The sequence below is a fragment of the Streptomyces sp. NPDC006487 genome (assembly GCF_042870555.1).
GTDB lineage: Bacteria > Actinomycetota > Actinomycetes > Streptomycetales > Streptomycetaceae > Streptomyces.
The window spans coordinates 341,688-391,634 of record NZ_JBIAHN010000008.1; the positions used below are offsets into that span (position 1 = coordinate 341,688).

Here is a 49,947-nt window from a genome sequence, read left to right on the forward strand (position 1 = left end):
TGGCCATCGTGGGTGTCTCCCGGTTGCGGCGGTACGGCGTCGGTCTGGGCGCGAGCCTAGCCGTTCGTGCCGCCACAACCGGTGGGGTGCGGCCGGGAGCACGGTCGGCGTGCGCTCCCGGACGGCCGCCATCCGTCCACCCGCGGTCGAGGACCGGTCGGATCAGGGATCCAGATCGTCGAAGGCCGTACTGAAATCGATCGCAGGGGACGCAACGCGCGTAGCGAAATCCTCGTGCCGGGTCCCACAGGCAACGATCGCCCAGACGGTGACCTCACCCGCCGCTCCGTCCCGGACACCCCAGTCCTGGGCCAGGGCGCTGATGATGTTCAGCCCCCGCCCGCCCCGCGCGGTGACCGAGGGCTTGGCCGGGATGGGGCGGGTGGGCCCGCCGCCGTCCGTGACCTCGACCGTCAGCCGCCCCGCCTTGTCGACGCGCCACGACGCGCGAATCCCGCCGTCTTCCCTCTCCCGTGCGCCCAGCGGTCTGCCGTGCCGGCAGGCGTTGCTGAGCAGTTCGGAAAGGATCAGTACGGCGTCATCCACGATCGATTCGGACACTCCGCTGATGCGCAACTGCTCGCGCATCCGGTGCCTCGCCTCGCCCACGCCCGCAGGACCATGGGACACGTCCATGCACGACGACGTGGGCACTTCTTGTGCCACCATCAACGCCACCCCCGGAACCTCCTTAGCCCCACGCATGGTCTGGATGCCCCAATGGCCTGGACCGGAAACCGCCGGACCGGCGCCCTCTGACGCATTCAGGGCGACCGAACGCGGAGTGGATGCGCCGGTGCACACCCCGTAACGGATGTTTCGCCTGTGGCGCATGCGCGAAGCGGGACGTCAGCGTCCTAGCTGTGACAAAACTTGTCGCGGTCGGTTCGTGATGATCGCTTCCACACCCAGATCAGCGCAGAGCTGAACATCTTCCGGATCGTTCACTGTCCACACGTGAACGGAATGCCCGGCGGCTTGAAGTTTTCGGATGAAGCCCGGGTGGTTGCGCACGATCCGCATCCCGGGCCCCGCGATCTCCACCCCGGCCGGCAGCCGCCCGTCCCGCATCCGGGGCGAGATGAACTGCATCAGGTAGACGGTCGGGACCGTGGGCGCGGCCGCCCGCACCCGGTGCAGGGAGCGCGCGGAGAAGCTCATCACCCGGACCGGGTGCGGCCCCTCGGCGGGCGGGGCGTCCAGCGCGAAGCGCTTGAGGAGGAAGAGCAGGCGCTCCTCCACCTGTCCGGCCCAGCGGGTCGGGTGCTTCGTCTCGATCGCCAGCTGTACCGGCCGCCCGGCGTCCGCCACGAGCTCCAGCAGTCGCTCCAGGGTGAGTACGGAGGTCCGCTCGGGGTCCGCGTCCCAGTCGGGAGACTCCTCCCGGTCCTTCCACGAGCCGAAGTCGAGGGCGGCGAGGTCGGCCAGCTCCAGGGCGGAGACGGCGCCGCGGCCGTTGGAGGTGCGGTTGACCCGCCGGTCGTGGACCAGGACCAGATGGCCGTCGGCCGTGAGCCGGACATCGCATTCGAGGGCGTCGGCCCCGTCCTCGATGGCCTTGCGGTAGGCGGCCAGGGTGTGTTCGGGGGCATCCTCCGAGGCGCCGCGGTGGGCGACGACCTGGATGGGGCGCGGCATTGCGTGGGTCACCGGCTCATGGTGCCACCGGGAGGGGTCCGGATGTCGCAGAGAGCCCCGCGGGTGCTTCTGGGGATGCGTCCGAAATGTCGGAGATAAAGGATGGGGGAGACTCACAGGTCCGGCTTACAGTGCTCTGACGGGTCATGGGAAAGGCTTTGCCCAGGAACTTGTACGGCACGTCGAACGTTCAGCCGGACCGATATCGCCCGTATTTCTGAAGCCGTGTGTGACGAGGAGAGAGCGCTGTGAGCACCGAGAACGAGGGCACCGCGGCCCCGACGCCCCCCGCGGCCCCGCCCGTACCCCCGGTGGCCGCGCCCGTCGACGCCGCCCCGGTGGCGCCCGCCGCGCCGGCGCCCGCGGAGCCGGTGACGCAGCAGTTGCCGCCGACGCCCGCGCCCGGCACCGAGCCGGCCCAGCAGTTCCCCCACACCCCGGCCGCGCAGCCGCCTGCTCCGCAGCCCCCGGCGACCCGGCCCGCCGAGGCCGTCCAGCCGCCCGCCCCGGCTCCCGTGTACTCCGAGAGCCCGGTCCCGCCGGTCACCCCGGCCTACGCCGAGGCTCCCGCTGCCGCCCACGCCCCCGCCCCGCAGGCGATGGGTGCCGAGGGCTGGCCTCCCCCGCCGCCCGCGGCCCCGGCGTACGGGGCCGGTGACGGCCAGGGCGGTGGCGGCTGGGGCGTGCCCCTGGCCACGGACGGCGCACCGCAGCCCAAGCGGAAGGGCAAGGGCGGCATGATCGCCGGTGTCCTGGCTGCGGCGCTCCTCGCGGGCGGCGTCGGCGGCGGCGTCGGCTACTGGGCGGCCGACCGGAGTGCCAACGGCTCCGGCTCCACCACGGTCAGCGCCGGCAACACGCCCAAGGACCTGAAGCGTGATGCGGGCTCCGTCGCCGGCCTGGCCGCCGGCGCGCTGCCCAGCGTCGTCACCATCGAGGCCTCGGCCGGCGACGGCGAGGGCGGCACCGGCACCGGATTCGTCTACGACCAGCAGGGCCACATCCTCACGAACAACCACGTGGTCGCCTCCGCGGCGAACGGCGGAAAGCTCAGCGCGACCTTCTCCGACGGCAAGAAGTACGAGGCCGAGGTCGTCGGCCGGGCCCAGGGGTACGACGTCGCCGTCATCAAGCTGAAGAACCCCCCGTCCGGACTCAAGCCGCTGCCCCTCGGCGACTCGGACAAGGTCGCGGTCGGCGATTCGACCATCGCGATCGGCGCTCCGTTCGGCCTGTCCAACACGGTCACCACCGGCATCGTGAGCGCCAAGAACCGCCCGGTCGCCTCGGGTGACGCCTCCGGCGGCAAGAACTCGTACATGAGCGCCCTCCAGACGGACGCCTCGATCAACCCGGGCAACTCCGGCGGTCCGCTGCTCGACAGCCGCGGCGCGGTCATCGGCATCAACTCCGCGATCCAGTCGGCCGGCAACGGCGGCTTCGGCGGCGGCCAGGCCGGGTCCATCGGCCTCGGTTTCGCCATCCCGGTGAACCAGGCGAAGAACGTCGCCGAATCGCTGATCAAGACGGGCAAGCCGGTCTACCCGGTGATCTCGGTCTCCGTGGACCTCGCGGCCAAGACCGACGGCGCGAAGATCTCCGAGACGGGCGCCTCGGCCAACGAGCTGGTCGACCCCAACGGCCCGGCGGGCAAGGCGGGGCTGAAGCCCGGCGACATCATCACCGAGCTCGGCGGCAAGCCGATCGACAGCGGCCCGACCCTGATCAGCGAGATCTGGACGTACAAGCCGGGTGACACGGTGAAGCTGACCTACCTGCGCGGCGGCAAGCCGACCACGGTGGACATCACGCTCGGCTCGCGGGTCGGCGACAAGTAGCCGACGCCCCCCCCCGCGGGCGGCAGAAGCAACTGGCTTGATGGTGAGGGGCCGTAGGCGCGATTGTGCCTGCGGCCCCTCCCAACGTCCGCTTATGCTTCGACCGTGTTCGATTCGCGGCACATCCGGACGTTCCACGAGGTGGTCACCTCGGGGTCCTACTCGGCCGCCGCCCGGGTCCTCGGGTACACCCAGCCCGCGATCACCCAGCAGATGAAGGCGCTCGAACGCGCCGTCGGCACCCCGCTGTTCACCCGCGTGGGACGCCGCATGCAGCTCACCGAGGCCGGGGAGTCGATGGCCCGGCACGCCGAGGCCATCCTCGGCAGCCTCTCCGCCGCCGAAGCCCAGCTGAAGGCGTACGCCCGGCTGCGGACCGGCCGCGTCCGGCTGTGCGGCTTCCCCAGCGCCAACGTCACCCTGGTCCCGGAAGCCCTGAGCAGCCTGGCCAAGGAGCACCCCGGGATCCAGGTCGAGCTGCTGGAGGGAGAGCCCCCGGACTCCTTGCGCAGGCTGGAGCGGGGCGAGTGCGACATCACCCTGGCCTTCACCTATCCCGGCCTGCACGAGGAGGTCCCGGAGGAGGTAGCCGAGGTCAGGCTCATGGAGGACCAGCTGACGGTGCTGCTGCCGACCGGGCACCCGCTGGCCCGGCGGCGGGCCGTGCACCTCGCGGACCTCTCCGAGGAGCGGTGGATCGCCGGCTGCCCGCGCTGCCGGGCGAACCTGCTGCACGAATGCGCGGGGCTCGGCTTCGTGCCCGACATCCGCTTCGCCACCGACGACAACCTGGTGGTCCAGAGCCTGGTCGCTCAGGGCCTGGGCGTGGCCATGATGCCCGCCCTGGTGCTGCCCTCGCTCTCGCTGAGCAAGGTGTGCGGGCGGGCCCTGCTGCCGGCTGCACGCCGGCACATCGCCGCGCACGTGTACCGCGACCATCTGCGGGTCCCGGCGACGGCGGTGGTGCTGGAGGCGCTGAGGCAGGCGGCCTCGAACCGCGTCGGCTGCTGAACCGGCCCGCCGGAGGGTCCGGTTTCGTCCTCAACCCATAAGCCCGGCTTGGGATTTAAGCTCACAACTGTCGTTGGACGTGATGAGTGGGCTCCTCGACGCTCCCCTTATGACCACCACCACGCCGGCCCGCACGACCACGAGGACGGCCGCCCTCGTCAGTGAGATCCGCACGGTCGTGGACCGGGGGCTGGCCCCCGACCTGACCGCCTACCTGGTCGGCGAACGCCTCGCCCCGCACCTGGGGAAGCCCGGTCTGCTCACCGCCGAGCAGTGCGAGGGCCACCCCGACCGCTACCGGCAGCACGTCCTGCACGCGGAGCCGGACGGCAGCTTCTCCGTGGTGGCCCTGGTGTGGCTGCCGGGCCAGGAGACCGCCGTCCACGACCACGTCTCGTGGTGCGTGGCCGGCGTGCACGAGGGTGAGGAGAGCGAGCTTCGCTACCGCCTCGCCCCCGCCACGGCCACCACCGGCGCCCGGCTGGTGCCGACCGAGCACGTGGTCAACGGACCCGGTGAAGTCTGCGGGTTCGCCCCGCCCGGCGACATCCACAAGGTCCGCAACTCCTGTCGCACGAAGGCGATATCCCTGCACGTCTACGGCGCCGACGTCGTACGCCTGGGCAGCAGTGTCCGCCGCGTCTACACGCTCCCGACCGACTGATGGCCATCCTGCACCGCCCCGTACGCGGGGCGGGATCACCGGTTCCGGTCGGTGTTTCACGTGAAACATCCTCATCGTGGCCCGGGTTGGGCCTCGCGGCGGCCGGAGTCCTGGTGGCCTGGTCGGTGCACCGGCTGGCGCCCTGGGCGCCGATGCTGACGGTGTCCGTGGTGCTCGGCATCGCCGCGGCTCACCTCCCCCGTCTACGGGGCTTCGTACGGGGCCCCGCGCGCCCGGGCCTCTCCCTGGCCGGGCGCCGACTGATGCGGATCGGCATCGTCCTGCTGGGCCTGGCGCTGGGGCTGGACGAGGTGCTCCGGCTGGGCTGGGCCACCGTGGCGATGGTGGCCGCGGTGGTGGCGGCGACCTTCCTCGGCACCCTCTGGCTCGGCCGCCGGCTCGGACTCCCCGGTGACCAACCGCTGTTGATCGCCACCGGGTACTCGATCTGCGGAGCCTCGGCCATCGGGGCCGTCAGCCAGGTCTCGGGCAGCGACGAGGAGGACGTGGCCTCCTCGGTGGCTCTGGTCACCCTGTGCGGCACCCTCGCCATCGCCGTCCTCCCCCTCCTCCAGTCCCCGCTCGGACTCTCCGACCCGGACTTCGGCCGCTGGGTGGGCGCGAGCGTCCACGACGTCGGCCAGGTGGTGGCGACCGCGCAGACGGCCGGCCCCGGCGCCCTCGGCGAAGCCGTGCTGGTCAAGCTGATGCGCGTGGCGATGCTGGCACCGCTGGTCGCGGCGGTGGCCTTCTCGGTACGGGCCCGCAGGCGGGGAGCGCGCACGCCCTCGGGCCGCCGGCCGGCTCCGGTGCCGCTGTTCGTGGCCGGGTTCCTCGCGGCGGCCGCGCTGCGCGCCACCGGGATACTGCCCGACGTAGCGCTGGAAGGGGCGCACACCGCCCAGGAACTGCTGCTGGCCGCGGCTCTGTTCGGCCTGGGCAGCGCGGTCCACCTGCCCACCCTGTCCCGTACCGGCGGCCGTGCGGCCCTCCTGGGCCTCGCGGCCTGGGTGGTGGTGGCCGGAGCCTCGTACGCGGGTGTTCTCCTCACCACCTAACCGGAGTTGGCCATTTCCTGGCCGGAACCGACCGAACGTTCCGACTGGTGCCTGACATCTCGTTCTCGGCGTGCCACTCTGCCCCCGATCCGCACCGACAACTCTTCATCCGGGCACGGCAGAAGGAGTCATGCGTGAATCGCCATCGGACAGCCATATCGGTCTTGCTCGCGACAGGGGCCCTGCTCGCAGGTGCGTTGACGGCGGCCTCCCCCTCGGCCGCCGCGCAGCGCCCCGCCCCCGCTTCCGGGTCCTGGTCGGCCGAGCAGATGCGGGCCGCGACCCCGCTGGACATCACGGCCGCCCCGGGCATCGCCGCCCCGGGCGCGACCACCCGTACGGTGCCCACCACCGCGGAGCGCCCCACGACGATCGCCCCGACCCCGGCCGGCGCCTCCCCCGCGGCCTTCCCCCAGCCGGGCGGGGCCTGGACGTCCGGTGGCGCGGTGGTCAAAACCTCGGGCCGGGTCTTCTTCACCTTCAACGGGAAGAGTGCCTCCTGCTCGGGCGACTCGATCACCAGCGCCAACGGCAGCACGGTGATCACCGCCGGCCACTGCGTGAAGTACCAGGGCGCCTGGCACACCAACTGGATCTTCGTCCCGGGGTACGAGAACGGGAACGCGCCCTACGGGCAGTGGACGGCCACCAAGACCTTCGCGACCGACCAGTGGGTGGCGAGCGAGGACATGAACATGGACGTCGGCCTGGCGGTCGTCGCTCCGCTGAACGGGCGGACGCTCAGCCAGACCGTCGGAGCCCAGGGCATCGTCTTCAACGGCGGCTACAACAAGAAGATGTACGCCTTCGGCTTCCCGGCGGCGGCCCCGTACGACGGCACCAAGCTCGTCTACTGCAGCGGCAACACCGGCAAGGACTTCCTGCTGACCAAGGACCACAGCCTGCCCTGCAACATGACGGGCGGCTCCAGCGGCGGTCCCTGGTTCCAGGACTTCAACGAGGCGACCGGCCTGGGCACCCAGGTCTCGGTGAACAGCTTCGGCTACACCTTCCTGCCGAACCGCATGTTCGGCCCGTACTTCGGCAACGAGGCGAAGGCGGCCTACGACAAGGCCCAGACCGCCTGACCCCCACGAATCCCCAGCGCCACCCACCCCCACCGCCCGGTACTCTGTACCCGCCAGGTGGGTTGCCCGAGCGGCCTAAGGGAACGGTCTTGAAAACCGTCGTGGCGCGAGTCACCGTGGGTTCAAATCCCACACCCACCGCACCAGGGAGGGCCTAGGCCCGGCCCGAAGGGGTGTCACCGATCAGGTGGCACCCCTTCTGCGTTCGCCCCGGCTCACGCAGGCGTGGGTCGCAAGGCCTCTCGTAGCCCTGCCCGCGCGGTCAGTAGTCCTTGAGGGTGATGGAGTTCGCGGCCTTCTGGATCGGCTCCATGACCTTGGCCATCATCCGCTCCTTGCCCGGCAGACGGCCCATGAGGGAGAGGAGGGTCAGCTGGATCGAGATCTGTCGCTTGGTCCGCATGACCATGTGCTTGATGTTCGAGGGGCCGAGCTTCTGGTTCTCCTCCGCGAAGCCGCGCATCTCGCGTTCGTAGGCCGCGAAGCCGGTCGTGTGGTCGCCGCCGGCCGCTGCGAGCTCGCCCGCCAGGACGTAGGCACCGACCAGGGCCAGGCTCGTGCCCTGGCCGGAGGCGGGCGAGGCGCAGTACGCGGAGTCGCCGACCAGGGCGGTGCGGCCCTTGGACCAGCGGTGCAGGTGGGCCTGGCTGAGGGAGTCGAAGTAGAAGTCCGGGGCCTCCTCCAGTGCCGCGAGGAGCCGGGGCACCTCCCAGGCCTCGCCCGCGTAGGCCCCCGCCAGCAGCTTCTTCTGCTGGGAGACGTCGTGGCGGTCGTACTCCAGCGGCTCCGAGGCGAAGAGGAACATCGCCTTCGCGCCCGTGTCCTTGGCAGTGCTGTACGTCAGCGCCGTGCGCAGGGGGGGACGTAGGTCAGCTCCCAGCGGTCGAGGTCGAGGTGGTTGGGGACGCTGTAGATCGAGACGTAGTAGCCCAGGTCCCGGATGAAGCGCTCCTCGGGGCCGAAGACCAGCGCCCGGGTGTTGGAGTGCAGCCCGTCGGCGCCGACGACCAGGTCGAAGACGCGGCGCGCGCCGCTGTCGAACGCCACCTCGATGCCGTCCGCGGTCTCCGTGGCGGAGGCGATGGAGTCGCCGAAGAGGTACTCGACGCCGTCGGCTCCGTCGACGCCGAGGTCGTAGAGGATCCGATTGAGGTCACCGCGCAGGATCTCCGCGTCGTGGCCCGTGCGGCCGCCGAAGGTGTCGCCGTCCATGGTCGCCATCCGCTTGCCCGCCGCATTGACGATGGAGCCCCCCTGGACGTCGGTCCGCTGGGCGCGGACCGCGTCGAGGACCCCGGCGCGGGAGACCACGTCGAGCGCGGCGCCCCGGACGTCGATCTTGTAGCCGCCCTCGCGGAGGGCGGGCGCGCGCTCGACCACGGTCGGCCGGAAGCCGTGGTGGCGCAGCCAGTAGGCCAGGGCGGTGCCCGCGATGCCGGCACCCGATATCAGTACGTTTCGGTTCTGCATGGAAACCTGGTCCCCCGACCATGAGAAGAAGATCAGCCGCGCTGTCGGTGGAGCATGCTGGGCGGGCTGAATGGATGTCAACATCCGTCAGGAACTGGGGAGATGGAGACCTTCCGGCGGAGTTCCGGCTCGACGGCGCATGAGGATCCAAGGGCAGGAATTGTGCGATTAGCCCCTTTGAGTGGTGTTTGTCGGAAGATCGGCGCGGGGCGTGGAGGCGTTCCGGTTGCGCCCGCATCATGACGAATGTATTCAGATCCGCCCGTCGGAACATCGCGAATAGAGGGAACCGTCATGGCTCACCGCAGCACCATCACGTCGATCTGGACCACCTTCCTCGTGGCCCTCGTGGCCCTCCTCACCTCCCTCGGCTTCGGCGGCAAGGCCGCCCAGGCCGTCACCACTCCGCTCTCCTCCTCCCCCGCCGCCGCTCCCGCGGCCGTGGCGGCGAACCGGCCGGCCTTCATGGCCCGGCGGACCTGGAGGGCGATGATGCGCGGTGGTTCGCTCCCGCCCACCATCAAGCAGCGCATCCGGGCCGAGGCCCACGGCAAGACCCCGTCCGTCCGCCGCTCCACCACCGCCCTGGCCGCCGGCTCCGGAGCCGATTCCGAGTCCGGCGTGGACGACGGCGTCCGTGGTGCGGCGATCGCCGCAGCGGTCCGTGTCGGAGCCGCTCGCCGGGAGATGGCGCTCGCCGCGTAGCACGCGTGGCACGCCTGGCACGCCTGGCATGGAGTGCTCGTACGGCGGAGACAGGGGAACCCCGTCACGTGCGGTGTGGGACCCAGGACCCGATACGCGCAGGTTCATCGGATTCATCAGGTTCGTCGAGTGCGTCGAGTGCATCGGGTGCGTGAGGTCCGTCAGGTCCTCCGGAAGCCGGTACGCGCAGATGCGCAGGACCCAGTGGTACGCATGTGCAGAGGCGTGACGCATAGGCAGGACGCAGCGGCACGCAGAAGTAGGGCAGCAGAAGCAGGAGCGGAAGCAGAAGCAGAAGCAGGAGCGGAAGCGGAACCAGAAGCAGTAACAGGCGCTGGAGCCCGGTCGGTCGGTGTGAGTAGGCCGCGACCGCGGATCGCGCCGTGACGGTGCCCCGGAGCGGGGCACGGCGGGAAGGCCCCGGCGAGCGCCGGGGGCGTGCAGGGGGCGTGAAGCTTGGCAGCGCAGGGCCGCAAGCCCGGGAGACGGTGGGGTTCCCGGACGGCGCGGCCCTTTTCGGCATGTCCGGGGGCAGCCGGTTTGGCGGAACGGTTCAGCCCTTGCCCGGCAGGGGTTTCGGCGGGCCTCAGGGTGCTGACCTGGGGCGCCGGGGGCGCGAATGGGGTTTATCTGATGTTGGTCATGCTTGCGGGGGAATAGAGGACTCCGGGGTGGTTCGCCGGGGATTCGGTGGGCAACTCTGGTCTCGCGACGTCGTCACCACACGGAACGACCGAGGCGGTCGGCCAACTGCCTTGGAGTACACCCCACTTCGGTTTTCTGGAGGATAAAGACATGGCAAGCATCCGTACCGCCCGCGTCATCGCCGCCGTCGCCGCTCTCCCCCTCGCCGTCGCCCTCTTCGGCGGGGTGGCATCGGCCGACAACGGCTCCTTCGCGAACGACGGATCGAATGCGAGCGTCGCCAGCATCATCGGCAGCGGCGTGGGTGGCAACAACCACGGCAACTCCTCCACCTCACAGCAGGTGGCCACCGGATCCGGCGCGTCCAACCAGAACAACACCGCGCAGGTCAACGGCTCGGCTTTCACCGCGATCGAACAGCACAACTCCAACGTCGCCGTGAACTTCCACCCCTGGTGGTAGTCGCGGCCTGAGCCGCACCGACTGTTGAGGGCGCCTGCGCGACCGGACCGGCTGGGGTCCGGTAGTGCGGGCGCCCTCGGGCGTTTTCCGCGCCCCGTCACAGTGCCCCGGCCTTGACATCCACCTGGAATCTGACGGACAGTCAGCTCCACTTGATGATGTGATGCCGGGAGGCCAGCGCCGTGCACCTCGCCCCGACCGAAGGCCAGTTGCGGCTCCGCTCCGAGCTGCGGGAGTACTTCGGAAACCTGCTGCCGGACGGGGTTCCCGAGGACCCCGCCGAGCAGCGCGCACTACTGCGCCGGATAGGCGCCGACGGACTCCTCGGCCTCGGCTGGCCCGTCGAGTACGGAGGCCAGGGCCGCGGCCCGGACGAGCAGTTCGTGTTCTTCGACGAGGCCTACCGGGCCGGTGCCCCCGTCTCGATGGTCACCCTCAACACCGTCGGCCCGACCCTGATGAAGTACGGGACGCAGGAGCAGAAGGACTACTTCCTGCCCCGGATCCTCAAGGGCGAACTCGTCTTCGCCATCGGTTACTCCGAGCCCGAGGCCGGCACCGACCTCGCCTCCCTGCGCACCAGGGCCGTCCGGGACGACGAGGGCTGGCTGATCGACGGCCAGAAGATCTTCACCTCCAACGCCCAGAACGCCGACTGGATCTGGCTCGCCTGCCGCACCGACCCGGAGGCGCCCAAGCACAAGGGCATCTCCATCATCCTGGTGCCCACCGAGGCCCCCGGCTTCGCCTGGACCCCGATCGACACCGTCGGCGGGCTGACCACGACCGCCACGTACTACGACTCCATCCGCGTGCCCGCCGGGAACCTCGTCGGCCCCGAACACGGCGGCTGGGGCCTGATCACCAACCAGCTCAACCACGAACGCGTCGCCCTCGCCGCCATAGGGATGCAGGCCGAGGACTTCTACCGGGGCGCGCTCGACCACGCCCGCACCCCCGACCCGGTCACCGGGGAGCGCCCCGCCGACCGTCCCTGGATCCAGTCCCGGCTCGCCGAGGCCCACGCGCGCCTCGCCGCCGTACGCCTCCTCAACTGGCGCCTCGTCCAGGACGTCGGCGCCGGCACCCTGGCCCCGGGCGATGCGAGCGGCGTGAAGTTCCTGGGCACCGAGTCCACCGTCGAGGTGTACCGGATCTGCCAGGAGGTGGTGGGGGAGGAGGCGCTCGTGCGGGGATCCGGCCCCACGGTCTTCGCGGGCGGCGAGCTGGAGCGGATGAACAGGGCCGCCCAGATCAACACCTTCGGGGGCGGCGTCAGCGAGGTCCAACGGGAGATCGTCGCCATGATGCGGCTCGGTATGAAGGGAAGGAAGCGATGACCGCCACTGAAGCATCGGAAGCGGAGTCAGAAGCGGAGTCGGAAGCGGCGCGCTTCCACACCCTGCTCACGTCCTTCGAAGGGCAGCCCGCCGCCACCGCCGGCCAGGGCAAGGACGCGGTCAACGAGCCGATGATCCGCCACTGGTGCGAGGCGATGGGCGATGCCAACCCCGCCTACACCGGGCCCGGCGCCATCGCCCCGCCCACCATGCTCCAGGCATGGACACTGGGCGGCCTCTCCGGACACGCCGACCGCTCCTCGGCCTACGACGAGCTCCTCGCGCTGCTCGACGGCGCGGGCTGCACCTCCGTCGTCGCCACCGACTGCGAGCAGGAGTACCTGAAGCCGCTGCGCCCCGGCGACGCGATCACCTTCGACGCCGTCATCGAGACGGTGTCCCCGCGCAAGACGACCAAGCTGGGCACCGGCCACTTCGTCACCACCCGCATGGACGTCCGCGCGAACGGCGCACTCGCCGGGACCCACCGGTTCCGGATCCTCAAGTACGCCCCGGCGGCGAAGAAGCCCACGGAGCCGCCGAAGCCCGCCAAGCCCGCCCAGCGCCCCCGCCCCGTGATCAACCGCGACAACCGGGGCTTCTGGGACGGTGTCCGCGAGCACAAGCTTCTGATCCAGCGCTGCACCGCCTGCGCGACGCTCCGCTTCCCCTGGCTCCCCGGCTGCAATACCTGCGGGAGCGCGGACTGGGACACGGTCGAGGCGTCCGGCGCCGGCACGGTGTTCTCGTACGTGGTCATGCACCACCCGCCCTTCCCCGCCTTCGACCCGCCCTACGCGGTGGCTCTCGTCGAACTCGCTGAAGGGGTCCGCATGGTCAGCAACATCACCGGCGTCCCCTACGACAAGGTCCGCATCGGGCTGCCCGTACGACTGGAGTTCCTGCGCGTGGACGAGGAACTGGAATTGCCCGTCTTCCGGGGGAGCGAAGCCTGATGGACTTCCACCCCACCGAGGAGCAGGCCGCCGCGGCCGGACTCGCCGCCCAGATCTTCGCGGACCTCGCCACCCACGACCGCCTCGGCGCCGCCGGCACCGGCAGCGACGCCGAGCTGTGGAAGGCGCTCACCACCGCCGGGCTGACCGCCGCCGTCGAGGACGTCGGCCTGCTCGGCCTGGTGCTCCTGCTCGAGGAACAGGGCCGCACGACCGCGCAGGTCCCGTACGCCGCCACGTGCGTGTACGGGATCCTCGCCCTGACCCGGCACGGCACCGAAGAGCAGCGTGCCCGGCTGCTCCCCGCGCTCGGCTCCGGCGACGCGGTCGCCACCGGAGCCTTCCCGGACCGGGGACGGATCACCGCCACGCCGGACGGCCGGCTCACCGGACGCGCCCCCGCCGTGCCCTGGCTGCGCGAGGCCACGCACGTCCTGGTCCCGGACCGGGCGGGAGCTCTGTGGCTCGTACGGACGGACGCGCCCGGCGTGCGTACGGAGCCGGTGGAGACCACCGCGCCCTGGTCGGCCGGAAGCCTGACGCTGACCGCCGCCGAGGCGGAACGGGTCGGCGGGGACGACGCCTACGCGGACGTACTGGCCGTGGCCCGGACCGCCTTCGCCGGCCTCCAGGCGGGAGTCTGCGCGGGCTCGCTGGCCCGCGCCGTGGAGTACACCTCCACCCGGGAGCAGTTCGGCCGGCCGCTCTCCACCAACCAGGGGGTCATGCTGCGCGCGGCCGACGCCTACATGGACACCGAGGCCATACGGGTCACCGCGTACGAGGCGGCCTGGCGCGTGGACGAGGGCTTCCCGGCGGGCGAGCACGCGCTGACGGCCGCCTGGTGGGCCTCGGAAGCGGGCAAACGGGTCGTCCACGCGGGCCAGCACCTGCACGGCGGCATGGGCGCCGACCTCGACCACCCCGTCCACCGGCACTTCCTGTGGGGACGCCAGCTCGACGCGTACCTGGGCTGCGGCAGCGAACTGCTGGCCGAGCTCGGCGCGGTCCTGTCCGAAGACACGCCCGAGGGGGACGCGGCATGAACACCGGAGGCATGAACACCGGAGGCATGAACACCGGGGGCATGAAAGCCGGAGGCATGAACATCGGCGACACACTGCCGCCGCTGGAGATACCGGTCAGCCGCACCCTGATCGTCGCGGGCGCGATCGCCTCCCGCGACTACCAGGACGTGCACCACGACGCGGTGCTCGCGCGGGAGAAGGGCTCCCCGGACATCTTCATGAACATCCTGACGACCAACGGTCTGGTCGGCCGGTACATCACCGACCACCTCGGCCCGCGCGCGGTCCTGCGCAAGGTCGCGATCCGCCTCGGTGCCCCGAACTACCCCGGCGACACCATGACGCTGACCGGCACGGTCACCGCCCTCGACGGGAACACGGCCGAGATCCGCGTGGTCGGCGCCAACGGCATCGGCCACCACGTCACGGGCACCGTCACCGTCACGCTCGGCGCCACGGCAGCCGACCCGGGCACACTCGCCACCCCGGAGGGCACGGCATGAGCGTCCGCACCCGGGACCAGCTCGGCGGCCGCGCCGCCATCGCCGGCATCGGCGCCACCGAGTTCTCCAAGGACTCCGGCCGCAGTGAGCTCAAGCTCGCCGTCGAGGCCGTGCACGCGGCCCTCGACGACGCCGGGCTCACCCCCGCCGACGTGGACGGCATGGTCACCTTCACGATGGACACGAGCCCCGAGATCACCGTCGCCCAGGCGGCCGGCATCGGGGACCTCTCCTTCTTCTCCCGCATCCACTACGGCGGCGGCGCCGCCTGCGCCACCGTCCAGCAGGCCGCCCTCGCCGTCGCCACCGGGGTCGCGGAGGTGGTGGTCTGCTACCGCGCCTTCAACGAGCGCTCCGGCCGCCGCTTCGGCTCCGGCGTCCAGCAGCGAGAACCCTCTGCGGAGGGCGCGGCGCTCGGCTGGTCCCTGCCCTGGGGGCTGCTCACCCCGGCCTCCTGGGTGGCCATGACGGCACAGCGCTACCTGCACGCCTACAACCTGACCCCCGAGGCCTTCGGCCACGTCGCGGTCACGGACCGCCGGCACGCGGCGAACAATCCGGCCGCCTACTTCTACGGCAAGCCCATCACCCTCGCCGACCACGCGGCCTCGCGCTGGATCGTCGAGCCGCTGCGGCTCCTCGACTGCTGTCAGGAGACGGACGGCGGCCAGGCCATCGTCGTCACCACCGCCGAGCGGGCCCGCGATCTGCGGCAGAAGCCCGCCGTGATCACGGCGGCGGCACAGGGCGCGGGCCGCCGCCAGGAAGCCATGTCCTCCTTCTACAGGGACGGCCTCACCGGGCTGCCGGAGATGGACGTGGTCGCCCGGCAGCTGTGGCGGACCAGCGGACTGCGGCCCTCGGACATCGACGTCGGCATCCTCTACGACCACTTCACGCCCTTCGTGCTGATGCAGCTGGAGGAGTTCGGCTTCTGCGCGCCGGGGGAGGCGGCCGATTTCGTGGCCGCGGACGCGCTGCCGCTCAACACCCACGGAGGCCAGCTCGGGGAGGCGTACCTGCACGGCATGAACGGCATTGCCGAGGCGGTCCGCCAGCTGCGCGGCACCTCCGTCAACCAGGTCTCGGGCGCCGCTCACGCCCTGGTCACCGCCGGTACCGGGGTCCCGACCTCCGGCCTGATCCTGGGCGCGGACGGCTGATCCCTCCGCTGCCGGCAGCCTGCCCGCTCGTGCATCAGCCAGCCGACCCGGCCGCCCTCCCACCCCGTGCGGAAGCCCCGCCTCCTCCACCTACAGGAGGTGGGGCGGGCCCCGCCCCTACAACCTGAGGGGGATCCCGTTTCGGCACTTGCGGCCGATCCGGGGAGGCCCGGCCGCTCCTAGCGTGGAGGCATGACCACGCCTGTGTGCACGCTCGCCTCGAATCCGACGCCGTACCCGTCGTTCTCGGCGTACGTCCGGACCCGCGGCACGGTCCTGATGCGCACCGCGCGCTCGCTCACCGCCAACCCCTGCGACGCCGAGGACCTCCTCCAGACGGCGCTGGCCAAGACCTACGTCGCGTGGGACCGCATCGAGGACCACCGGGCCCTGGACGGGTACGTCCGCCGGGCGCTGGTCAACACCCGCACCAGCCAGTGGCGCAAGCGCAAGGTGGACGAGTTCGTCTGCGACGAGCTCCCCGAGGCCGACGAACCGCCGGCCGCCGACCCCGCCGAGGCGCAGGCGCTGCGCGACGCGATGTGGCGTGCGGTGACCCGGCTGCCCGACCGGCAGCGGGCGATGGTCGTCCTGCGCTACTACGAGGACATGAGCGAGGCCCAGACCGCCGAGCTGCTCGGCGTCTCCGTGGGCACCGTGAAGAGCGCCGTCTCCCGGGCGCTGGTCAAGCTCCGCGAGGACCCGGAACTGACACCCGTCCGCTGACTCCGCCCGATCCCGCACCCACCTCGCCCGATCCCGCACCCACCCCGCCCGATGTTTCACGTGAAACATCGGGCCTCGTTTTCTACTCTTGGGTAGTGACAGACCGAGCGGTACGTGCGCAGAATCGCAGCATCCGTAGCCGCCGCAGCGCCGCAGCGCTCACCGGGAGGACGCTTTGCTGAGCACCATGCAGGACGTACCACTCCTCGTCACCCGCATACTGCAGCACGGGATGACGATCCACGGGAAGTCCCAGGTCACGACCTGGACCGGGGAGGCCGAGCCGCACCGCCGCAGCTTCGCCGAGATCGGGACCCGTGCCACGCGCCTGGCCAACGCCCTGCGCGACGAGCTGGGCGTCCGGCAGGACGACCGCATCGCGACACTGATGTGGAACAACGCCGAGCACGTGGAGGCGTACTTCGCGATCCCCTCCATGGGGGCCGTCCTGCACACGCTGAACCTGCGGCTCCCTCCCGAGCAGCTGGTCTTCATCGTCAACCACGCGGCCGACCGGGTCGTCCTGGTCAACGGCACCCTCCTTCCGCTGCTCGTCCCGCTGCTGCCGCACCTGCCGACCATCGAGCACGTCGTGGTCGCGGGCATCGGCGACCGCTCCGCGCTCGAGGGCCTCGGCGTACGGGTGCACGAGTACGAAGAGCTCCTGGCGGGCCGCCCGGACACCTACGACTGGCCCGAGCTGGACGAGCGCCAGGCCGCGGCCATGTGCTACACCTCCGGCACCACGGGGGACCCCAAGGGCGTCATCTACTCCCACCGCTCGATCTACCTGCACTCGATGCAGGTCAACATGGCCGAGTCGATGGGCCTGACCGACAAGGACACCTCCCTCGTCGTCGTCCCGCAGTTCCACGTCAACGCCTGGGGCCTTCCGCACGCCACCTTCATGACCGGCATCAACATGCTGATGCCGGACCGCTTCCTGCAGCCCGCCCCGCTGGCCGACATGATCGAGCGGGAGAAGCCCACGCACGCCGCGGCCGTCCCCACCCTCTGGCAGGGGCTGCTCGCCGAGGTCACCGCCCGCCCGCGCGACCTGACCTCGATGAAGCAGGTCACCATCGGCGGCGCGGCCTGTCCGCCGGCCCTGATGGCGGCCTACGACAAGATCGGCGTACGCCTCAACCACGCCTGGGGGATGACGGAGACCTCCCCGCTCGGCACCATGGCCCACCCGCCGGCCGGTCTGACCGCCGAGGAGGAGTGGCCGTACCGCATCACCCAGGGCCGCTTCCCGGCGGGCGTCGAGGCCCGCCTGGTCGGCCCCGGCGGCGACCTCCTGCCCTGGGACGGCGAGTCGGCGGGTGAGCTGGAGGTCCGCGGCAGCTGGATCGCGGGTGCCTACTACGGCGGCGTGGCCGGCGAACCCGTCCGCCCCGAGGACAAGTTCAGCGCGGACGGCTGGCTCAAGACCGGAGACGTCGGCGTGATCAGCCCCGACGGCTACCTCACCCTCACCGACCGCGCCAAGGACGTCATCAAGTCCGGCGGCGAGTGGATCTCCAGCGTGGAGCTGGAGAACGCGCTGATGGCCCATCCCGAGGTCGCCGAGGCGGCGGTCGTCGCCGTCCCCGACGACAAGTGGGACGAGCGCCCGCTGGCCACCGTGGTCCTGAAGGAGGGGGCCACCGTGGACTACGCGGGACTGCGCGCCTTCCTCGGCCAGTCGATCGCCAAGTGGCAGCTGCCGGAGCGCTGGGCCTTCGTGGAGGCCGTGCCGAAGACGAGTGTCGGCAAGTTCGACAAGAAGGTGATCCGCAAGCAGTACGCGGACGGCGTCCTCGACGTCACCAAGCTCGACTGAGCCGCCTTCGCTCTCGGTTCCTGCGCGGGGCTACTGGCCGCGCGTGAGCCAGGGCCGCAGCAGCTTGCTGATCGCCGGCATGGCCACGTAGGTCATCAGGGTGCTGAAGACGACGGCGAACGCGGCCGTCCGCAGGACGAAGTGCAGATTCACCAGGTACGGCCCGAGCAGCGCGTTGCCCGCGAGCGAGATCGGGAAGATCGCCAGCCCCGAGCTGATCGCCATCTTCCACCGCGGAGGCGCGGGCCGGGCCGTACCCGGCTTCGCGAACCAGGTCTCCATGCCGTGCAGTTCGCGCCGGGCTATCTCGGTGTGGTGGTGCCCGAGGCAGTTCGAGAACCAGGCGGCGCGCTCGGCGGAGTCCTGCCACCGCTGGAAGGCCGCCTGGTTGCGGAACCGGTGCACCAGGAACCAGGGCCCGCCCTCGACGGCCGGGCGGAACAGCCCGTACCCCAGGTGGTCGGGGAAGGCCGAGGCCGTCTCCAGGATCCCGTGGGCCCAGGCCTCGAAGTTCTCCTCGTGGCCCGGATCAACCTGTCGCGCGATGAGCAGGCTGACCTCCCCGTTGTCGGCGGGGACGGTCTGCTCGCTCGTGTCGATGATGGCCATGCGGCCAGAATGACTAGTTGGTGCCGATCTTGGCCAGCAGGTCCACGATGCGACCCTGCACGTCGGCCGTGGTGGACCGCTCGGCGAGGAACAGCACGCTCTCGCCCGAGGCCAGCCGCGGCAGTTCGGCCGGCTCGATCCCGGTGGCCGTGTAGACCACCAGCGGGGTGTGGTTCAACTGCCCGTTGGCGCGCAGCCAGTCCACGATCCCGGCCCGGCGGCGGCGCACCTGCATCAGGTCCATCACCACCAGGTTCGGCCGCATCCGGGTCGCCAGCTCCACGGCGTCCGTATCGGCGTCGGCCCGTGCGACCTGCATGCCGCGCCGCTCCAGGGCGGCGGTCAGCGCGGTCGCGATCTCGTCGTGCTCCTCGATCAGCAGCACCCGGGAGGGGTGTTGCTCGCTGTCGCGCGGCGCGAGCGCCTTCAGGAGCACGGCCGGATCGGCGCCGTACGCGGCCTCGCGCGTGGCGTGCCCCAGCCCGGCCGTCACCAGTACGGGCACCTCGGCGGCCACCGCGGCCTGGCGCAGCGACTGCAGGGCGGTTCGGGTGATCGGCCCGGTCAGCGGGTCCACGAACAGCGCGGCGGGGAACGCGGCGATCTGCGCGTCGACCTCCTCGCGGGAGTGCACGATCACCGGGCGGTAGCCGCGGTCGCTGAGCGCGGCCTGCGTCTGCGCGTCCGGAGCCGGCCACACCAGGAGCCGGCGCGGGTTGTCCAGCGGCTCGGGCGGCAGCTCGTCGTCCACGGGACGGGGCACGGTCCGGTTGACCACCTCGACGGCGCCACCGGGCCCGTCCAGCGGCTCGGGGCCCTCGGCCGAACCCGCCTCGGGGGCCCCTATGGCGAAGGCCCGGCCCTCGGGCGCGGGCTCCGCGAGCCGGCGCCGCCGGCCGGAGCCGTTCGTGTCGTTGGACCCGCCGCCCTGGCCGAGGCTGCCCAGTGCGCGGACGCTGATCGGCGCCCCGGCGGCCTCCGCGGGGGTGTCCTGCGGCTGCCGGGCTCCGGGTACGGCGATCTGCCCGCCGCCGTCCGAGTCCTCGGGGGCGGTACGGGCCGCCGGAACCGGCCAGGCCGGGGTGGCGGGCAGCGCACGCCGCCGCCCGGTGGGATGCGTCTCGGGGGCTACGGGGCCCTGCGCGTCCGCGTCCACCCGCCCCGCGGCGGCTTCGGCTCCCTCGGAGTCGGTGCCGGGCGCGCTCAGCACCCGGCGCCCGCGCCGCCCGCCCGCGGCTTCCGCGTCGGAGTCGGCCGCGGCGGGGGCCTGCGGCGGCTGCGGAGCCGGCGTCGGCCCGGCGGGCAGCGCGAAGCCGCCCTCGGGGGCGATGGGCCGTACGGGAGCGGGGGAGGGCGCAGCCGCGGGCATCGGAGTGGGCATCGGCGCGGGCGTCGGACCGAGTCCGGTCGCAGGCACCGGGCCGCCCGGCCGCGCCGGTCCCGCCGCGCCCAGGGCACGCCGCCGCCCGGCGGGGTGCTCCGTCAGCGGAACGGGGAGCCCCGGGAACGGCGGCACCGGCACGGGGGCCACCGGCACGGGCGGGAGCGCGGGCATGTGGGTGCCCTGCGGGGGCACGGGCTGCCCGGGGCCGCCCGGACGGTCGTTGCCACCACCGGAGTCGCCGCTGTTGTTGCCGCCGCTGCCGTCGCCGTTCTGGCCGCGGCGCCGCCCCGTGCCGCTGCCGCCCAGGCCCGCCGGGTTCACGGGGGACTGGGCGAGCTCCGCGGGAGCGCCGTCGCCGGGCCGGGCAACCGCCCCGGCCTCGCTGCCCCGGCGCCGACCGGACGGCAGCGCGAGCGCGCTCCCGCCGTCGGAGTCCTGGCCCGCCTTCGCCACGGCGGTGCCGGAGCCGCTGCCGGCTCCCGCAGCGGCGTCGTCGTCAAGGAACGCGTCCACACCGCGCCGGGCCCGCCGGCCGCCGGAGACCTGCCCCGGGCCGCCCTCGGTCCCGGGCGCGGCCGGGGGAGCCTCCACCGGCTCGGGCAGGGTGACCGTCCCGGCTCCCGCACCCAGCGGCAGCTCCAGTACGTAGGCCCCGCCGGGAGCGCCCGGCACCTCCACCGTCTGCAGGACGCCGCCGTGCGCCTCCACGATGCCCCGCACGATCGGCTCGTGCACCGGGTTGCCGCCCTCGTAGGGGCCGCGCACCTCGATCCGTACGACCTCGCCGCGCTGCGCTGCGGCCACCACGATCGTCGAGTCCATGTACCCGCTGCCCTGGGGGGTCTTGCCGGTGGCGTCCACCCCGGCGACGTCCGCGACCAGGTGCGCGAGGGCGGTCGCGATGCGCTCCGCGTCCACCTCGGCCTCGATGGTCGGGGCGTGCACGGCGAACTGCGCGCGCCCCGGGCCGATGAGCTCGACCGCGCCGTCGACACCGGCCGCGACGACCCCGTCGATCAGCACCTTCTTCTTGTCGAGCTTCTCGCCGCCCGCGTCGAGGCGCTGGAAGGCGAGCACGTTGTCGACCAGCGTGGTCATCCGGGAGTAGCCGGCGGCCAGGTGGTGCAGCAGCTGGTTGGCCTCGGGCCACAGCTGTCCCGCGTCGTCGGCGGCCAGTGTGGCCAGCTCCCCGCGCAGCTCCTCCAGCGGCCCGCGCAGGGAGTCGCCGAGAACGGACAGCAGCTGGGCGTGGCGCGCGGCCAGCGCGTCGTAGGAACGCCGGTCGGTGAAGGTCATGACGGCGCCGACGAGCTGCTCCCCGTCCCGTACGGGAGAGGTGGTCAGGTCCACGGCGACGGGCTGCCCGGACTTGTTCCACAGCACCTGGCCGCGGACCCGGTGCTTGCGTCCGCTGCGCAGGGTGTCCGCGAGCGGGGACTCCTCGAAGGGGAACGGCGAGCCGTCGGCGCGCGAGTGCTGGACCAGCCCGTGCAGTTCGCGGTTGCCGAGGTCGGTGGCGCGGTAGCCGAGGATCTGGGCGGCGGCCGGATTGACCAGCACGACCCTGCCGTCGGTGTCCGTGCCGACGACGCCCTCGGCGGCGGCGCGCAGGATCATCTCGGTCTGGCGCTGGGAGCGGGCCAGCTCGGCCTCGGTGTCCACCGTCTGCGAGAGGTCCCGCACGACGAGCATCAACAGCTCGTCGCCGGTGTACGAGGGCTGCGGCTCACGGTAGGCGTCACGGCCGTCGAGATGGGCCGCGGTGACCTCCACGGGGAACTCGCTGCCGTCGGTGCGGCGGGCGACCATCCGTTTCGGGCGGGCGCGGCCGCCCTCGTCCTCGCCGGGCCGGCGCATGGAGCCGGGGATCAGCTTGGAGTCGAACTCGGGCAGGAGGTCGAGCACGCCCCGGCCGACGAGCCCGGTACCGGGGCTCTCCATGACTTCGAGGGCGATCGAATTCGCGTTGACGACCGTGCCGTTGGCGTTGACGAGCAACAGCGCGTCCGGAAGAGCGTCGAGTATTGCTGCGAGGCGAGCAGCGCCTCGGGATGGCCTGCTGCTCACGACGAGCTTCCTCCCTGACCACAACTACCGGCATGTCACGGGAGGAGTCTATGCGCACGGGCTCCCGGCGAGGAGGCGGATGCCCGGCGCATAACGCCCGACCGGCGCATCCTCCCAGGTCAGGAACGCCCACCTGGAAGCACAGGTTCCAAGTCGTTCCACCGGCGGATCTCGCATCCGTTCGTCCGGCTGAACCGGGACTCCACCCTGTGGCCATGCCACGTTCCGGTGATCCGGGCGGTGGCACGGCCGCCGTCCTGCATGGTGCAGAGCTGATTCCTGGACTCGGGGGCGAAGGGGTCCTTCCCCTCGCGCGCGAGGGCTTCGAGGCGGGCGCAGGCGTCCCCGGCCCGCGGGTGGTTCCCGCCGGGCGGGTCGCACTCCAGCCGGTACTCGCCGTCGGCCAGCGGGTTGCCCGTGTCGGCCACGACGATGGTGAGTCGGTCGGGGGCGGGGGCGGGGGCGGACAGCAGCCGGCTGAGCGGCGGCAGCGGGGGCAGGGGGCCCGCCGCCCCTGCGGCCAGAGCGGAGGCGACGGCGAAAGCGGCGAGACGCAGCATGGGGAACTCCAGGTCGTCCGTACGTCGTACGACAGACCAACGACGAGCGGGCTCCGACGTTCCGCACACGGGGGTGCCTAAGGCTTTGCTCTGCGGGCCGACCTCCTTGTACCGTGGGAGCGGATTGGTGACCGGCCCCTGGCCTGTGTCATCATCTGCACGCACCTTCGTACGCGGGGGTGTGCTGGAGGCGTCGCCTAGTCCGGTCTATGGCGCCGCACTGCTAATGCGGTTTGGGGCTTACCCCCCATCGAGGGTTCAAATCCCTCCGCCTCCGCACTTCACGAAGCCCCGGTCCTTGCGGACCGGGGCTTCGGTGCGTTCGGGGTCCGGGGAGTCCGGAGGATCCGGAGGATCCGAGAGGTGGCGGGATCTGCCCGTGCCTCTGCTCCGGATCTGCCCGCGCAGAGGCACGGCAGGGACGCTCCAGCACCCAACCGGATGATCTTCTTCCTAGCTGTTTCCGCAGGTCAGAGCGGGTGGAGCTAATGGATTTCGCGTCCCGGCGAGGTCCATGTATTGTTGTTCTCGCAAGGCCAACGGGGCGCAAAACCCCGGACAGTCAAGCACTCGTAGCTTAACGGATAGAGCATCTGACTACGGATCAGAAGGTTGCAGGTTCGAATCCTGCCGAGTGCACAGCCCAAGAGGCCCCCCGGTTCACCGGGGGGCCTCTTGCGTTGTCCTTCTTTCTTCTCCTCCTCAGTGATGAGGCCTGGCTCCGGGGAGCCACGGGGTGAGATGGCTCTGGCGGGGGACGCGGGGTGACGCACGGCCCCGATACGGTTTTTGAAGATCGGCTCAGCGGGAAACGTCACCGGGAAAGCAGGGGGAGCTCACATGGGACTGTTCGGGAACGCGCACGCCGTGGATCCGGCGTCGGCGCACCGCGAGTACGCGCGGCTGCTGGGGCAGGGGGAGCAGGTGCACGCCGCGTTTCTGCTGATTCGCGACACGATCCTGTTCACCGACCGGAGGCTCGTGCTCATCGACAAGCAGGGGCTCACGGGGAAGAAGGTGGAGTACCACTCGATTCCGTACCGGAGCATCACGCACTTCTCCGTGGAGACCGCCGGCCACTTCGACCTGGACGCGGAGCTGAAGATATGGCTCTCAGGGACCTCGGCGCCGATAGCCAAGACCTTCACCAAGGGCGTCGACATCTATGAGGTCCAGGCGATCCTGACGCAGTTCGTCGCCCGCTAGCCACGCCGGGGGGAGGGCGGCGAGGGTGCGAGGGCGGCGAGGGTGCCAGGGAGGGGCCGAACGCTGTTCGGTCGCTGGGGGTGAATGCAGGATCAGGTAGCGTCTCCGCGAGGGTGTGCAGGGACGTAGGAGGAAGTTCGGTGGACGACATCGACCGGGCGCTGATCCAGCGCCTCCAGGAGGACGCGGGCCAGCCGTACGCGGCGCTGGCGGCCTCCGTCGGACTCTCCGCAGGTGCCACCCACGAGCGCGTGCGCAAACTGCGCGAGCGGGGGGTCATCCGGCGGACCACGGTCGAGGTGGATCCGGCCGCCGTCGGCAGCGGGGTGCTGGCCTACGTGATGGTCGACTCCACGGCCTGGATGGGAGACTCGCGGGCCGCCTTCGAGGCCATCGCGGAGATCCAGGAGGCGCACATCATCGCCGGTAGCGCCTCTGTCATGGTCAAGGTCCGCACGGCCACCACCGAGCAGCTGCAGGACGTCCTGCGCCGCCTCTACGCGATCGACGGTGTCAGCGGGACACAGGCCACCGTCGTCTTGGAGACCTTCTTCGAGCGACCGCTCCCCCTGTGACCTGGTGGTGCACCGGCCTCCGGTGGAACGACGGCCGGCCCGCCATGGGCTGGTACGGGCGGGGACCGGGACGGGGAGAGCGCACCAGCCCCCTCGTGTACGGGCAGCCGCTCGCCTTCGCGGCCCGGGGGGAGCGCCACTGCCTCGGCATCCGGCGGGCCGGACGGCGGACGCCGTGCCCGACCGGGCGGACCGTGCCCGGCCGGACCGGGAACGCCCAGTGCCCCGAGTGCGCCGGCCTGGACCGATCCTTCTCGGTGGCGGCCGATACCAACGCCGGTGATCCGCGTACCTACCGGGTGTACCTCGCCTGGTTCGGGACCGGGCTCGTCAAGGTCGGCATCACCGCCGAGGAGCGCGGGTCCGTCCGGCTGCTGGAGCAAGGGGCGGTGGCCTGGGCCTGGCTGGGGCGCGGGCCGCTGATGGCCACCCGCCGGACGGAGGAGCTGCTGCGGGCCGCGCTCGGAGTGCCCGACCGGATCGCCTATGCCCGTAAGCGGTCCGTGCGGGGAGAGGTGCCGCCGGGGCCCGAGCGGGTGGCGGAGGTCGCGGCGCTGCACGCACGGGCGGCCGCGCTGGAGGGGTGGCCGGAGTCGCTGGAGAGGCTGGAGTGCGAGGTGACCGACCACGCCGGGGCGTTCGGGCTCGACGCGCTGCCCGCCGCCGCCCGGGTGATCACCGAGATGGTGCCCGGCGGAACCGTCGCCGGCCGGCTCGTCGGGGCGGCAGGGCCCGATCTGCACTTCGCCGACGGGCTGGTGGTGGACGCCCGGCTGCTCGCGGGGTGGGAGCTGGTGGCGCCCGGGGAGGGCGATGTCACCGATGTGCCCGTGTCAGGGATCCCCGGCACAGGGCGGGACACCGCCGCCGCGCAGGACGGGTTGTTCTGACCCGACCGGGTGGGCAGCGGGGCAAGGTCAAAACTTGGATCCCTTTGGCCGCCCGGGCCGTTTTCCGGTGGACATGCCACGTACCGGCCGCAGAAGGTGGTGGGCATGACCATCCAGCCCGTACAGGCCTTCGAACCGCCGTATGTCATGAGTGTGTTCACCAGCGTCCGGACCGCCGAGGACGGCGGATATCCCGAGACGCTCGAGCGGATGACCGAGCTCGTCAGCGACAATCCGGGTTTCCTCGGCTACGAGTCCGCGCGCACCCCCGGCGGGCTCGGCATCACCGTCGCCTACTTCCGCGACCACGAGTCCCTCGCCCTCTGGCGCAAGGACATGGAGCACCAGGCGGCGATGAAGCAGGGCCGTGCCGACTGGTACGAGAGCTACACGCTGCACATCGCGACGGTCGAGCGGAGCCACGGCTTTGTCCGCGAAGACGGCTGAGGCCGTCAGGGCGTTCCGGGAACGGCTCGGACTGCCCGGGCTGGTCGACGTACACACCCACTTCATGCCCGAGCGGGTCCTGGACAAGGTGTGGGACTACTTCGACGCGGTGGGCCCGCTGACCGGCGTCGAGTGGCCCATCACCTACCGGCACGAGGAAGAGCAGCGGGTCGCGCTGCTCCGGGAGTTCGGGGTCCGGGCCTTCACCGCCATGCTCTACCCGCACAAGCCGGCCATGGCCGCCTGGCTCAACTCCTGGTCCGCCGATTTCGCCGCCCGCACCCCCGACTGCCTGCACACCGCGACCTTCTTCCCGGAGGACGGGGTGCGGGAATACGTCGGCCAGGCCGTCGCGGCGGGGGCCCGGGTCTTCAAGGCCCACCTCCAGGTGGGCGGGTACGACCCCACCGACGACCGGCTCGACCCGGTCTGGGGGCTCCTCGCCGAAGCCGGGATCCCGACGGTCGTGCACTGCGGTTCGGGGCCCGTCCCGGGAAAGTACACCGGACCCGAGCCGATCGCCCGTCTGCTGGCCCGGCACCCCCGGCTGCCGCTGATCGTCGCGCACATGGGGATGCCGGAGTACGCGGACTTCCTCGACCTCGCCGACCGGTATCCCGAGGTCCGTCTCGACACCACCATGGCCTTCACCGACTTCTCGGAGCAGTTCAGCGGCTTCCCGCCGCAGGACCGCGGCCGGCTCGCCGACCTCGGCGACCGGATCCTGCTGGGTACCGACTTCCCGAACATCCCCTACCCCTACGAGCACCAGCTCGAGGCCCTGGAACGCCTCGGCCTCGGCGACGCCTGGCTGCGCGCCGTCTGCCACGACAACGGAGCCCGGCTCTTCCGCCTGGCCTGAGGGCGGGAGGGGTTTCTCAGGGAATTCACAGGTTCAGGAAAGAGCGCTCTCACGGGCGGCGGCCAGCGTGTACGCATGACTGCGACGACCACTTCCCACGCGTCCACGTCCACCGGCAACCACACGGCCCTCGTGCGGCCCGACGGCAGCCCGTGCCGGGTCCTCGTCGTGGACGACGAGGCCGCCCTCTCCGAACTGCTCTCGATGGCCCTGCGCTACGAGGGCTGCGAGGTCCGCAGCGCGGGCGACGGTGCGGGAGCGGTGCGCGCGGCACGTGAGTTCCGGCCCGACGTCGTCCTGCTCGACATCATGCTCCCCGACATGGACGGGCTGGCCGTCCTGGGCCGCCTGCGGCGGGAGCTCCCGCAGGTCCCGGTGCTGTTCCTGACCGCGAAGGACTCGGTCGAGGACCGCATCGCGGGCCTGACGGCGGGCGGCGACGACTACGTCACCAAGCCCTTCAGCCTGGAGGAGGTCGTCGCCCGGCTGCGCGGCCTGGTCCGGCGCTCCGGCGCGGCGCAGGCCGCGCGCGGCGGGTCGGTGCTGGAGGTCGGCGACCTGCGGCTCGACGAGGACAGCCACGAGGTCAACCGGGGCGGTCAGGACGTCCACCTGACCGCGACCGAGTTCGAGCTGCTGCGCTACCTGATGCGCAACCCCCGCCGGGTGCTGAGCAAGGCGCAGATCCTGGACCGGGTGTGGTCCTACGACTTCGGCGGACAGGCCAATGTCGTGGAGCTGTACATCTCCTACCTGCGGCGCAAGCTGGAGGGCGGAACGGGTCTCCCGCCGATGATCCACACCCGCCGCGGCGCCGGCTACCTGATCAAGCCGGCCGACTAGTGGCAGCCGGCGAGCCCCGGCCGGCCGGCCGTGCGCAGAAGGCGGCCGGCCCGGGAGCGGCCGGACCGGGAGCGGCCGGACCGGGAGCCGGGGAGGTACGGGCACCCGCGCGCTCCCGCCGTCCCCGCAGGCCGGGCCGCCCCGGGCGTCCCTCCGGGCCCCGCCGCCCGCGTCGTTTCCGTGCAAGCCGGAGGCCCTGGTCGCTGCGGACCCGGCTCGTCGTCTCGGCGGTGGCCCTCATCGCCGTCGTCGGCGCGGCCATCAGCACCGTCACCACGGTCGCGCTGCGCTCGTACCTGGTCGACAAGGTCGACCAACAGCTGGGTGTCTCCGTCGAGATGGCGAGCCGCCCGAGCCTGGGCAAGTTCCCCCGGGAGAACAACCTCGGCGTGGTCATGGGCCCCGGATCTCCGCTGGGGGCCGTCGGGGTCCGCCTCGACACCGCGGGGAAGACCGTAGAGAGCGTCCGCAGCGAACGCAGTGCGGCCCTCGGCGGATCCGGATCCGGATCCGGTGGCCACCCGCCCCTCACCCCGGACCAGGCCGCCGTCCTCGCCGGAGCCGCGCACAAGGCCGCCGGCGGCCGTCCCGGCGACCCGGTCGAACTGCAGCTGCCGGGCCTCGGCGGCTACCGGGTGCTGGCCTCGCCCGACGCGAGCACCGGCAGCGTGGTCCTCGGATTCCCGCTCACCGAGGTCGACTCCACCGTGCACACCCTGATCGCGGTGGAGGTCTTCGTCACCCTCGCCGGGCTCATCGCGGCCTCCCTCGCCGGACAGGTCCTGGTCGGTGTCGCGCTGCGCCCGCTGCGCCGGGTCGCCGCCACCGCCACCCGGGTCTCCGAACTCACCCTGCACAGCGGCGAGCCCGCCCTCCACGAGCGCGTCCCGGACGCCGAGGCCGATCCGCGTACCGAAGTCGGACAGGTCGGCGCCGCCCTCAACCGGCTGCTGGGCCACGTCTCCTCGGCGCTGACCGCGCGCCAGCAGAGCGAGACCCGGGTCCGCCAGTTCGTCGCCGACGCCAGCCACGAGCTGCGCACCCCACTGGCCTCGATCCGCGGCTACGCCGAACTGACCCGCCGGGGCCGCGAGGAGCCGGGCCCCGACACCCGGCACGCCCTGGGCCGCATCGAGTCCGAAGCCACCCGGATGACCGGGCTGGTGGAGGACCTGCTGCTGCTGGCCCGGCTCGACGCGGGGCGCCCGTTGTCCACCTGCGACACCGATCTGGCCCCGCTGGTCGTGGACGCCGTCAGCGACGCCCGGGCCGCCGGCCAGGACCACCACTGGCGCCTGGAACTCCCCGAGGAGCCGGCGCCCGTCCGCGCCGACGCTGCCCGGATCCAGCAGGTGCTGGTGAACCTGCTGGCCAACGCCCGGACCCACACCCCGCCCGGCACCACCGTCACGGCGCATGTTTCACGTGAAACATCCGCCGTCCGGCTCCGGATCGAGGACGACGGCCCCGGTATCCCGCCCGAGCTGCTGCCCCACGTCTTCGAGCGCTTCGCCCGCGGCGACGCCTCCCGCTCCCGCTCGGCGGGCTCCACCGGCCTCGGCCTGGCCATCGTGGCCGCCGTGGTCTCGGCCCACGGCGGCCACGTCGGGGTCCGCAGCGCCCCCGGCCACACCTCCTTCGAGGTCCTGCTCCCCCTGGCCGACCCGGCGACCCCCGGCGTCTCCGCCGTTCCCGCCGTCTCCGCCGTTCCCGCCGTCTCCACCACCTCCACCGCCCTCACCGCCACGGCCCCCGCCGCGCAGCAGAACTCACAGACGGGCCACAGGGTCAGCACACAGCGGTGACAGCCCGGCCCGGAAGGGTCGGGGCATGCCTACCGACACCTCTCCCGGAGCGCTCCCGGTACGGGCGCCCCTCGCGCCCGTACCGGGTGAGCCCGTCCTCGACGTGGTGATCCCGGTCTTCAACGAGGAGACGGACCTCGGGCCCTGCGTGCGCAGGCTGCACGAGCACCTCACCCGGACCTTCCCGTACCCCTTCCGCATCACCATCGCCGACAACGCGAGCACCGACCGCACCCCCGAGGTCGCGGCCTCACTCGCCGCCTCCGTGGCCGGGGTGCGCAGCACCCGGCTGGAGCAGAAGGGTCGCGGCCGGGCCCTGCGCACCGTGTGGGGGGAGTCGGACGCGCCCGTCCTCGCGTACATGGACGTGGACCTCTCCACCGACCTCAACGCCCTGCTGCCACTGGTCGCCCCGCTGATCTCCGGCCACTCCGACCTCGCCATCGGCACCCGCCTGGCCCGCTCCTCGCGGGTGGTCCGGGGAGCGAAGCGGGAGTTCATCTCCCGCGCCTACAACCTGCTCCTGCGCTCCTCGCTCTCCGCCCGCTTCAGCGACGCCCAGTGCGGCTTCAAGGCGATCCGCCGTGAGGTCGCGACGCGGCTGCTGCCGCTCGTGGAGGACTCCGGCTGGTTCTTCGACACGGAGCTGCTGGTCCTCGCCGAGCGGGCCGGGCTGCGGATCCACGAGGTGCCGGTGGACTGGGTCGACGACCCCGATTCCACCGTCCACATCGCCCGCACCGCCGCCGAGGACCTCAAGGGGGTCTGGCGGGTGGGCAGGGCACTGGCCGTCGGCGCGCTCCCGCTGGACCGGCTCGCCCGCCCCTTCGGAGACGACCCGCGCGACCGCAGCGCCCTGCCCGGGGTACCGCGCGGGCTGGCCCGCCAGCTGCTGGGCTTCTGCGTGGTCGGAGCCCTGTCCACCCTCCTCTACCTGCTCCTCTACTCCGCGGCCCGGACCACCGCCGGTCCCCAGCTCGCCAACGCCGCCGCGCTGCTGCTCTCCGCAGTCGCCAACACCGCGGCCAACCGCCGGCTCACCTTCGGCGTCCGCGGCCGGGCCCGCGCCGTGCGCCACCAGGCCCAGGGGCTCGTGGTGTTCGCCATCGGACTGGCCCTGACCAGCGGGTCGCTCGCCGCCCTCGGGGCCGCGAGCGCCAAGCCGGGGCACGGCACCGAGCTGGCCGTCCTGGTCACCGCCAACCTCGCCGCCACCGTGCTGCGGTTCCTGCTCTTCCGCGCCTGGGTCTTCCCCGAACGGCGCGCCACTCCCGCGAAGGACCACTCCTGATGACCACGGCAGCGCTACCGCTCCACCCGCCCTCCCCGGCCGCCCCGTCCCACCGGGCGGCCCGGGCGCACGCGGCGCGGCCCGGCTGGGAACGCCCCGCCTTCCTCGGGCTGCTCCTCGCCACCGCCGTCCTGCTGCTGTGGGACCTGGGGGCGTCCGGCTACGCCAACTCCTTCTACTCCGCGGCCGCCCAGGCGGGCGGTGAGAGCTGGAAGGCCTTCTTCTTCGGCTCCTCAGACGCCGGGAACTCCATCACCGTCGACAAGCCCCCGGCCGCGCTGTGGCCGATGATGCTGTCCGTCCGGCTCTTCGGGCTCGGCGCTTGGCAGATCCTGGTCCCGCAGGCCCTCATGGGCGTCGGCACGACCGCCGTGCTCTACGCCGCCGTGCGCCGCCAGTTCGGCCCGGTGGCGGCCCTGATCAGCGGAGCCGTCTTCGCGCTCACGCCCGTGGCCGCCCTGATGTTCCGCTTCAACAACCCCGACGCACTGCTGACCCTGCTGATGACGGTCACCGTGTACTGCGTGCTCCGGGCCCTCGACGGCGCGCACACCAAGTGGCTCGTCTGGGCCGGGGTCGCGGTCGGCTTCGCCTTCCTGACCAAGACCCTGCAGGCCTTCGTCATCCTGCCGCCCCTCGCCCTGCTGTACGCGGTCTGCGCGCCGACCCGGCTGCGCAGGCGCCTGGGGCAGCTGCTGCTCTCCACGCTCGCGATGGTGCTGGCCGGCGGCTGGTGGGTGGCGGTCGTCGAACTGTGGCCCGCCTCCTCCCGCCCGTACATCGGAGGCTCACAGACCAACTCCTTCCTTGAACTGACCCTCGGCTACAACGGCCTCGGCCGGATCAACGGCGAGGAGACCGGCAGCGTCGGCGGCGGAGCCCGCACGGCGGCCGAGGGCATGACCGGAGGGGCAGGCGGGCCCGGCGGCGGTGGTGGCGCAATGGCCTGGGGAGAGACCGGCATCGACCGGCTGTTCTCCTCGAACATCGGCGGTCAGATCGGCTGGCTGCTGCCCGCCGCGCTGATCCTGCTCGTCGCGGGCCTCGTGGTCACCTGGCGGGCACGCCGGGCCACCGACTCCCTGGAGGGCATGGCCCGCGCGGCCTTCCTCGCCTGGGGCGGGGCGCTGCTGATCACCGCGGTGGTCTTCAGCTTCATGCAGGGCATCTTCCACGAGTACTACACCGTCGCACTGGCCCCCTACATCGCCGCCCTGGTCGGCATGGGCATCGCCGTCCTGTGGGAGGAGCGGGGCAGCCGGGCCGCCTCCCTCACGCTCTCCGTGACCCTGGCTCTCACGTCGTACTGGGCCTTCGTGCTGCTCGGTCGCTCCGCGGAGTACGTGCCGTGGTTGCGCTGGCCGGTCCTCGCTGTCGGACTCGGCACGGCCCTGCTGCTGCCGTTCGCCGCGCGGCTGGGCCGCCGCAGCGCGCTGGCCGTCGCGGCAGTCGGCCTGGGCGTGGCCCTGGCCGGACCCCTCGCGTACTGCCTGACCACGGTGACCACCCCGCACACGGGCTCGATCGTCACGGCGGGCCCCGCGGTCGCGGGCGGCCGCGGCGGCCCCGGCGGCGGGATGCGCGGCTTCGAGATGCCGGGCGGCGGCGGGATGCCCGGTGGCGGAGCCGCACCCCAGGGCATGCCCCCGGGCGGAACCGCCCAGGGCGGTCAGGCTCCCGGCGGCCAGGCTCCTGGTGGTCAGGCCCCCGGCGGCCAGACTCAGGGCGGTCAGGCCCCCGGCGCCCAACAGGGTGCCGACGGCGGCCGGGGCACCCGGACCGGCGGCGGCCCGGGCGGCGGCATGGGCGGCGGCGGCATGGGAGGCCTGCTCGGCGGGACGAAGACCAGCGCCGAGGCCACGGCCGCGCTGCGCGCCGACGCGGACCGGTACACCTGGGCGGCAGCCGCCATCGGCTCGCAGAACGCCGCGAGTTACCAGCTGGCTTCGCAGCGGCCGGTGATGGCCGTCGGCGGCTTCAACGGCAGCGACCCCTCTCCGACCCTGGAGCAGTTCAAGGCGTACGTGAGCGCCGGGAAGATCCACTACTTCATCGGCCAGAGCAGTGCGGGAGCCGGTGGCGGTACGGCCGCCGGCGAAGCGGGCGGCGCCGCCGGGACCGGCACCGCGGTCCGTGGCGGGGGCGGTCCGGGCGGGGGCGTGAGCAGTTCCATCGAGACCTGGGTCAAGGCCAACTTCAAGGCCTCCACCATCGGTGGAGCCACCTTCTACGACCTGACCGCGCCCACGTCGCAGGCGTCCACGACGTCCTGAAACCCGCCGCGTCCCGGGTTTCACCCCCTAGCATCAAGGGGGCGGACCGGGCATTCCGGGCCGGTCCCGCGCATGCGAGGAGGATGCCTCCATGGTCACCCCGGCCGATCCCGGCACGGCCCGGACCAGTGTCTGGCTGGCAGCCGCGCCTGCCGCGCCCGCCCGGCGGCGCAGCGAGGACCCCGCCGGGCTCGACCGGGAGCGGATCACGGCCGAGGCCGTGCGGCTGCTGGACGCCGAGGGGCTGGCCCGGTTCTCCATGAGGCGGCTCGCCGCCGGGCTCGGGGTCACCGCGATGTCCCTCTACTGGTACGTGGACACCAAGCACGATCTGCTGGAACTCGCCCTGGACAGTGCCCTGGGCGAGCTCGGCGCACAGCAGGAGCCGGCCGGGCCGCCCGCGGAGGGCTGGCCCGGCCGGCTCCGTTCGCTGGCACGGGGCTACCGGAGGCTGCTCGTGGACCACCCGTGGGTGGCTCCGCTCACCGCCGCGTACCCGAACATCGGCCCGCACGCGCGGGCCTTCGACGCCGCCCTGCACCGGCTGTTGGACGCCACGGGCCTGCCGGACGCCAGCCGCACCGGGGCCCGGCTGGCCGTATCCCAGTTCCTCCACGGCTGTGGAGGAACCGTCAGGAGGCCGCCCGACGGGGAGTTCTGCCTCGCGCTCGACGTCCTGATCGCCGGCATCCAGGCCCACACCGGGCGGGCGGCCGCCACGACCGCCCCCGCGGCCCCGTAGACCGCCCGGCTACTCCGCCGTGGCGGCGGCCGGCTCGTGGGCCGCCGGCTTCGACTTCAGGGCGACCTCCTTGATGAACACCACCAGCACCAGTGCGAGCAGCGCGGTGGGGGCGGCGTAGAGGAAGACGTCGCCGACGCCGTGTCCGTAGGCGGACTCGACGACCGTGCGGAAGGGTTCGGGCAGCTTGTCGAGGTCGGGGATCGCGCCCCCGCCGGTGCCGCCGTGGCCCATGGCGGCGGCCCGCGGGCCGAGCGCGGCGAGACCGTCCTGGACGTAGTGGGTGACCCGGTTGGCCATGACCGCGCCGAGGGCGGAGACGCCCATCGCGCCGCCGAGCGAGCGGAAGAAGGTGACGACCGAGCTGGCGGCGCCGAGGTCCTCGGGGGCCACCTGGTTCTGGGAGGCGAGGACCAGGTTCTGCATCATCATGCCGAGGCCGAGGCCGGTCAGCGCCATGAAGATCGCGATGTGCCAGTACGGGGTGTCGTACCGCAGGGTGCCCAGCAGGCCGAGTCCGGCCGTCAGGAGCACACCGCCGGAGACGAGCCAGGCCTTCCACTTACCGGTCTTGGTGATCACCTGACCGGAAAGGGTGGAGGAGACGAAGAGCCCGCCGATCATCGGAATCGTGAGGATTCCGGACATCGTCGGGGACTCGCCGCGGGCCAACTGGAAGAACTGGCTGAAAAACACGGTGCCCGAGAACATCGCGATGCCGACGAAGAGCGAGGCCGCCGAGGCGAGGCTGATGGTCTTGTTGCGGAAGAGGCGCAGCGGAATGATCGGGTCGCTCGCCCTGGACTCGACGAGGACGAAGAGCAGACCGAGGGCGAGCGCGCCGCCGGTCATGGTCCAGGTTTGCCAGGAGATCCAGTCGTACGAGCTGCCGGCCTGGGTCACCCAGATCAGCAGGAGCGAGACGGCGCCGCTGATCAGGAAGGCGCCGAGCCAGTCGACCTTGACGTTGCGGCGGACGACGGGCAGGTGCAGGGTGCGCTGGAGCACGATCAGGGCGATGACGGCGAACGGGATGCCGACGTAGAAGCACCAGCGCCAGCCGAGCCAGCTCGTGTCGGTGATGACTCCGCCGAGGAGCGGGCCGCCCACGGTGGCGACGGCGAAGACCGCGCCGAGGTAGCCGCTGTACCGGCCGCGCTCGCGCGGGGAGATCATCGCGGCCATCACGATCTGGGCGAGGGCGGAGAGACCGCCGACGCCGATGCCCTGGACCACGCGGCAGGCGATGAGCATGCCGGTGTTCTGGGACATGCCCGCGACCATCGAGCCGAGGACGTAGATCACCAGGGATATCTGGACCAGCAGCTTCTTGCTGAAGAGGTCGGAGAGCTTGCCCCACAGGGGGGTCGACGCCGTCATCGAGAGCAGGGCCGCCGTGACCACCCAGGTGTACGAGGACTGGGTGCCGCCGAGGTCGCCGATGATCTGGGGCAGGGCGTTGGAGACGATCGTGGACGACAGGATCGCCACGAACATGCCGAGCATCAGCCCGGAGAGCGCCTTCATGATCTGCGGGTGGGTCATGGGCGCGCTGTCGGACGTGGTCTCCGGCCGGCCGCCTCCCCGCACCCCGGTGGGTGTGGTCGTAGCCATGTGTTTCCTTCGGTCTAGCTGTCCGGAAGCGTGAAGCTCGACCGGAGTCGGGCCAGCAGGGTGTTGAGGTGGTCGATGTCCGCGTCGGACCAGTCGGCCAGGGCCTTCTCCAGCGCGTGGGTGTGGCGGGCGCCGAGCTCTGCGAGGAGCGCGCGGCCGGCCGGGGTCGGGCGCAGGATCCGGCAGCGGGCGTCGACGGGGTCGGTGTCGCGGGTGATCCAGCCGCGGTCGGCGGTGTGCGCGACGTGCCGGCTGGTCACGGAGATGTCGATGGCCAGGTACGCGGAGAGGCGGCTGAGCCGCATCTCGCCGTGGCGGTCGAGCACCGTGAGCACGGCCGCCGAACCGGGAGGGCAGTCGGAGGGCAGGAGACGGGCGAGGTCGCGCTTGACGGCGCCGATGCCGGTGAGCTGACGGGCCAGTTCGGCGTAGCGCGTGGCAGGCGCGGTAGCTGCGATTGCTGCGGTTGCCGCGGTCACCGGACCTCCCTCCATATCTCGTTGCTTCGGGCAACCATAGAAGCAGATGGTTGTTACAGGCAAATGAATCGGGGGGCTGGGCGGTAAAGGAATGGGAAAACCGGCTAGGGTCCTGCGCATGGCTGCGAATCACGACTCGAACCACAACTCACAGGCTCCCCAGGGTGACTACGACCCCGCGGGCAGCACACAGATGTTCCGGGCGTTCGTCGAGGAGCCGGTACCGGCCCCCGCCGTCCCGGGCTCGCGCATGCAGAACCGTGCCGCGCGCAAGTCGGGACCGGGCGCGGGCCTGTGGATCGGCGTCGCCGTCGCCGCGGTGGTCCTGATCGCCCTGGTGGCCTGGCTCGCGCTCTGAGACCCGGCAGCCGGCTCGCGCCGGCTCACTTCCAGGTGGCCGTGACCTTCTGGGTCTCCACGCGCATGCCCAGGGGGACGCGCCAGGATTCGACGCAGATCCGGTAGGTCTGCCTCTTCGTCGTGCCGCCCGCGATCGGGGCGGGCAGCGGCTGGGTCGAGTTGATGGTGGCCCAGTCGACGCCCAGTGCGCCGATGATGTGCGTCGCGAAGCTGACCGTGCCCGAACGGACAGCGGTGCCGCCGGTGTTGGTGAAGGCCACCGTGACCTGCTCGCACCAGCGTTCCGCCGTGCCGGTACGGGTGGGCGCGCCGATGCTCAGCTCCGCGGGCGTGGCCGGAGGTGGCGCGGGGGTGGACGGCCCCGGCTTCGGGGGCGGGCTGGACGGTGTCCCCGGCTTGCCGCCCGGGGTGGTGGGAAGCGTCGTGCCGGGTGCCGTGCCGGGCGGGCTGCCGGAGCCGCCGGGGGGCGTGGCCGCCCCTCCGCCCGAGGCGGAGCCGCCGGGAGGCCGGGACCCCGGGGTGCCGGGCGGCGTACCGCCTGAGCCCCCGCTCGTGCCCCCGTCCGGGCCTCCACCTGAAGCGCCGCCCGAAGCGCCGCCCGAAGCGCCGCCCGGGACGTCGGCGGGAATGTCCGCCGAGGTGCTCCCCGAGGTGCCACCGCCGGCCGTGGAGGATCCCGGCGCGGCCTGCGGGAGCGACTGGAACTCGACCCGGCCCTTGGGTGCGACGTTCTCCCCGACGCCCCGCTCCGGGCCGGGGGCGGCCGCGCCCACGGCCACGTAGCCCTCGCGCGCCGGGCTGCCGCAGCCGGTCAGGGCGGCGGTGGCGGCCGTGGCGCACAGGACGAGGGCGGTGGCCGGCCGGGATACCTTTCGCATCCGGGCAGTTTTCCTGACGTGCCGTCAATTGGGAAGCGGGTGCGGCGGATTGCCCGAACGCACCCGCATCCGGTGACCGCGGGGGCTATTCGCCGATCAGGCCGACGCGGAGCTGCGCGAGCGTGCGCGTGAGCAGCCGGGAGACGTGCATCTGGGAGATGCCGACCTCCTCGCCGATCTGCGACTGGGTCATGTTCGCGAAGAACCGCAGCATGATGATCTGCCGTTCCCGGGGCGGGAGCTTGGCCAGCAGCGGCTTGAGCGACTCGCGGTACTCGACGCCCTCCAGCGCGGTGTCCTCGTACCCGAGCCGGTCCGCGAGCGAGCCCTCGCCGCCCTCGTCCTCGGGGGAGGGCGAGTCGAGCGAGGAGGCGGTGTACGCGTTGCCCACGGCGAGGCCGTCGACGACGTCCTCCTCCGAGACCCCGAGCACGGCCGCGAGCTCCGGCACGGTGGGCGAGCGGTCGAGCTTCTGGGCGAGCTCGTCACTGGCCTTGGTGAGGGCGAGGCGCAGCTCCTGGAGCCGGCGCGGGACGCGCACGGACCAGGAGGTGTCCCGGAAGAACCGTTTGATCTCACCGACGACCGTCGGCATGGCGAAGGTCGGGAACTCGACCCCGCGTTCGCAGTCGAACCGGTCGATGGCCTTGATCAGCCCGATCGTGCCGACCTGGACGATGTCCTCCATCGGCTCGTTGCGGCTGCGGAAGCGGGCCGCCGCGTAGCGCACGAGGGGGAGGTTCAGCTCGATCAGCGTGTCCCGTACGTACGTCCGCTCGGGGCTGTCCGCGTCAAGGCCGGCGAGCCGCTTGAAGAGGGAGCGGGAGAGGGTGCGGGTGTCGATCCGGGTGTCGATGGCTTCCGAGCGGTGGGACACGGCCGGCACTTCACGCTGCTTGACGAGCGTGAGCACCTGTGAGCTGCCCTGGTCTACGGACATGCCACCCCCTTGAGGTCGCGGACGGTCGCGCTTCATCTGCGTGCCCGTCGGAGGAACGCAGCCTCCACCTGAATACCGGAGGCGGGGCTGCGGCAAACGCGGTTCCAGCAGAATGTCACATGTCGGCAACACGCTGTAGCGCCATGTCGACAAGTATCTCCAGCGACAGAACACGATAGGCCTGCTCTAGGGCGGGAATCTACCGGTGTGTCAGGAAAAGCGGGGAATGATCTCCACTCGATCCGGTTAGGCCTCGATCCTGTTTGCGGATCTCAGTCGAGCGAAGCTCCGGGCGAGGAGTCGGGAGACGTGCATCTGGGAGACGCCGAGCTCGGCGCTGATCTGCGACTGGGTCAGATTGTTGTAGTACCGCAGGAGGAGGATCCGCTGCTCGCGCTCGGGCAGTTGTACGAGGAGGTGGCGGACCAGGTCGCGGTGTTCCACGCCGGCCAGCTCGGGGTCCTCGTAGCCGAGGCGGTCGAGCAGGCCGGGGAGCCCGTCGCCCTCCTGGGCGGCCTCCAGGGAGGTCGCGTGGTAGCTGCGGCCGGCCTCGATGCAGGAGAGCACCTCGTCCTCGCCGATGCGCAGCCGCTCGGCGATCTCGGGGGTGGTCGGGGTGCGGCCGTGCAGGGTGGTGAGGTCCTCGGTGGCGGCGTTGACCTGGACCCACAGCTCGTGGAGCCGGCGCGGGACGTGGACGGTGCGGACGTTGTCGCGGAAGTACCGCTTGATCTCGCCCACGACGGTCGGCATCGCGAAGGTCGGGAACTGAACCCCGCGCTCGGGGTCGAACCGGTCGATCGCGTTGATCAGCCCGATCGTGCCGACCTGGATCACGTCCTCCATCGGCTCGTTGCGGCTGCGGAAGCGGGCCGCCGCGTACCGGACGAGCGGGATGTTGGCCTCGATGAGGGCGCCGCGGACCCGGGAGTGCTCGCTGGTGCCCGGCTGCAGGTCCTTCAGCTGCCCGAACAGGACCTGGGTGAGGGCCCGGGTGTCGGCCCCCCGGCTCTGCGGCCGGGGGGCGACCGGGGGCTCCTCGGGAGCCTCCTGCTGGGGCGGTACGTGGGACTCCTGCGCCGGAGGCTGCGCCGGGGCCGGCGGGGAGGTCTGGTGCGGGCCCTGATGTGGAGCCTGGAGCGGGGCGGTCGGGGAGCCCTGGTGCGGAGCCTGGGCGGAGTCCCGGTGCGGTTCCTGTGGGTGCTCCTGCTGCGGGTCCTGCTGGGGCGGCACCTCGGGCGCAGTACTGGCCGGCACGGTCACGCCACCCCTTCACTTCACGTCATCAACTCATCCGTCAAAAGCGGTCATAGCATCACAAGACATGTGCACTGTGTGCAAGCACCGTATATCGCCGTGTTGAGGGCAAGTTGGGCATAACAGGGCATCTTGCCCCGTGTGCGGGAACGCAAAAAGCCCCCCACCCGTCGGAGTGGGGGGCCGGGAAGTCCGGAAACCGCTTCAGCGTACGGGTTCAGCGCACCAGTTCGGTCATGAACTCGCCGATCGCCGTTGCGGCATCCGAGATTCCTTGGAAGCCTATTTGCACCATATCGGCGGCTTTTTTGGGCTGAGTGATGATGACGAAGAGGACGAAGACGACGAGGGCGCCCGAGATCAGCTTCTTGGTTTCCACGTGCGCTGTCGGCCTCCCCAACCGGTCCTGCAAGGTCGGGAGAGTCTATCCGGTCAGGTTCGAACACTCACCCGTCCTTTAAGGACCAATGGCCCGGCGGCACAGGCCCTTTGCCGGTGTGCCGGCGGCCCCGGAAGGCGCAGTATTGAACACGAGCCCACCGGTTCTGGCAGGAAATCGGTGAGCGAGGGACAGGACCTCACTGCGGGGTCCGAGCCGCAAGCTTCCCCCCTGACTGCGGCTTGGACTGGCAGGTTCCGTCCTCATCGGGGGAAGTGGCTTGTCCCCCCGATGCCACTTCCCCCGTCCCAACCGTTGAAGGTCCCGACTCAGGTCGGGGCCTTCTTCGCGTTGTCCGCCCGGCCATGTGTCCGCTCGGCCATATGGCCGCTCGGCCATTGGGCCGTTTGGCCGCCGAACGGCGTGGGCCGAACGGTGCGGGCTCCGGGTCCCGCCTACTCCAGCCCGCCGGCCAGGTCGGCGATCGGCTGGACCGGGGCGATCACGGGCGCGAGCTGGTTCGGCAGCTCCATCAGCTGGTTGAGCTGGTTCAGGCCGCCGCTGACCTGCCCGCCGATCTCCTGCACCGAGGACGGGCTCGCCCCGTCCGGCATGCCCTGCGGCGCCGGCAGGTCCGGGAGGGTGAGCGGGGAGATCGGGGCTGCGGAGGCGGCGGGAGCCGCGAGGCCCGCGGCGGCCCCCGCGAGGGCGATGGCGGCGAGGATGCGCTGGGTCTTGGTCATGCCGTGACAACGGCCGAGGACGCGGGCGGTCACGCGGATGTCCCTCGGACGCCGGAAACGCCGAGAGCCCCGACCCTTGCGGGGCGGGGCTCTCGATCAGAGCGGTAGCGGTGGGATTTGAACCCACGGATAGCTTGCACCATCACACGCTTTCGAGGCGTGCTCCTTCGGCCGCTCGGACACGCTACCGAGAGAGAGCTTAGCCCAAGGAGACCCGTGCTCTGAAATCCATACGCGCGACAGCGCTCAGAGATCGCGGAAGAAGTCCGTCAGCTGCCGCGCGCACTCCCCCGCGAGCACGCCCGCGATGACCTCGGGCCGGTGGTTGAGCCGGCGGTCCCGTACGAGGTCCCACAGCGACCCGGCGGCGCCCGCCTTCTCGTCGGACGCCCCGTAGACGACCCGGGCCACCCGTGACTGCACGAGCGCGCCCGCGCACATCACGCACGGCTCCAGGGTCACCACGAGGGTGCACCCCGGGAGCCGCCATTCCCCGAGGGCGGCGGCCGCCCGGCGCAGTGCCAGTACCTCGGCGTGCGCCGTCGGGTCTCCGGTCGCCTCCCGCTCGTTGTGCCCGGTGGCGAGGAGTTTGCCGTCCGGGCCGAGCACCACGGCGCCGACCGGCACGTCGCCGGCCGGCACCGCCCGGGCGGCCTCCCGGAGCGCCAGGCGCATGGAGTCCTGCCACGGGTCCCGTACGGGATCGGGCGTGTACGGGTCGGGCCGCGGGGTGTGATGGTGCGCGGGGATCACTAGCGGACGGCCTCCAGGACCTCGGTGGCGCCGAGGGAATCGGCGATCTCCGAGAGAGCGTCCCCGTCCAGGGTCATCAGTTGTTTGTGGCTGACCCCGAGGTCGTCGAGCAGCCTGGGGTCGCCGAGCGGGCCGGCGGGTGCCGGTTCGGATCCGGCCCGTACGTCGCGGCTGTCGTCCGCGTCCGTGTCGTCCGTGTCGTCCGCGTACGCGTGGTCCCCCCCGTCTCTGGCGGTGGAGCCGCCGTCCGGATAAGAGGCGATGACCTCGTCCTCGCCGTCTTCGGTGCCGTCGAGGTCCAGCTCGTCGAGTTCGTCGTCCTCCTCGTCCTTGCCGAGCAGCTCGTCGGTCAGCATCGAGCCGTAGGAGCTGCGGGAGGCGGCGGAGGCGTTGGACACGTAGTAGCGCGGGTCCTCCTCGCCGTCCACCCGGACGACCCCGAACCAGGTGTCCTCCTGTTCGATGAGGGCTACCACCGTGTCGTCGTCGACAGAGGCGGAGCGGGCGAGATCGATCAGATCACTCAGAGACTCGACATCGTCGAGTTCCATGTCGCTCGCTTCCCACCCGTCTTCGGTGCGCGCGAGCAGTGCGGCGAAATACACCGTGACTCTCCCACTGGTCATAGGCGTGCCGGTTGGAGTTCCCCCCGGCCGGAGGTGGGTGGGGGTGGAACGGCCCCCTGCTCGCCGTTTCGTACCCCGCCCAGTCGGCATCGTGGCAGAAACGGAGCCATTGCGAGAGGTCTTCCGCGCCGTGGCGCTGGCCGCGCGTGTTGTACGGGGCCTCGGGCCGGGGCCGGGACGGCGGCCGGGCGGGCCCTCGCAGGGGCCTCCTGCGGGGCTCGCCGACGGGCTCACCAGCGAAAGGTGCGCATGCGCATCTGCTGGCGCATGCGGGCGGCGCGGGCGCGTCTGGGCTGGACCCGGTCGCGCAGTTCCCTAGCCTCGTGCAGGTCACGGAGGAACTGCGCGCGCCGGGCTCTGCGCTGCGCCGTCGTCTCCAGTGGCTCGTGATCGTCGTCGGGCATGGGTCACCGCCCCTGGCTGGTCCGGTCCGGTCCGTCCCCCCGAACCCCCACCTTCCCTCGGACCAGCCGTTTGATGCCACCTTCTGCCATGACTTGAAAGGAATTCAGTCGGATTCCGACAATCCCGGCGACTCCGGCAGGGTCGGGACGATGGCCACCGGCCCGTGCGCGTGCTGCAGCACGGCGTTCGCGACGGAGCCGATCATCAGGGACCGGATGTGCCGGCGCGGGTGGTGGCGGCCCACGACGACCAGTGCAGCCGACTTCGAGGTGTCCACGAGGCGCCCGGCGGCGTCCCCGGGCACCGCTGCCTGCTCGACGGGCACGGCCGGGTACTTCGCCCGGAACGGCGCGAGCCGCTCCGTCTGGGAGCGGAGCATCTCCCGCTCGGCCGGCACGGCGTTGTCGTCCTCCCCCACCAGTGCCTCCGGCGGGATCACCGCGAACGGGCTGTCGATCACCATCGTCGGCGACGGCGGGATGCTGTACGCCGACACCACCTGCAGGGTGGTGGCCCGCGCGGCGGCCTCGGTGAACGCGAAGTCCAGGACGTTGTCGGGCGTCTCCGCGGCGTGCAGTCCCAGCACCACGCGCCCGGCCGAGGCCTGGGCGGCCACGTCCACCCCGCGCGCCTCGTGCGCGACCACGACCACCGGGCAGGCGGCGCTGGTGGCCACGGCGCGGCTGTTCGAGCCGAGCAGCAGCGCGGCGAAGCCGCCGCGGCCCCGGGAGCCCATCACGAGCATCCGGGCGCCCTCCCCGATGTCCCGCAAGGCTTCCGGGACCGAGCCCTCGAGGGACTCGTAGCGGACTTCGGAGGGCAGTCGGCCCCCCGCCGCCAGATGGGCCCGTATCCGTACGCTGACGGGGTCCTCGGTCTCTTCGGGCTCGGCGCGGTCCTGCAGGGAGGAACGGCGTGCCGCGTACAGCTGGGCGCTGTCGGACAGCACGTGGGCGACGACGAGCCCGGTGCCGTGGCGCACTGCCGCAGCCCTTGCCCACTCCAGGGCCTTGAGGCTGTGTTCGGATCCGTCGACTGCGGCGATCACCATTGCGTGGGTCATCAGTCCAGCGTGCTGGGGGTCCGGGCGGGTCGCATCTCCTGGGGTTTGTGGGCGCGGCCGCGGCTTCGGGCGCGAAGGGGCGGGCGCAGCGCGTAGCCTTTTGGGTGTGGGTCGCGTATTTGCGGCCGTTTTCGCAGGTGGCGGCGGTGCGGTCGCAGGTGAAAGCCCGGCAGCTGAGTCTTGGAGGATGTTGTGCGTTTGCAGGTCGTGGATCACCCGTTGGTGGCGCACAAACTCACCACCCTGCGCGACAAGCGCACCGACTCCCCCACCTTCCGGCGGCTCGCCGACGAGCTGGTGACCCTGCTCGCGTACGAGGCCACCCGGGACGTGCGCACCGAGCAGGCCGACATCGTCACCCCGGTCGGTCCGACCACCGGTGTGAAGCTCTCCTACCCGCGGCCGCTGGTCGTACCGATCCTGCGCGCCGGTCTCGGCATGCTCGACGGCATGGTGCGGCTGCTGCCGACCGCCGAGGTCGGTTTCCTCGGCATGGTCCGCAACGAGGAGACCCTGGAGGCCTCCACGTACGCGACGCGCATGCCGGAGGACCTCTCGGGCCGCCAGGTCTACGTGGTGGACCCGATGCTCGCCACCGGCGGCACGCTCGTCGCGGCGATCAAGGAGCTCATCAAGCGCGGTGCGGACGATGTGACCGCGGTGGTGCTGCTGGCCGCGCCCGAGGGCGTCGAGATCATGGAGCGCGAGCTGGCGGGCACGCCGGTGACGGTGGTGACGGCCGCGGTGGACGAGCGGCTCAACGAGCAGGGCTACATCGTGCCGGGGCTGGGCGACGCGGGCGACCGCATGTACGGCTCGGCGGAGTAGCGGCCCGGACACGGCTCGCATGCCCGGCCCCCGCTTCGGAGGCCGGGCATTCTCATGCGGTCAGCACTTCTTGGCGGGTGCGGGCTGGGGGTTGGCCAGGGCGGCCAGGGCCTTGTCCGCGTCGGCCTTCGGGGTGAGCTCCTTGAAGGAGTCGCCCAGGATCAGGTCGATGTCCGCGGTCTCGCGGGTGTCGGTCTGCCGGGTGGCGCCGGCGAGGTTGGTGCCGAGGACGGAGAAGGCGGCCTTGTCCGTCTGCGGCGAGCCGACCAGTATCCCGGCGCCCGGGACCTTCTTGTCGAAGTCGGCGGGGGCGTTGCCGACCTTTCCGATGGCGAAGCCGCGGCTCTTGAGCTCATCGCCCACGGCCTTGGCCAGGCCCGCGCGCGGGGTCGCGTTGTACACGTTGACCGTGATCCCGCCGGGCGGCGGGAGCGCGACCTTCGGCGCGGCGGAGGCGGCGGAGCCGGCCTTGGGGGCGGGGGTGGCGCAGTCCTTGGCCGCGGCGGCGGTCTTGCGTTTGTCCGCGTCGCCGCCGAACACGTCGATGAGCTGCACGGCCCCGTAAGCGATCAGGGCGAGCCCGATGATCGATCCGAGCACCACGAGGACGATCCGGCGGCGGCGTCGAGGGCGGGTCATGCGGGGGTAAGCCGCTCCCGTGACCTTGTACTTTCCGCCCATGCCAGGGGGAGTGAGCATGCTCATGTGCGCAGCGTAATGCCGTCCGCTGCCGATGCCCACTGAATCATCTGTTGATAGGGCAAGGCTGACCCGAAAGGCGCAACCGGGACCTATCCGACACCCGTGAAGGGTGGGTCAGCCCAGTTCGAGGACGCGCGCGTGCAGGACCTGGCGCTGCTGGAGCGCGGCGCGGACGGCGCGGTGCAGGCCGTCCTCCAGGTAGAGGTCGCCCTGCCACTTCACGACGTGGGCGAAGAGGTCCCCGTAGAAGGTCGAATCCTCGGCGAGCAGCGTTTCGAGGTCGAGCTGGCCCTTGGTGGTCACAAGCTGGTCGAGCCGGACCGGGCGCGGGGCGACATCCGCCCACTGCCGGGTGGTTTCCCTGCCGTGGTCGGGGTACGGCCGCCTATTTCCGATGCGCTTGAAGATCACACGGAAAGCCTACCGGGCAGGGGCCTGCGGGCGCAGCCTTGCGATGACGGTGCAAAGGTGGCGAAGAGTGCTATTTCGGGAGTGATATATGAGCCAGAGCACCGACCCCGCGTCCCCTGCCGGCCAGATCGCCGCGGGGTACGCCTTCACCGGACCCGCGCTCGATCTGGGTGCCCTGCTCTGGGACGGGGCCTGCCTGCCGGAGCACCAGATCCGCATCCCGCTGTCGATGCTCAACCGGCACGGGCTGGTCGCGGGGGCCACCGGAACCGGCAAGACCAAGACGCTGCAGCTCATCGCCGAGCAGCTGTCGGCCAACGGAGTCCCGGTCTTCCTCGCGGACATCAAGGGCGACGTCTCGGGAATCTCCGCACCCGGCACGGCCAACGAGAAGATCGAGGAACGGGCCAGGGACGTGGCCCAGGAATGGGAGGCCACCGGGTGCCCGAGCGAGTTCTACTCGCTCGGCGGGATCGGCCCCGGAATCCCCCTCCGGTCCACCGTGACGAGCTTCGGGCCGGTGCTGATGTCCAAGGTGCTCCAGCTCAACCAGACGCAGGAGCAGTCGCTGGGGCTGATCTTCCACTACGCCGATACCAAGGGCCTGGAGCTGATCGACCTCAAGGACCTGCGGGCGGTCGTCGCCTTCCTCGTCTCGGACAAGGGAAAGCCCGAGCTCAAGGGCATCGGCGGACTTTCCACGGTGACCGCCGGAGTGATCCTGCGGGCGCTCACCGCCTTCGAGCAGCAAGGGGCCGCGGAATTCTTCGGCGAGCCCGAATTCGACACCAGTGAATTCCTCCGGACGGCGGCGGACGGGCGCGGACTGGTCTCCGTACTGGAGCTCCCGGCGGTCCAGGACAAACCGCAGCTCTTCTCCACTTTCCTGATGTGGCTGCTGGCGGATCTCTACACCGACCTTCCGGAAGTCGGCGATCTGGAGAAGCCCAAGCTGGTCTTCTTCTTCGACGAGGCCCACCTGCTGTTCAACGGGGCCTCGAAAGCCTTCCTCGAAGCCATCACGCAGACGGTCCGGCTGATCCGCTCCAAGGGGGTCGGCGTCTTCTTCGTCACCCAGACCCCCAAGGACGTCCCGGCCGACGTGCTGGCGCAGCTCGGCAACCGGGTGCAGCACGCGCTGCGCGCCTTCACCCCGGACGACGCGAAGGCGCTGAAGGCAACGGTGAAGACCTTCCCGAACTCCGGCTACGACCTGGAGGAGCTGCTCACCCGGCTGGGGACGGGCGAGGCGGTGATCACGGTGCTCAGCGAGAACGGCGCGCCGACACCGGTGGCGGCGACCCGGCTGCGGGCCCCCCAGTCGCTGATGGGGCCGATCGACGCGGCCGCGCTGGACCAGGCCGTGAAGTCCTCGCTGCTCTACTCGCGGTACGCGGAGCCGGTCGACCGGGAATCGGCGTACGAGAAGATCAGCGCCGAGCAGGCGGCGGCCGAGGCCGAAGCCGAGGCGGCGGCGGCCGCGGCGGAGGCGGAGAAGCAGGCGAAGGCGGCCGCGAAGGCGGCGCCGAAGCCCGATCCCTCGCTGGCGGAACAGGTGGTGGGCAGCGGGCTGTTCCGCTCCCTGGCCAGATCGATCGGTACGCAGCTGGGCCGCGAGATCTCCCGGTCCATCTTCGGCACGGCCAGGCGGCGCCGCTGAACCTGCCGGGGCGGGGTGAGGATTTCCGTACCGGGGGCCCCGTACGGCCTGCGAGACTCGGAGCATGCGGACCGAACTCACCGATACGACCTCCAGCAAGGTCAACCGGGCCCTGCTCGACGCGCGACGGGCCATCGGGAGTCCCACGATGGGGCTCGTGCTCAACCTCCTCGTCGCCACCGACGAGGAGAACGCCTACGACGCCGTCCGCGCGGCCTCCGAGGCCTCGCGCGAGCACCCCTGCCGGATCATCGCGGTCATAAAGCGCACCGCCCGCGGCTCGCACCGGCAGCGGCAGAACCGGCTCGACGCCGAGCTGCGGGTCGGGGCCGACGCCGGGTCCGGGGAGATCGTGCTGCTCCGGCTGCACGGGACCCTGAACGAGCACGCGGGCTCCGTGGTGCTCCCGCTGCTGGTGCCGGACGCGCCCGTGGTGGCCTGGTGGCCCGCCGAGGCTCCGGCCGCGCCGGCCCGGGACCCGCTCGGCGCCCTCGCGCAGCGCAGGATCACGGACGCCGAGGCGGCCGCCGACCCGGTCGCCGCACTCGACGTCCGCGGCGGCGCCTACGAGCCCGGGGACACCGATCTGGCCTGGACCCGGCTCACCCCGTGGCGCTCGCTCCTGGCCGCCGCGCTGGACCAGAAGCCGCTCCCGGTGACGGGCGCGGCCGTGGAGAGCGAGCCGGGCAACGCGAGCTCCGAGCTGCTCGCCCGGTGGCTCGAGGACCGGCTCGGCGTGCCCGTGGAACGGGTCGCGACCGCGGGTCCCGTCATCACCCGGGTCCGGCTGACGACGACGGCCGGGGAGATCCGCGTGGACCGTCCGGACGGTGTCCTGGCCACCCTGCTCCTGCCGGGCAGCCCCGACCGCAAGGTGGCGCTGAAGATCCGCAGCAGCGCCGAGCTCATCGCGGAGGAACTGCGACGGCTCGACGCCGACGAGATCTACGCCTCGGCGCTGCGCTTCAGGCGGCCGGCCCAGGCGTCGCTCTCCGCGTAGTGGTTGTCGTAGACCGGCTGGCTGTCGATGATGTCCTGCACCGTGGCCTCGCCGGCCCGGACCCGGCCGAGCAGCCGGTAGTAGTCGAAGCGGCCCATGCCGGGGGTGAACCCGACGAACACCTCGGCGGTGGAGTCCGCGGCCGGGGCGAAGGCGTGCTTCACACCGGGCGGCACGGCGAGGAAATCACCCTTGGCCAGGGTGTGTATCTCGTCGCCGAGCAGGACGTCGAGCCTGCCGTCCGTGACGTGGAAGAACTCGGTCGCCTTGGTGTGGAAGTGCACCGGGGCGCCCGCCGCGCCCGCCTCGAAGGTGGCCGTGTTGCAGGTGAGCTCGGCGGTGTCCGTGAGCAGCGTGATGAGGCTGCCGGGGCCATCGGAGATGACCTCGGCAGTGGCGGCGCGCGTCAGGTTCTCAGTCATGATCACGAGCTTAGGGGCGGGGTCTGACAACGGACGGCGCACCCGCCCGAACGGTCAATTCCGTTTGACGGGACCGCCGGTGGCCGCTTTCAGGTCGCCTTTCCAGGGGCCTTTCCAGCCGCCTTCCCGGCCTTCGCGGCGGCCTTCGCCTCCTGCTTGTGCGCCCGTACTTTGGCCAGCGACTCCGGGCCGGTGATATCGGCCGCCGACCGGTAGACGTTCGCCGGTCCGTACCCGCCGGCCGCCTCGCGCCAGCCGCGCGGACGCACCCCGAACCGCTTGCCGAGCAGCGCCAGGAAGATCTGCGCCTTCTGCTCCCCGAAGCCGGGCAGCGCCCGCAGCCGCGCCAGCAGCTCGGCGCCGGTCCCCACGTCGGTCCACACCGCCGCCGCGTCCCCTTCGTAGTGCTCCACCAGGTACGCGCACAGCTGCTGCACCCGCTTCGCCATCGACCCCGGGTAGCGGTGCACGGCCGGCTTCTCGGAGAGCAGGGCGGCGAAGGCCTCCGGGTCGTAGGCGGCGATCGCGTGCGCGTCCAGGTCGTCGGAGCCGAGGCGCCGGGCGATCGTGTAGGGCCCCGAGAACGCCCATTCCATGGGTACCTGCTGGTCCAGCAGCATCCCGACCAGCGCCGCGAGCGGGCTGCGGCCCAGCAGCTCGTCGGCCTCCGGCTGCTGGGCGAGCCGGATGGTGACGCTCTTGTTCTTCTCGTCCATGCACCCAGGGTCCCGCGCGGCGCTGCTCCCCGCGCGATTGTCAGACCCCGCGCCTAGCGTGAGTACCGAGACGGGTCACGTCGTACACGACACAGGAGTCGATCGATCATGGCTGAGTTCACGGAAGGCGCGCCCTGCTGGGTGGACGCGATGTTCTCCGATCTGGAGGGCGCGAAGACCTTCTACGCCGATGTGCTCGGCTGGACCTTCGGGGAGTCCAGCAGCGAGTACGGCAACTACACGCAGGCCTACTCCGACGGCAAGGCCGTCGCGGCCGTGGTGCCGCCGATGCCGGGGGCGGAGGGCCATTCGCAATGGTGTCTCTACCTCGCCTCACCCGATGCCGCGGCCACGGCCGCGAAGATCAAGGCGGCCGGCGGCGAGCTCCTCATGGAGCCGATGCAGGTCGGCTCCTTCGGCACGATGGCCATCGCGAAGGAGCCGAGCGGCGCCGTCTTCGGCGTCTGGCAGCCGGGCGACCACAAGGGCTTCGAGAAGATGGGCGAGGCGGGCGCGTACTGCTGGGCCGAGTTCTTCTCGCGCGACGTGGCCAAGCCGGACGCGTTCCTCCCGCAGGTCTTCCCGTACGGGACCCAGCAGATGGACCTCGGCGACGACCCCGAGGCGGCCGGGATGGACTTCAAGGTCTTCAGCCTGGGCGGCCCGGACAACCCGGTGCTGGGCCGGATGAACATGGGCACCGACTTCCCGCCGGAGATCCCCTCGTACGTCCAGGTCTACTTCGCGGTCCCGGACTGCGACGAGGCGGTCGCGAAGACCCAGGCCCACGGCGGCAAGCTGCACTTCGGCCCGATGGACAGCCCCTTCGGCCGCGTCGCGGCGGTGACGGACCCGCAGGGCGCGGCGGTCGCGGTGATCGACGTGACGAAGACGGCCGGCGAGATGCCGAAGTTCGCCTGAGGAGCGGTGCGGGGGGGCCCCCCCCCCCCCCCCCCCCCCCCCCCCCCCCCCCCCCCCCCCCCGGCGGCCCCCCCCGCCGGACCCCCGGCGCATGGGGGCCACCCCCGGGGCCCGGA

At 71.9% G+C, this 49,947-nt stretch carries 52 protein-coding genes and 4 tRNA genes (1 of these 56 cut by a window edge); 32 read left to right on the forward strand and 24 right to left on the reverse strand.

What is annotated here, in order from left to right; translation table 11 throughout:
- From ACFYM0_RS16560 to ACFYM0_RS16570, 3 genes are all read right to left on the reverse strand, one after another.
- Window positions 1-7 carry the 5' end (the start) of a DUF5926 family protein gene (locus tag ACFYM0_RS16560; RefSeq protein ID WP_388501617.1) on the reverse strand. It extends 968 nt beyond the left edge of the window, so only the first 7 of its 975 coding nucleotides appear in the window; it begins with the start codon at window positions 5-7; its stop codon lies off the left edge, out of view.
- 155 nt (window positions 8-162) lie between these two features.
- The gene (locus ACFYM0_RS16565) at window positions 163-669 is read right to left on the reverse strand and encodes an ATP-binding protein (protein WP_388501754.1); all 507 of its coding nucleotides are present in this window, start codon (window positions 667-669) and stop codon (window positions 163-165) included.
- Between the two features lie 180 nt (window positions 670-849).
- Window positions 850-1,638 (reverse strand): glycerophosphodiester phosphodiesterase, encoded by a 789-nt coding sequence (locus ACFYM0_RS16570; protein WP_327257567.1) that lies wholly within the window; start codon window positions 1,636-1,638, stop codon window positions 850-852.
- 248 nt (window positions 1,639-1,886) lie between these two features.
- On the opposite strand from ACFYM0_RS16570, the gene ACFYM0_RS16575 reads away from it, so the two are divergent.
- The 6 genes from ACFYM0_RS16575 to ACFYM0_RS16600 all read left to right on the forward strand — a co-directional run bounded on the left by ACFYM0_RS16575 (window position 1,887) and on the right by ACFYM0_RS16600 (window position 7,438).
- Window positions 1,887-3,476 (forward strand): S1C family serine protease, encoded by a 1,590-nt coding sequence (locus ACFYM0_RS16575; RefSeq protein WP_388501618.1) that lies wholly within the window; start codon window positions 1,887-1,889, stop codon window positions 3,474-3,476.
- Window positions 3,477-3,581: 105 nt separating this feature from the next.
- Window positions 3,582-4,487: a LysR substrate-binding domain-containing protein gene (locus tag ACFYM0_RS16580; RefSeq protein ID WP_388501621.1), complete on the forward strand. Its 906-nt coding sequence runs from the start codon at window positions 3,582-3,584 to the stop codon at window positions 4,485-4,487.
- Between the two features lie 109 nt (window positions 4,488-4,596).
- Window positions 4,597-5,151, forward strand: a complete 555-nt coding sequence (locus ACFYM0_RS16585; protein WP_388501623.1) for a cysteine dioxygenase — start codon at window positions 4,597-4,599, stop codon at window positions 5,149-5,151.
- Complete coding sequence (locus ACFYM0_RS16590; RefSeq protein WP_388501625.1) at window positions 5,151-6,209, forward strand: YeiH family protein; 1,059 nt, start codon at window positions 5,151-5,153, stop codon at window positions 6,207-6,209. The genes ACFYM0_RS16585 and ACFYM0_RS16590 overlap by 1 nt, the downstream gene beginning before the upstream one ends.
- Before the next feature lie 134 nt (window positions 6,210-6,343).
- A complete protein-coding gene (locus ACFYM0_RS16595) occupies window positions 6,344-7,297 on the forward strand; it encodes a peptidase (protein ID WP_388501627.1) in 954 nt (317 codons plus the stop codon).
- 56 nt (window positions 7,298-7,353) lie between these two features.
- A tRNA-Ser gene (locus tag ACFYM0_RS16600) sits at window positions 7,354-7,438 on the forward strand.
- 121 nt (window positions 7,439-7,559) lie between these two features.
- On the opposite strand, the gene ACFYM0_RS16605 is transcribed toward ACFYM0_RS16600, so the two are convergent.
- Window positions 7,560-8,102 carry an FAD-dependent monooxygenase gene (locus ACFYM0_RS16605; protein ID WP_388501628.1) on the reverse strand — a complete coding sequence of 181 codons (543 nt, stop codon included), beginning with the start codon at window positions 8,100-8,102 and terminating at the stop codon, window positions 7,560-7,562.
- A 35-nt stretch (window positions 8,103-8,137) separates the two neighbouring features.
- Window positions 8,138-8,767: an FAD-dependent monooxygenase gene (locus ACFYM0_RS16610; protein ID WP_388501629.1), complete on the reverse strand. Its 630-nt coding sequence runs from the start codon at window positions 8,765-8,767 to the stop codon at window positions 8,138-8,140.
- A 294-nt stretch (window positions 8,768-9,061) separates the two neighbouring features.
- Between ACFYM0_RS16610 and ACFYM0_RS16615 the strand changes: the two genes are divergently transcribed.
- The 9 genes from ACFYM0_RS16615 to ACFYM0_RS16655 all read left to right on the forward strand — a co-directional run bounded on the left by ACFYM0_RS16615 (window position 9,062) and on the right by ACFYM0_RS16655 (window position 18,120).
- Window positions 9,062-9,472 carry a DUF6344 domain-containing protein gene (locus tag ACFYM0_RS16615; RefSeq protein ID WP_388501632.1) on the forward strand — a complete coding sequence of 137 codons (411 nt, stop codon included), beginning with the start codon at window positions 9,062-9,064 and terminating at the stop codon, window positions 9,470-9,472.
- A gap of 795 nt (window positions 9,473-10,267) precedes the next feature.
- Entirely contained in the window at window positions 10,268-10,579 is a 312-nt protein-coding gene (locus ACFYM0_RS16620; RefSeq protein WP_388501634.1) for a hypothetical protein, read from the forward strand.
- A gap of 182 nt (window positions 10,580-10,761) precedes the next feature.
- Window positions 10,762-11,919: an acyl-CoA dehydrogenase family protein gene (locus tag ACFYM0_RS16625; RefSeq protein ID WP_388501637.1), complete on the forward strand. Its 1,158-nt coding sequence runs from the start codon at window positions 10,762-10,764 to the stop codon at window positions 11,917-11,919.
- Window positions 11,916-12,875 carry a bifunctional MaoC family dehydratase N-terminal/OB-fold nucleic acid binding domain-containing protein gene (locus ACFYM0_RS16630; protein WP_388501639.1) on the forward strand — a complete coding sequence of 320 codons (960 nt, stop codon included), beginning with the start codon at window positions 11,916-11,918 and terminating at the stop codon, window positions 12,873-12,875. The genes ACFYM0_RS16625 and ACFYM0_RS16630 overlap by 4 nt, the downstream gene beginning before the upstream one ends.
- On the forward strand, window positions 12,875-13,921 hold the full coding sequence (locus tag ACFYM0_RS16635) for an acyl-CoA dehydrogenase family protein (RefSeq protein WP_388501641.1): 1,047 nt from the start codon (window positions 12,875-12,877) through the stop codon (window positions 13,919-13,921). The genes ACFYM0_RS16630 and ACFYM0_RS16635 overlap by 1 nt, the downstream gene beginning before the upstream one ends.
- A gap of 56 nt (window positions 13,922-13,977) precedes the next feature.
- Window positions 13,978-14,406, forward strand: a complete 429-nt coding sequence (locus tag ACFYM0_RS16640; RefSeq protein ID WP_388501757.1) for a MaoC family dehydratase — start codon at window positions 13,978-13,980, stop codon at window positions 14,404-14,406.
- Entirely contained in the window at window positions 14,403-15,569 is a 1,167-nt protein-coding gene (locus ACFYM0_RS16645; protein WP_250738542.1) for a lipid-transfer protein, read from the forward strand. The genes ACFYM0_RS16640 and ACFYM0_RS16645 overlap by 4 nt, the downstream gene beginning before the upstream one ends.
- Window positions 15,570-15,761: 192 nt before the next feature.
- On the forward strand, window positions 15,762-16,295 hold the full coding sequence (locus tag ACFYM0_RS16650; protein ID WP_266907026.1) for a SigE family RNA polymerase sigma factor: 534 nt from the start codon (window positions 15,762-15,764) through the stop codon (window positions 16,293-16,295).
- 175 nt (window positions 16,296-16,470) lie between these two features.
- On the forward strand, window positions 16,471-18,120 hold the full coding sequence (locus ACFYM0_RS16655; protein WP_388501645.1) for a long-chain fatty acid--CoA ligase: 1,650 nt from the start codon (window positions 16,471-16,473) through the stop codon (window positions 18,118-18,120).
- A gap of 30 nt (window positions 18,121-18,150) precedes the next feature.
- Here ACFYM0_RS16655 and ACFYM0_RS16660 read toward each other — a convergent pair whose 3' ends face one another.
- The 3 genes from ACFYM0_RS16660 to ACFYM0_RS16670 form a co-directional block, all read right to left on the reverse strand.
- The gene (locus ACFYM0_RS16660; RefSeq protein WP_388501647.1) at window positions 18,151-18,729 is read right to left on the reverse strand and encodes an antibiotic biosynthesis monooxygenase; all 579 of its coding nucleotides are present in this window, start codon (window positions 18,727-18,729) and stop codon (window positions 18,151-18,153) included.
- Between the two features lie 13 nt (window positions 18,730-18,742).
- Window positions 18,743-22,180, reverse strand: a complete 3,438-nt coding sequence (locus ACFYM0_RS16665; RefSeq protein ID WP_388501649.1) for a PAS domain-containing protein — start codon at window positions 22,178-22,180, stop codon at window positions 18,743-18,745.
- 119 nt (window positions 22,181-22,299) lie between these two features.
- The gene (locus tag ACFYM0_RS16670) at window positions 22,300-22,740 is read right to left on the reverse strand and encodes an SSI family serine proteinase inhibitor (protein ID WP_388501652.1); all 441 of its coding nucleotides are present in this window, start codon (window positions 22,738-22,740) and stop codon (window positions 22,300-22,302) included.
- Window positions 22,741-22,926: 186 nt separating this feature from the next.
- On the opposite strand from ACFYM0_RS16670, the gene ACFYM0_RS16675 reads away from it, so the two are divergent.
- From ACFYM0_RS16675 to ACFYM0_RS16730, 12 genes are all read left to right on the forward strand, one after another.
- Window positions 22,927-23,017 (forward strand) — tRNA-Ser (locus ACFYM0_RS16675).
- Between the two features lie 289 nt (window positions 23,018-23,306).
- A tRNA-Arg gene (locus ACFYM0_RS16680) sits at window positions 23,307-23,379 on the forward strand.
- A gap of 201 nt (window positions 23,380-23,580) precedes the next feature.
- Window positions 23,581-23,946, forward strand: coding sequence for a PH domain-containing protein (locus ACFYM0_RS16685; protein WP_388501655.1), 366 nt, complete (start codon window positions 23,581-23,583; stop codon window positions 23,944-23,946).
- A 140-nt stretch (window positions 23,947-24,086) separates the two neighbouring features.
- Entirely contained in the window at window positions 24,087-24,521 is a 435-nt protein-coding gene (locus ACFYM0_RS16690) for an Lrp/AsnC family transcriptional regulator (RefSeq protein ID WP_388501658.1), read from the forward strand.
- Entirely contained in the window at window positions 24,518-25,411 is an 894-nt protein-coding gene (locus ACFYM0_RS16695) for a DUF2797 domain-containing protein (RefSeq protein WP_388501661.1), read from the forward strand. Before ACFYM0_RS16690 ends, ACFYM0_RS16695 begins: the two co-directional genes overlap by 4 nt.
- 105 nt (window positions 25,412-25,516) lie before the next feature.
- Window positions 25,517-25,858, forward strand: coding sequence for an antibiotic biosynthesis monooxygenase family protein (locus tag ACFYM0_RS16700; RefSeq protein ID WP_388501663.1), 342 nt, complete (start codon window positions 25,517-25,519; stop codon window positions 25,856-25,858).
- Window positions 25,839-26,720: an amidohydrolase family protein gene (locus ACFYM0_RS16705; RefSeq protein WP_388501665.1), complete on the forward strand. Its 882-nt coding sequence runs from the start codon at window positions 25,839-25,841 to the stop codon at window positions 26,718-26,720. Before ACFYM0_RS16700 ends, ACFYM0_RS16705 begins: the two co-directional genes overlap by 20 nt.
- A 75-nt stretch (window positions 26,721-26,795) precedes the next feature.
- Entirely contained in the window at window positions 26,796-27,563 is a 768-nt protein-coding gene (locus ACFYM0_RS16710; RefSeq protein WP_388501668.1) for a response regulator transcription factor, read from the forward strand.
- Window positions 27,563-29,368, forward strand: coding sequence for a sensor histidine kinase (locus tag ACFYM0_RS16715; RefSeq protein ID WP_388501670.1), 1,806 nt, complete (start codon window positions 27,563-27,565; stop codon window positions 29,366-29,368). The genes ACFYM0_RS16710 and ACFYM0_RS16715 overlap by 1 nt, the downstream gene beginning before the upstream one ends.
- Window positions 29,369-29,393: 25 nt before the next feature.
- Entirely contained in the window at window positions 29,394-30,659 is a 1,266-nt protein-coding gene (locus ACFYM0_RS16720; protein WP_388501673.1) for a glycosyltransferase, read from the forward strand.
- Window positions 30,659-32,932: an ArnT family glycosyltransferase gene (locus ACFYM0_RS16725; RefSeq protein ID WP_388501676.1), complete on the forward strand. Its 2,274-nt coding sequence runs from the start codon at window positions 30,659-30,661 to the stop codon at window positions 32,930-32,932. Before ACFYM0_RS16720 ends, ACFYM0_RS16725 begins: the two co-directional genes overlap by 1 nt.
- A 91-nt stretch (window positions 32,933-33,023) precedes the next feature.
- On the forward strand, window positions 33,024-33,674 hold the full coding sequence (locus tag ACFYM0_RS16730) for a TetR/AcrR family transcriptional regulator (RefSeq protein ID WP_388501679.1): 651 nt from the start codon (window positions 33,024-33,026) through the stop codon (window positions 33,672-33,674).
- A gap of 9 nt (window positions 33,675-33,683) precedes the next feature.
- Here the strand turns inward: ACFYM0_RS16730 and ACFYM0_RS16735 are convergent, their stop codons facing one another.
- Both ACFYM0_RS16735 and ACFYM0_RS16740 read right to left on the reverse strand, forming a co-directional pair.
- Window positions 33,684-35,288 carry an MDR family MFS transporter gene (locus ACFYM0_RS16735; RefSeq protein ID WP_388501681.1) on the reverse strand — a complete coding sequence of 535 codons (1,605 nt, stop codon included), beginning with the start codon at window positions 35,286-35,288 and terminating at the stop codon, window positions 33,684-33,686.
- A 14-nt stretch (window positions 35,289-35,302) separates the two neighbouring features.
- Window positions 35,303-35,782, reverse strand: a complete 480-nt coding sequence (locus ACFYM0_RS16740) for a MarR family winged helix-turn-helix transcriptional regulator (protein WP_388501684.1) — start codon at window positions 35,780-35,782, stop codon at window positions 35,303-35,305.
- Between the two features lie 103 nt (window positions 35,783-35,885).
- On the opposite strand from ACFYM0_RS16740, the gene ACFYM0_RS16745 reads away from it, so the two are divergent.
- Complete coding sequence (locus ACFYM0_RS16745; RefSeq protein ID WP_388501687.1) at window positions 35,886-36,125, forward strand: hypothetical protein; 240 nt, start codon at window positions 35,886-35,888, stop codon at window positions 36,123-36,125.
- A gap of 25 nt (window positions 36,126-36,150) precedes the next feature.
- Here the strand turns inward: ACFYM0_RS16745 and ACFYM0_RS16750 are convergent, their stop codons facing one another.
- From ACFYM0_RS16750 to ACFYM0_RS16795, 10 genes are all read right to left on the reverse strand, one after another.
- Window positions 36,151-37,005, reverse strand: coding sequence for a hypothetical protein (locus ACFYM0_RS16750; protein WP_388501689.1), 855 nt, complete (start codon window positions 37,003-37,005; stop codon window positions 36,151-36,153).
- 85 nt (window positions 37,006-37,090) lie between these two features.
- Window positions 37,091-37,945, reverse strand: a complete 855-nt coding sequence (locus ACFYM0_RS16755; RefSeq protein ID WP_243341827.1) for an RNA polymerase sigma factor SigF — start codon at window positions 37,943-37,945, stop codon at window positions 37,091-37,093.
- A 246-nt stretch (window positions 37,946-38,191) separates the two neighbouring features.
- Window positions 38,192-39,208: a SigB/SigF/SigG family RNA polymerase sigma factor gene (locus ACFYM0_RS16760; RefSeq protein ID WP_388501692.1), complete on the reverse strand. Its 1,017-nt coding sequence runs from the start codon at window positions 39,206-39,208 to the stop codon at window positions 38,192-38,194.
- A 211-nt stretch (window positions 39,209-39,419) separates the two neighbouring features.
- Window positions 39,420-39,581, reverse strand: coding sequence for a hypothetical protein (locus ACFYM0_RS16765; protein ID WP_214954785.1), 162 nt, complete (start codon window positions 39,579-39,581; stop codon window positions 39,420-39,422).
- Between the two features lie 455 nt (window positions 39,582-40,036).
- Window positions 40,037-40,357 carry a hypothetical protein gene (locus tag ACFYM0_RS16770; RefSeq protein WP_388501694.1) on the reverse strand — a complete coding sequence of 107 codons (321 nt, stop codon included), beginning with the start codon at window positions 40,355-40,357 and terminating at the stop codon, window positions 40,037-40,039.
- A gap of 69 nt (window positions 40,358-40,426) precedes the next feature.
- Window positions 40,427-40,513, reverse strand: a tRNA-Ser gene (locus tag ACFYM0_RS16775).
- A gap of 57 nt (window positions 40,514-40,570) precedes the next feature.
- Window positions 40,571-40,999 carry a tRNA adenosine(34) deaminase TadA gene (gene tadA, locus ACFYM0_RS16780; RefSeq protein ID WP_388501760.1) on the reverse strand — a complete coding sequence of 143 codons (429 nt, stop codon included), beginning with the start codon at window positions 40,997-40,999 and terminating at the stop codon, window positions 40,571-40,573.
- Window positions 41,000-41,076: 77 nt separating this feature from the next.
- Window positions 41,077-41,682 carry a hypothetical protein gene (locus ACFYM0_RS16785; protein WP_388501761.1) on the reverse strand — a complete coding sequence of 202 codons (606 nt, stop codon included), beginning with the start codon at window positions 41,680-41,682 and terminating at the stop codon, window positions 41,077-41,079.
- A gap of 251 nt (window positions 41,683-41,933) precedes the next feature.
- Window positions 41,934-42,107, reverse strand: coding sequence for a hypothetical protein (locus ACFYM0_RS16790; protein ID WP_243341832.1), 174 nt, complete (start codon window positions 42,105-42,107; stop codon window positions 41,934-41,936).
- Window positions 42,108-42,211: 104 nt separating this feature from the next.
- Window positions 42,212-43,171: a universal stress protein gene (locus ACFYM0_RS16795; RefSeq protein ID WP_388501696.1), complete on the reverse strand. Its 960-nt coding sequence runs from the start codon at window positions 43,169-43,171 to the stop codon at window positions 42,212-42,214.
- A gap of 192 nt (window positions 43,172-43,363) precedes the next feature.
- Here ACFYM0_RS16795 and upp point away from each other — a divergent pair, with 192 nt between their 5' ends.
- Complete coding sequence (gene upp / locus ACFYM0_RS16800; RefSeq protein WP_254381950.1) at window positions 43,364-43,999, forward strand: uracil phosphoribosyltransferase; 636 nt, start codon at window positions 43,364-43,366, stop codon at window positions 43,997-43,999.
- A 60-nt stretch (window positions 44,000-44,059) separates the two neighbouring features.
- Here the strand turns inward: upp and ACFYM0_RS16805 are convergent, their stop codons facing one another.
- Together ACFYM0_RS16805 and ACFYM0_RS16810 are read right to left on the reverse strand one after the other, a co-directional pair.
- Window positions 44,060-44,704 (reverse strand): LytR C-terminal domain-containing protein, encoded by a 645-nt coding sequence (locus ACFYM0_RS16805; RefSeq protein ID WP_388501699.1) that lies wholly within the window; start codon window positions 44,702-44,704, stop codon window positions 44,060-44,062.
- A 111-nt stretch (window positions 44,705-44,815) separates the two neighbouring features.
- Window positions 44,816-45,112 (reverse strand): type II toxin-antitoxin system VapB family antitoxin, encoded by a 297-nt coding sequence (locus tag ACFYM0_RS16810; RefSeq protein WP_112446725.1) that lies wholly within the window; start codon window positions 45,110-45,112, stop codon window positions 44,816-44,818.
- An 88-nt stretch (window positions 45,113-45,200) separates the two neighbouring features.
- Here ACFYM0_RS16810 and ACFYM0_RS16815 point away from each other — a divergent pair, with 88 nt between their 5' ends.
- Window positions 45,201-46,772, forward strand: coding sequence for a helicase HerA-like domain-containing protein (locus ACFYM0_RS16815; protein WP_388501702.1), 1,572 nt, complete (start codon window positions 45,201-45,203; stop codon window positions 46,770-46,772).
- 64 nt (window positions 46,773-46,836) lie between these two features.
- Window positions 46,837-47,772, forward strand: coding sequence for a glucose-6-phosphate dehydrogenase assembly protein OpcA (opcA, locus tag ACFYM0_RS16820; protein ID WP_388501705.1), 936 nt, complete (start codon window positions 46,837-46,839; stop codon window positions 47,770-47,772).
- On the opposite strand, the gene ACFYM0_RS16825 is transcribed toward opcA, so the two are convergent.
- Window positions 47,718-48,194: a cupin domain-containing protein gene (locus ACFYM0_RS16825; protein ID WP_388501707.1), complete on the reverse strand. Its 477-nt coding sequence runs from the start codon at window positions 48,192-48,194 to the stop codon at window positions 47,718-47,720. The two genes, opcA and ACFYM0_RS16825, sit on opposite strands and share 55 nt — an antisense overlap.
- An 89-nt stretch (window positions 48,195-48,283) precedes the next feature.
- Window positions 48,284-48,910, reverse strand: a complete 627-nt coding sequence (locus ACFYM0_RS16830; RefSeq protein ID WP_388501709.1) for an HhH-GPD-type base excision DNA repair protein — start codon at window positions 48,908-48,910, stop codon at window positions 48,284-48,286.
- Window positions 48,911-49,018: 108 nt separating this feature from the next.
- Between ACFYM0_RS16830 and ACFYM0_RS16835 the strand changes: the two genes are divergently transcribed.
- Window positions 49,019-49,831, forward strand: a complete 813-nt coding sequence (locus ACFYM0_RS16835; protein ID WP_388501712.1) for a VOC family protein — start codon at window positions 49,019-49,021, stop codon at window positions 49,829-49,831.
- Window positions 49,832-49,947 lie beyond the last annotated feature (116 nt).

Bases quoted from the DNA above. Each gene is read 5' to 3' on its own strand.
- ACFYM0_RS16585 (WP_388501623.1), top strand. From the start codon at position 4,597: ATGACCACCACCACGCCGGCCCGCACGACCACGAGGACGGCCGCCCTC.
- ACFYM0_RS16805 (WP_388501699.1), bottom strand. From the start codon at position 44,704: ATGAGCATGCTCACTCCCCCTGGCATGGGCGGAAAGTACAAGGTCACG.
- ACFYM0_RS16570 (WP_327257567.1), bottom strand. From the start codon at position 1,638: ATGCCGCGCCCCATCCAGGTCGTCGCCCACCGCGGCGCCTCGGAGGAT.
- ACFYM0_RS16700 (WP_388501663.1), top strand. From the start codon at position 25,517: ATGACCATCCAGCCCGTACAGGCCTTCGAACCGCCGTATGTCATGAGT.
- ACFYM0_RS16660 (WP_388501647.1), bottom strand. From the start codon at position 18,729: ATGGCCATCATCGACACGAGCGAGCAGACCGTCCCCGCCGACAACGGG.
- ACFYM0_RS16735 (WP_388501681.1), bottom strand. From the start codon at position 35,288: ATGGCTACGACCACACCCACCGGGGTGCGGGGAGGCGGCCGGCCGGAG.
- ACFYM0_RS16830 (WP_388501709.1), bottom strand. From the start codon at position 48,910: ATGGACGAGAAGAACAAGAGCGTCACCATCCGGCTCGCCCAGCAGCCG.
- ACFYM0_RS16710 (WP_388501668.1), top strand. From the start codon at position 26,796: ATGACTGCGACGACCACTTCCCACGCGTCCACGTCCACCGGCAACCAC.
- ACFYM0_RS16630 (WP_388501639.1), top strand. From the start codon at position 11,916: ATGACCGCCACTGAAGCATCGGAAGCGGAGTCAGAAGCGGAGTCGGAA.
- ACFYM0_RS16750 (WP_388501689.1), bottom strand. From the start codon at position 37,005: ATGCGAAAGGTATCCCGGCCGGCCACCGCCCTCGTCCTGTGCGCCACG.
- ACFYM0_RS16720 (WP_388501673.1), top strand. From the start codon at position 29,394: ATGCCTACCGACACCTCTCCCGGAGCGCTCCCGGTACGGGCGCCCCTC.
- ACFYM0_RS16740 (WP_388501684.1), bottom strand. From the start codon at position 35,782: ATGGAGGGAGGTCCGGTGACCGCGGCAACCGCAGCAATCGCAGCTACC.
- ACFYM0_RS16835 (WP_388501712.1), top strand. From the start codon at position 49,019: ATGGCTGAGTTCACGGAAGGCGCGCCCTGCTGGGTGGACGCGATGTTC.
- ACFYM0_RS16620 (WP_388501634.1), top strand. From the start codon at position 10,268: ATGGCAAGCATCCGTACCGCCCGCGTCATCGCCGCCGTCGCCGCTCTC.
- ACFYM0_RS16755 (WP_243341827.1), bottom strand. From the start codon at position 37,945: ATGTCCGTAGACCAGGGCAGCTCACAGGTGCTCACGCTCGTCAAGCAG.
- ACFYM0_RS16815 (WP_388501702.1), top strand. From the start codon at position 45,201: ATGAGCCAGAGCACCGACCCCGCGTCCCCTGCCGGCCAGATCGCCGCG.
- ACFYM0_RS16790 (WP_243341832.1), bottom strand. From the start codon at position 42,107: ATGCCCGACGACGATCACGAGCCACTGGAGACGACGGCGCAGCGCAGA.
- ACFYM0_RS16640 (WP_388501757.1), top strand. From the start codon at position 13,978: ATGAACATCGGCGACACACTGCCGCCGCTGGAGATACCGGTCAGCCGC.
- opcA (WP_388501705.1), top strand. From the start codon at position 46,837: ATGCGGACCGAACTCACCGATACGACCTCCAGCAAGGTCAACCGGGCC.
- ACFYM0_RS16645 (WP_250738542.1), top strand. From the start codon at position 14,403: ATGAGCGTCCGCACCCGGGACCAGCTCGGCGGCCGCGCCGCCATCGCC.
- ACFYM0_RS16685 (WP_388501655.1), top strand. From the start codon at position 23,581: ATGGGACTGTTCGGGAACGCGCACGCCGTGGATCCGGCGTCGGCGCAC.
- ACFYM0_RS16605 (WP_388501628.1), bottom strand. From the start codon at position 8,102: ATGTTCCTCTTCGCCTCGGAGCCGCTGGAGTACGACCGCCACGACGTC.
- ACFYM0_RS16745 (WP_388501687.1), top strand. From the start codon at position 35,886: ATGGCTGCGAATCACGACTCGAACCACAACTCACAGGCTCCCCAGGGT.
- ACFYM0_RS16565 (WP_388501754.1), bottom strand. From the start codon at position 669: ATGGTGGCACAAGAAGTGCCCACGTCGTCGTGCATGGACGTGTCCCAT.
- ACFYM0_RS16610 (WP_388501629.1), bottom strand. From the start codon at position 8,767: ATGCAGAACCGAAACGTACTGATATCGGGTGCCGGCATCGCGGGCACC.
- ACFYM0_RS16825 (WP_388501707.1), bottom strand. From the start codon at position 48,194: ATGACTGAGAACCTGACGCGCGCCGCCACTGCCGAGGTCATCTCCGAT.
- ACFYM0_RS16795 (WP_388501696.1), bottom strand. From the start codon at position 43,171: ATGACCCACGCAATGGTGATCGCCGCAGTCGACGGATCCGAACACAGC.
- ACFYM0_RS16590 (WP_388501625.1), top strand. From the start codon at position 5,151: ATGGCCATCCTGCACCGCCCCGTACGCGGGGCGGGATCACCGGTTCCG.
- ACFYM0_RS16670 (WP_388501652.1), bottom strand. From the start codon at position 22,740: ATGCTGCGTCTCGCCGCTTTCGCCGTCGCCTCCGCTCTGGCCGCAGGG.
- ACFYM0_RS16650 (WP_266907026.1), top strand. From the start codon at position 15,762: ATGACCACGCCTGTGTGCACGCTCGCCTCGAATCCGACGCCGTACCCG.
- ACFYM0_RS16725 (WP_388501676.1), top strand. From the start codon at position 30,659: ATGACCACGGCAGCGCTACCGCTCCACCCGCCCTCCCCGGCCGCCCCG.
- ACFYM0_RS16635 (WP_388501641.1), top strand. From the start codon at position 12,875: ATGGACTTCCACCCCACCGAGGAGCAGGCCGCCGCGGCCGGACTCGCC.
- ACFYM0_RS16615 (WP_388501632.1), top strand. From the start codon at position 9,062: ATGGCTCACCGCAGCACCATCACGTCGATCTGGACCACCTTCCTCGTG.
- tadA (WP_388501760.1), bottom strand. From the start codon at position 40,999: ATGCGCCTGGCGCTCCGGGAGGCCGCCCGGGCGGTGCCGGCCGGCGAC.
- ACFYM0_RS16730 (WP_388501679.1), top strand. From the start codon at position 33,024: ATGGTCACCCCGGCCGATCCCGGCACGGCCCGGACCAGTGTCTGGCTG.